The organism is Enterococcus sp. HMSC061C05 (genome assembly GCF_001814765.1).
Lineage (GTDB): Bacteria > Bacillota > Bacilli > Lactobacillales > Enterococcaceae > Enterococcus_B > Enterococcus_B lactis.
Map to the genome: position 1 here is coordinate 1 of NZ_KV817748.1, position 57671 is coordinate 57671.

Sequence of the window (57671 nt, forward strand, 5' to 3'; positions counted from 1 at the left end):
TCTTGAAGCTGACCACTTCTGTCACAACCTTATTAAAACCTATTCAATTTTTAGTAACAATTATTCTTCTTTACACTATTATTATTTTACTATTTGACCATTTAAATCAATTTAATTTCTTTTGCATATGATCATAAAGATGACCACTGATCATCCGCTGACCGACCACTTTGAAGCCATGGCGTTCGTATAATTTTTTAGCCTTTGGATTTTTTTCATCCACACTTAGTCCGATGACGGAGCGATTCGCTTTCTTCGCCAATTTAGGTAATGCTTCTAATAATCGTGAACCGATGCCTTGCCCTCTAAAATCTTCTGATACACTGATAGAGTCCAAATACCATTCATTGGGAAACGTTTCTTTATCAATGAACAAACGTGTAGACGCATCTAACTGATATTTTTCTAAGATAGGTACCAGCGGCTGATCGATGATTGCTTCTTCTTCATCTGTATAACCGTAAGCAACTCCTGCAACTTTACCGTCTATTTCTTCTACGATACCTCGTGAATAACTGTAGCGATAATTAGGATCAGTGATTGCTTCTTCTAAAATCTCTAAAGTCTTTTGTTCCCCTGTCTGCTTCAAAAATGGCAATTCCATGTCTTTTAGAATCACTAAGATCAATGGGGCGATTTCTGGAGCATCTTCTTTTCTCGCAAAACGAATCATAGTTTCCTCTCCTTTTCTCCATTCTAACATGCAGAAAAAGAAATCGCAAAATCGTTATTTTAAAAAATCTTCTATCTTTTCAGTAATGAAATAACCATGAGTAACGATTCTTGCCGCTTCAGTTCGGCAATAAGGGCAGACGATTGGCATTTCTTTATCATTATGTTCGACTACATTATTGACTTCTTCGTATGCAAATTTTTTTCCGCAATTAGGGCATTTCATTTTTTCCATGTTATCTCAACTTCCTTTCATCTTTACCCTCTTAGCTTACTCTTATATTGAAAAAAAGAGAAGCGATAGCCTTTTTCTATGCAGATATCCATACCTGTTGAGTCTGTTTTCCATCAATTAATTGGACTTGATAATACGGACGTTCATCTTTAACTACAATTGCCCACTCTTTCACTTTTGCTTTTTTCCCGTAGTAGCTGACTGCTTCCTTCATCGCTGCTTGCGGTTGCTTGAACTCTTCCGTTTTTTCTATGTCAAATAGAGGTTCTGCTGTTTTTTCTGTATGATTCCTTACAGTTGCTTTCCCAGTGGACGGATTGACTGCTATGACTTGTCCTTCACAAAAAAACTGGTATTCATATGTTGCATTCGTAGGATTATCCAATTCTTTTTCCACTGCAAAATGGATAGAAGATATATTATGTTTTTTTGTTTCTTTTTTAGCGATTGCTGCTGCTTCGTTCAATGAGATCCGATATTCTTGATCACTAATATCATCCAAGTGAAAAGCGGCGCTGAGCAATCCTGTCATACCGGTAAACAATATTACGATGAGGGCAGCAGCACCAAACATCATTTTTTTCATTCTTCATTCTCCTGTTTCTTTTTTTAAAGAATATCAAGAAATAAACGAACGAAAAATCGAATGAAACGAAAAAAAAGTGACAATTTTGTTATCTTTATTCGTGTAGTTCTAACGGCAATCCGTCTGGATCAAAGAAAAACGTCATTTTTTTACCTGTAAACGTATCTTCTCTTACCGGTTCAGTTTCGATCCCTAGGGAATGCAATTCTGCAATTGTTTCTTCGATATCGTCTACTTTGAAAGCAAGATGACGCAAGCCACAAGCTTCTGGATAGTTTGGTCGTTGTGGCGCATTGGCAATTCCAAAAATCTCCAATTCGGCACTTCCTAGTTTCAGATCTAATTTATAGTCATCTCGTTCTTTGCGGTAGTTTTCTCTGATTACTTCAAATCCTAATTTATTAACATAAAAATCACGTGATTTCTGATAATCTGAAACAATGATGGCTACATGATGGATCGTTGTAAGGTTCATATGAGCGCTCCTATTCTTCGTTTAAATTCGTATCTATCTTATTCTCCAGCTCTATTGTAAATGTGTCAGCTTGAAAAAAATAGCTGTTTTTTCTTTTTATAAGAAAAAAGGCAAAAAAAAAAACAGAAAGTAGGTCCTCCAAGACACTCTTCCTGTTCCCAATATAATAAATGAAAGTAAGAAATTATATTTTCAAGAAAACAAACAGAAAATTATCATAACACAAATTATTTATAATTGAAAGACTAGTTTTTTTTCAAGAAAAGCATACAATAGATTGTGTTAGTAAATACAGAACACACTACATTTAGTGTCTTAAGGAGTCCTCATACATGAAGTCATATTTTCAGTTTTTAGCTCATCAGCTAAAAGGCTGGCCGCAACAAAATTATTATCTTTTCTTTTTCAGTCTTGGCTGTCAGGTCATGACTCTTGTCAATAGTCCCATCACTTGGCTGTCCGTTATCACATTTATCGGTACCACGCTTGGTGTATTGTGTATTTTATCCATCAATGCGGCAAAATCAGTCAACGGTATTTTAGGTATTTTGTCTGCGATTTGTTTTATTATCGTTGGATTTTCAGCAAAGAACTATTTAAGTATCGGTGAACAGATTGCTTATATGATTACATTGGATATCCCCGTATTGTTAAGTAAAGAATGGAATCATAATATGGCTTCAAAAATCCGAAAATTCACTGGAAAAAGCTGGTTTATCGCAATCATCAGTACTTTCCTTGTCTATCTTGTTTCAGGATTCCTGATTGGTCGTTATACAGATGATCCTCGCCCATGGGTAGATGCCATTGCTTTTTCCATTAGCTTGACTGCTGGCATCATCAGTTTCTTGCGTTATAATAACCAATATTACTGGTGGTTAGCTTCAGGGCTTGCACAAATGGTCCTTTGGTATATTTCATTTACGCATGGATCTGCAAGTTTGGCGATGTTCGTGAACAGCTCTGTTTACTTGCTGAATGATGTCCTTGCATTTACCGTTTCTCCTTGGTATAACCAAAAAGAACGTGAACGTATGCAAAAAATGGAAGAAGAATACTACAACGCACAACAACACGCATAAAAAATAGGCTTTCTCTCTATTTTTAGAGAGAAAGCCTATTTTTTATAGTAATTCCTTCAGATACTTTCTTGCCTCATCATTGAAACGCAGTGATTCTTCTAACTTCTGATAATATTCTAACGCTTGTTTTTGCGCTTCAGTAAAACGATAATGTTTTCCTTTCCATTTGTCGATCGTCTCTTTTACATTCCCGGAATGGATCTCCTTCACTACTAGCTGCCATTTTTCTTTTGAGACTGTGCGCTCTTTCTTATCAGCAGATTGTACGGCTTCTCGTTCTTTACGCAATACTTTTAAAAAACCATTTCTGACTATCCGAGGAATGCTGTCGAAGAATCCTTCCGTAAAACCATAGCGACAATATTGCTTCCAAATAAATAGATAGATTTTTGGTTGGATGAACCGTTGTTTTTTCGCAAAATATTCCATCTGAGCAATGACTTCTGGTGTTCGCTGACGTTTTGTCTTTCTCAATGCGGAAATAAACGTTTCAAAATAAGCATTAGGATGTGCTGGCACTTCTTCATAAACGATGGATTGCCAATCTTTACGTAAAAATGTGCGATAGTTGTTCAAGAATTCTTCTACATCCTTTACTAATTCTTCTGCAAAGTCGTCAAACAGTTCTTTCTTTATCTGTCGCTTTTTTGGCTGCCCATTGATGTGTTCACTGATTTTCTTGATTTCATTTTCCAATGCTTGATAATCCGCTATGTAAATCGGCATTTTTGCTTGGCGAAATTCTGCGAGACGCTGTGCTAATTTTATATCCGGTAAATATGGCTGTTTCATCCGTCGATTTTGGTACAGGACAAAACAGTATTTTTGCCATAGTTCTTCAGGAAAATCGATATTCTTTTGCTTAAGCCATAATAATTCATCTAAGGCCAGATCGACTTTTGTCATTCCCTGATGGATCGAAGCTGCTACTGTCGGAGAAACATGCAGGTGATCGGCAAAGTGGTTGATACCTAGCTTTAGGGTCTTTCCGGTTTTTGGCGATTTGACGATATATTGCACTTTTAATTCTCTCCCACATTCGCAATACAATTTTTGCTGGCTTCGTTTTGTTCGAAAAAACGGATTGATCTTGAAGTCAGAAAACACCCAATCTGTTGCGGCCAAATAATGTTCTTCCATAAAACGAGAGCTGATTAGATATCGGCGGTGCTTATCGACTAGTTCCCGCTGTTTTTTTGTTAATTTTGCATAGATCTCCCAACGTTGACTGCTTGTGTATTGTTTAGAGATCTTAATAGGATAGCTTTTGTTGATTTCTTTTGGAAACCATTCTTCAAAGACGGATTGCCATTCTTCCACGGCTATTTCTTTCCTTTCTAATTACAAAAAGCTGGCTACTAACATAACGTTAGCAACCAGCCAGTGTTTCTTGCTAAATTAGTGAGTTGTTCCGGCATTCCCGGAAATATCTTCTTTATTTTCTACTGCTGCTTCAACTGCATAAGTCAAAGAAGAAGCAATGTCTTCCAGAGACATAGAAGGTGTACCCACTGGACGATCGATCACTTGATCTGGTGAGAATGGTACGTGGATGAACCCACCGCGAATTGCAGGGAATTGCGTTTCGATCAAATGAAGCAAACGATACATGATATCGTTGCAGACAAATGTTCCTGCTGTATAAGAGATGTACGCTGGTAGACCATGATCTTGTACATTTTTTGTCATTGCTTTGATTGGCAATGAAGTAAAGTAAGCGGCTGGACCGTTTTCTTCTAAAACCGTATCAAATGGCTGATTTCCTTCATTATCAGGAATTCTTGCTTCTGCTAGATTGATTGCGACACGTTCGAACGAGACTGCTGACCGTCCGCCTGCTTGTCCGACACAGATCACGACATCTGGTTGGTGCTGTTGGATGGCTTCTTTGACTACTTGACTGCTTTTTTCGAATACGGTCGGTACTTCCACTTTGATGATTTCAGCACCGCTGATTTCATCTGGCATTTTCTTTACTGCTTCATAGGCTGGATTCACTTTGTCCCCACCAAATGGATCAAAACCTGTTACTAGTACTTTCATCTGTTGTTCCTCCGTCCGATTGATTTAACATATGGTTATCTTTTATCTTACCATTTTCCTTGAACAGCGTAAATAAAGGAAAGAAGAGTTTAAATAACATAACAGAGCAAACTTAATATATTCTTATAAAAAAATAGTGTTCCGCTACTTTGAAATCGGATTATTTTACTATAAAATAAAGATTGTCTGATGGAAATATCACCTATACCATTTATCGAAGAAAGGAAGTAAAAAATGAAAAAAATAACATTAGTTTGCAAAATAGGACTTCTTTTAGGAAGTACCGTCATTAGCATGGTGCAAGCAGAAGCACATGCTGCCACAGTCACAGACTCAAAAAACGAAATACGGATAACCGAACAAATGCCTCGATCAGGCGGGGTCATTTTGGATGATAGCGGGAAAGTGATTGGCACGACAGATCCCTCTCTCATAACGGATGCCCCTTTAGAAAGTAGAGGATCTGTCCATATCCACCGCGGACATTGGACATACGGGACACATAGCTGGCCTGCTATGCCAATAGGACAAAAACGTGCTTGGTCAAATTTCAATCATTATGATAAATTCCACTATGCAACAGCAGTGGTTGGAGGTAGAAGATATACTGCTTATGCTGACCGTAACATGTATGCCTATGCCACTGTAGTAGGTGATAGCAAACACACAGGCTTGGCGTATTACGGCTGGTGGTAATCCATCTTTAAGTAACTACACTGATGTTTTCATCAGACATCATTAAAAAATTGCTACTTATTTTAACAGTAAAGGATCACATTTCATGAACAATAAACTTATTCGGTTGAATTTATTCGTCCTTTTTTCTATCCTTTCATTTATGATTTTCTTTTATGTCCAAGAGGTGGCACAAGAAAGAATCATCGCCGACAGCTATTCGCTTCCTGAACAATACCGATCGTTCGATCTACCTCGAACGATCCAAGACGATCGACAAAATTTTTCGAGAAACCTGTCCATTTTGCTCGAAACAGCTGAAGAAGAACAGTTGAACGTACTTTTTCGTGAAACAAATTTCACACCCAAAATCACGAACGGAAAGCCTGACCCAAGTGTTGATTTAGTCGTGATCGACTACTTTTCCAATGAGCCTGATTTGAGAACGCTGCTGAATCATCCTTCAGCAAAACACCTCTCAACCCAACACTATACGATCAATTATGCTTCGTTCAACAATCATCCATTGATAGAGCTGCCTTCCTTTAAAGAAGCGACGAAATTTGTAGAGAGCCAAAATACAGAGCAGGTATCCGCGTTCATCGAAAGCTTGACGACTAAGTATAATGAACTCTATCAACCTTCATTCACGGTGCAGGATTTTCAATATACAGATTATTCAGAAACCATCATGTTGCTTGATTTTCGTCCTGTGAGGAATTTGATTATTATCAGTCTGGTCTTCTTTCTGTTATTCACCGCTCTATGGCTATTCGACAATGCAAGAAAGTTATCGATCCTACGATTGAACGGACTCTCTTGTGCGACGATCTTGTATAAAGTACTGATAAAACATCTACTTTTCCTGTTCGGATCGTGTTGTTTGGTCCAGCTAATTTTTGATCCATCGATTTTCCTTTTGAACATGTTCCACCAATTCGCTTTTTTTACCGTATCTATCATTAGTTTGCTATGTGTTGTTTATTTCTTATGCACCACTTCTTTTGTGGAGAATCTAAATAGGAAATCGTATGCCAGAACTTTTATTTTTTCACTTTATTTCTTCAAGACCATCGCCTTCGTCTGGTGCTTGGCAAGCGTCCTTACACTTGTAGAACTGGTCAATCTGTCGCTTCTTCCTTCTACGTATCCGGATGAATTTTCTGAGTATGCAGTATTTTATAATACCTATTCAGGGAAAAACAACCATGAAGTCATCAGTATCGAAAACAATGTATTAAGCGCCCAACAAGACCGCTTGTATCAATATCTAGAAGAAAACGGGATGCTACTGATTGGTACAGTCAGTTACTTTATGGAAGAAAAAGAAATCAACCGCAAAATTTGTGTAAATGTCAATTATTTGCAAAAATACCCGATTATCAGCGTAACTGGACAAAAAATAGCGATCTCTCCCGAGGAAACACAACGTGTCTTTTTAGTACCGGAAAGATTGGAGAATCAGTTCCAAGAAATCAAAGAACATTATTTGCATGGCTACTTTCTGGATGAATCACAAGCTGATTTTTATCTCATCCGGTCCAAACAAGAGATCCATACATTCCATCCAGATGAAGAAATCATTTACTATCCGAATGTCATCGAAGTCCAAACAAGAAATAACAGCGCGGGGAATCTCCGGCAAATCATTACTGGTGGTGGATATTTCGACCCAGTCAAAGTTCCTATCACTCAATCGGTCGAGAAAACATTCGAACCGATCAAAAAGGTACTGGAAGAAAATTATTTATTGGACAACTACCCAGTCCTCACTCCGCTTTCAGAAATCAAAAAAGTAGATTTACATTTCGGAATCAAACGACGTAGCCTGGAAATTCTCTTCGCACTTTATCTTTTGATCACGATGATTGCTTATCTCGTGCTGATCTCTTTGAAGATCAAAAAGCAGAAATATACGATTTGGCGATTGAATGGTATTTCCATGATCAAAACTTATCGTATGATTTTCTTGCCGTTTTTCATACAATATGGTGCATTGGTTTTATATACGACTTTCATGGATGCGCCTTTTGCTTGGCTCCAAAGTCTGATTCTTTTTTCTATCTTAGAGATAGGAATGATTTTCTTCACCTTGCACCGTTTGGAAAGAAAAGAAAAAGCAACTATATTAAAAGGAGAATGATAGTCTGATGTCTCTCATCCAATTAGATCATGTAACGAAAACCTACAAACAAAAACTTGTCCTGGATGCTGTCTCCTTGACGATCGATCAAGGAGAATTTTGGACGATCCACGGAAAAAGCGGTGCAGGAAAATCCACCCTATTGAATCTTTTGGGACTCATTGATTCATTCGATGAAGGAACGGTCTCGCTCTTTGGAAAAAATGCGCCGAAAATCAACAGCAAAGCAGCTCTTTTACTACGGAGAAATAAAATCTCCTATCTTTTCCAAAATCATGGATTGATCGAAGATGAAACGATCATGGACAATTTGAACATCCCCTTCATCTATCGAAAGACCAGACGAAGAGAAAAAATCAAGCTGCAGCAAGAAGCTCTTGCCAAGGTTTCCTTAGACTATCCATTGAAAACAAAAGTTTATCGTCTTTCTGGCGGAGAAAAGCAACGCCTAGCTTTTGCCAAACTCCTACTAGAAGACAAAGAACTGATCCTAGCAGATGAACCCACTGGCTCTTTAGATAACGAGAACCGTAACCATATCTTGGATCTGCTATTCCAACAGCATCGCGCAGGGAAAACAGTCATCGTTGTGACCCATGATCCTTATATCATCGAAAAAAGTCCACGCTCTTTTTCGATAGATTCGTGGCAGGAAACTAAAAAAAGAGGTTGTGAAATCAGCGCTCTGACCTGAGTATTAGAGAAACAAAAAGGGGGTGTGACTAGTGTCACACCTCCTTTTTCCGAATAAATGGTGTTCCAGAAGTAGCTTCTTCGAAAAATAAGCCGAAATTCCAAAAAAATTTGAGAAGCCATTTTCGTCAATTCCTTCTTATTTCTTGAAGCTGACCACTTCTGTCCCAACCTCTTTTTTTATTTAAATAAAATCATGTAAGCAATTTGGAAAACCAGCATAAATAACGCAATAAACAACTGGTTTTTGATCACGCCGTATTTGTCTTTCATTTCCAGCATCGCTACAGGCACGATATTGAAGTTAGCAGCCATCGGTGTCAGCAAGGTTCCACAAAAACCGCAAGTCAACGCGACCATTCCTATTAACGCTGGATTCGCTCCATGGCTAAATACGAATGGTGCACCGATACCAACCGTCATCACGGTGATAGCCGCAAATGCATTCCCCATGATTACCGTAAATATCACCATGCCAAGAGCATAAATGATGATACCGATGTTCACATTTCCTTCTGGAACGATTGTACCTACGGCATTGGAAATCACTGTTCCAACTCCGGCACTTGTAAATACCGCACCAAGAGAAGCTAAAAGCATTGGCAACATACTTAACGGCCCTACTGTGCCCAGCATATCTGCTGCGTCATCTAAAAATGTGCTTGGGCGATTATCTCGAGAAAAGAACATCAAGATCAGCATGGCCGCAAAAACACCGACACCCACACCGACTAAAGCACCTAAATTGGTGAATAAAGCAAACAAAATCGCAAAGACACCGATACTCAAAGCTGGAATAAATATTTTCATTCCTAGTTTGTCTGACATTTTTTCCATATATTCTTTTGATGGAAGCCGGCTTTCTCCTTTGCTGACTCTCTTAGCAATCGCCGGTATGGTCATCGCAAAGATCAAGCCGCCGTTCACGATTGCCGGAAGCCATCTTCCTCCTGCAATAACTACCCCTAAAACCGTCCAGAAAAAGGCTGAGCCGTAACGATGAGGATTGGTTTGATCTGTTAAGTTTCTTACTCCAGTGTAAATCAACACAAGTCCCATCACGATATAAAGAATCTCCAATAATTTATCGCCTAACAAAATATCAGGATTTGTAAAAAAGTCCATCTTATTGCCCCTTTCCTGAATAATATTTCTTCGCTAGCTTCTTTTCTTTAAGATAGAAGTAGACACTTGCCACGACTAAAGCTGTAATGGCCACTGGAACTTCCACTAAAGCAAGCTGTCCCAATGTTACGTCATATCCTAGATCTTTCAATGTGGATTGGACTAGCAATGCCCCTGCTCCTCCGATGAACAGTACTTGTCCAAAGAACCAGCAGACATTTTCCATAGCCGAAGCCATCCCTTTTAGTTCTTCTTCATGCTTCGGATGGACTTCTAACCCTTTTGATTCGATGGTCCCCAATGCCATAGGTAGAATGATCGGACGAACAAATCCAGCAACTCCACCAAAACTCACGTTAAAAGCTGCAAAGATCATTCGAAAGATTCCATAAATATCTACGATCATGCCAGCAGATACTTTCTTGAATCGCTTGATCAAGGAAGCCGCTGATTCTTTCAGACCATTTCTTTCAAGTGTTCCTGTCGCCAACATAATGATGATGAAAATCGCCATCCCACGATTGTTCACAAAACTTGTGCCTAAAAGTTCTAACATTCCTTGAATGCCAAGACCGCCAGTCAAAGCTGTCACAACTAAAGCAACCATTACGATCAATATCGAGTCTAATTTAAATGCGAACCCGAGAATAACGATCAATACGCCTAAAAGGCTAAGATAATTTTCCATGTATTTTCCTCCATAAAATGACAATATTTTTTTAATTATAATGCAAAACACATAAAAAATATAGCTGTTTTCTCACGAAATAGACACTATTTTTAAATATTTTTCGTTATTTTTTTATTATATAATTTACCTTACTTATTGTAAGATAAAGCTTTTTTTCAATCTAATGCTTGATAATAAATAAAAATAAGGAACAGCTACCGTTTTTTTTAAATGATTTATAAATAACAGATTAGTTCTATGCTGTATCCGTCAATGCTTGATACACCTTACTAAGAAGAATCAGATTGCCGATATCTGGATAAGTGTGCTATACTACAGAAAAAGATATACGAACTGCCACCGGGTAGGATAAAGAGGATGATCATTCCATTAGGTCTTTGAAGGGATGATTTTCCTCTTTTTGTGTATTTTTTTATAGTTAAGGAGGAATGTAAGTATGGCATGGATGGAATTAATCATAGCAGGGCTTTTGGAAGTATTCTGGTCAACGATGATGAAATGGAGTGATGGTTTTTCCAAAGTCAATTATTCTTTCTACACAGTGATTGGCATGATTGCTAGTTTTTACTTTTTGTCAAAGGCAATCAAAAGTTTGCCGATGAGTCTCTCTTATCCTATTTGGACAGGGATTGGCGCAGTTGGTTCGGTCATTATTGGTGTGGTCTTGTTTCATGATAAGCTGAATCTTTCCACTTGGTTCTTTGTCGGGTTGCTGCTCATCAGCATCCTTGGCATCAAGATCACTAGCGGTCACTAGATACTTAGACAAGCAGACAAGGACTGATCAGAAAAAGCGGGACTTTTTATTTGATATTCCTCTTTCGATGAAAAAACAAGAAAATAAGACTAATGACCTAGCGACTTCTCTACTCATCAGGTGTATGCTTGTACTATCTATAGAAAAGGAGTGAATATTTTTGAAAAGTCTTTCGGTCCAAGAATTATCCAAGAACTTTGGTCACAAACAAGCCCTCAGCGATGTCAGTTTTAGCTTATCTCCTGGCAAAATCGTTGGATTAGTAGGTCCTAATGGCGCTGGGAAAACAACGATCATGAAAGCTATTTTAGGACTGATCCATTACTCAGAAGGAACGATCCGTATTGGTGAAAATGAGATTTCTCCCTCTAGTCATAAAGGATTAGAACAAGTAGGAGCATTGATCGAATATCCGGGTATCTATCCATTCTTAACAGGTTATGATCATCTGAAGTTATTCTCTGAAACAAACGATGTATCTGCTATCGACACTATCGTGAATCAGCTCAAGATGGAAAAGTACATTCACAAAAAAGCGAAATCCTACTCGTTGGGAATGAAACAAAAATTGGGAATTGCTCTTGCCTTACTGAACCATCCGTCTATCGTTATTTTAGATGAGCCGATGAACGGTTTGGATCCACAAGCAACAAGAGATGTGCGAAAAATCATTACCGACTTGGCTACTCAGGGCACCTCTTTCTTGATCTCCAGTCACTTACTCAGCGAGCTTGAAAAAATGGTCGATGAGCTGATCCTGATCAATCAAGGAAAGATCATCAAACAATGTACAATGGCTGAATTGAACCAAACAGCGCAAGATTTCATCGTTATCTCTACAACAAATGATCAAGCTGCTCGAACGATCTTGACAGACGCTGGATATCCCTTGGAAGATCCTGATAAAATCAAGCTTCTAAAAGAAAACGAAGAATTATTAGGAACTGTAATCCAGTTATTGTCTGCAGAAAATATCCATGTGACAGATGTCCAGCATCTGACGAATGATTTGGAATCTTCCCTATTGGAAATTCTGGATTCAGTAAAGGGGGAAGAAGAAAAATGACATTGCTTGTAAAACAAGAATTATTTAAATTGATCAAGAAAAAGTCGACTGCTGTTTTATCTGTTCTATTAGTCGCTTTGCTCATAGGAACAGCACTTCTAGCCAAAAAATACACGACGATCATTGATCCAGTTGAAATGACTGCTCAGCTTTTCAGTGCCACATCTTGGATCGTCTTTATCATGATTGCTGCTGCAAGTACGATCATTTCAATGGAATCACAATATGGTACATTGAAAAATCTCCTTTATCGAAAGTATTCTCGAGGAGAAATATTAGTAAGCAAATGGATCACATTAGTTATTTATTCTATTTATTTATACCTTTTAGCTATTATTGTCACCGTGTTGATGAAACTGATCCTTTTCCCTTCGATTTCCTTTACGGAGAAGATTTCTACTGGTCAGACACTAATCCAAAGCTTGTTCACTTATACTTTGGGTAGTTATATCGGTTTATGGCTGATTTTAAGTTTAGTGTTGATGATTGCTTGTTTTATCAATAGTTCCGGTGCCTCCATCTCAGCAGGGATCGTCTTTTATTTTGCTTCATCAATCATATCTGGTATCCTCATCGCACTCATTCAAAAATGGGAGTGGATCAAATGGAATCCAATCAGTATGCTGAATCTGCAAAACCAAATTGGCAACGAAGAGATCATGAAGCAATTGACTCATCTTTCTACTAATCAAATGCTGTTTGGCAATTTAGCTTACATTGCTTTGTTCTTAGCATTGGGATACCTCGTATTCAAGCGAAAAAATGTATGATGGTTCATTAAAAAAGAGGTTGTGACAGAAGTGGTCAGTTTCAAGAAATTTCGGCTTATTTTTAGAAGAAGCTACTTCTTGAACACCCTTTATTCGGAAAAAGAAGCAGTGACACGAATGTTGTCACCGCTTCTTTTTTGAATAAACGACAGGCTTCACAGCCTCTCTTTATACTTCTATACGTGAAGCATCCCAGTGGCAAATAAAACCATTGCGATTACTCCGACCATCGTCACACCGATAAGTAAAATCTTATCTAAGTGGATATGTTGTACAGGTTCGTTTTGCTCTTTACGTGCTTTGAGGTAAAAATAAATGCCTGGTAAGAAAAGAACAAGAACAAGCATCACTTCATTAAAGGCTACGACTAGCATGGCCCATACTTGAAAAGCACTTGCTAAAAGCCCTACTAAAAATTGGACCCATTCTTTCCGCTGATAAGAAAGCTTCATTTGGTACAGTCCTAAGAAAAGCCACGTGAAGAAAATCGCTGCTGTACCAAGTGTATAAGCAAAGTTATACGCACTGTCAGTGAATAATAATGAAAGTAAAAAGACATTCGTACATAACGTCGTCAATACGATAGCATAAGTTGGTGCACCATTTTTGTTGAGTTTTCCCCATGCTTTAGGCAAAAGTCCGTCCTCAGCCATATTCCCCATTGTTTCAATCGGCAAGATCGTCCATGAGAGCCAAACCCCAACTAAAGAAATGATCAAACCGCCGTTGATCACGACCGCCCCCCATTTACCAACCATCATTTCAAATACATATCCCATAGCAGGTTGCGCTTTGATCGTTTGCAGCTGATTCATCGTCATTGTGCCATATGGAAGCATGGAAACCAAGACGTAAATAATGATCAAACCGAATATCCCTAGAATCGTTGCTTTCCCAACATCCGATTGTTTTTTTGCTCGTGAGCCTACGACAGAAGCTCCTTCAATACCAACGAATACCCAGAGCATCACCATGATGCAGCTCAATACTTGACTAGAAAACGGGATCGGCTGCCCATTCGCATTCAATATGATATCGCTAGAAAAGTTATTAATGAATTGTTGGATCGAAAAGGTGCTGATAGCTACTACAATAAATAAAAATAATGGCACTAATTTACAAAACGTGACGATAGCATTGACAAAGCTAGCATTTTCAACTCCCCGATTCACTAGCCATGCATATCCCCATAAGAAGATCGTACTCATCACGATCGATGCCACATTTTGACCACCTTCGAATACGGGGAAGAAATAACCTAATGCACTCATTAACAATGTTGCGAACGCCACGTTTCCTAACCAGCATGTGAGCCAGTAACCCCAACCGCTGATAAAACCAGCGAAACGGCCAAAACCTTCTTCTGCGTAACTAAAGATCCCGCCTTTTAAATCTGGACGTTTTTTATTGATATTATTGATCGATAAGGAGAGCATCAACATTGCTGTTCCTACGAGTACCCAGCTGAAAATAGCTGGGCCGCCAGCCGATCCGGAGATGTCCGTCATAATACCAAATACGCCACCTCCAATCGCTGAACCAATCACTAAGGCAGCAAGTGGAATCAAACCAATTCCTTTTTTCTGTTGCTCTGTATCCATGTAAGCATCCTCCAAAGTAAAACCGCTTTTATCAAAAAGTATAACAAACCTTTTTTATTTTTACTTAATTAATAAAAACTTTAATAGAAATATAATTCTACCGACTTTTTTCTCATTATACAAGCAAAGCGCCTAGTCCCTTTCCAAATTACACCACCAAAAAACTTAAAAAAATGCTATACTAAAGGGAAAGAATTGGGGGATGATCCATGAACATTTTATATATATCGATTTCAGGAAATACGCGTGCTTTCGCCAAACATCTAGCAGAATATGCTGAAAAAATGCATGCAGAAGATCCTGTCAATCCTGAAGTTACTTTAAAAGAAATCCATGAAAATAGTGATTTTACGAAAGAAACAGAACCATTTTTTACTTTCGTTCCTACTTATTTGGACGGTGGGAATGGGTTAGACAACGGTGACACAGAAATCTTGACCGAAACGATGCGCGAATATCTGGAATACGAAGACAATCATAACCTTTGCCTTGGTGTAGTCGGTAGCGGTAATAAAAACTTCAACAATCAATACTGTCTGACAGCCAAACAATATGCACAAAGATTCGGCTTTCCTTTCTTGGCAGATTATGAATTACGGGGAACACCATCTGATGTGACACGCGTTTATCAAATTTTGGCAGAAAAAAATAAATAACACAAAAGAAGAAGCTGAAAAATAGATTTCGGCTTCTTCTTTTTATGTTCTCTATTGTTTCTATTCTTATTAAGCTTTGACATCCATCACAGGTGCTTTTGCTTTCGCTTTACCTGTTTTTTCCAAGACAAAGTTTTTTACACGGTCCATATTGGTTACCAAGACGATCATGGAGGTTTCTTTGTCTGCTGCTTTGATTGCTTCTAGGTCAGCTTCTGCTACAAGCGTATCAGGTGTCACTTGCTGTCCTTCTGTTACTTTCACATCGAATGGCGTACCGCCTAAGTCAACTGTGTTGATGCCCATGTGAAGCAAGATTTCTAAGCCATTTGGTGTCGTAATGCCGATAGCGTGTTTTGTTGGGAAAACAGAACTTATTACTCCAGTAACCGGAGAATAGATATGTCCGTTTTCTGGTTCTACAAAGTAACCTTCACCCATCATTTTTTGTGCAAAAACTGGATCACTTGCTTTATCTAAAGAAACAACTGTTCCGTCAGCGACTGATGAGAGGATAGTCACACTTTCAGCTGAAGCTTGAGGTACTGCTTTTTCAGGCACTTCATTTACTGTGGCTGTTTCGGTCGCTAGTTCTTCTTTTTCTAAACGGTCTTTAGGAATACCGAAGAAGAATGTAGCAACGAATCCACCAGCGTAAGCGGCCAATAAACCAAGGATATAGCCTAACCATTTACCGTCAGAGATCAATGGGATCAAAGCGGCTCCTGAAGGTCCAATAGCGATTGCTCCGACATTTCCGATCATTCCGATCACTGCCCCACCGATACCTCCACCGATACAAGCAGTAATAAATGGACGTCCTAGAGGTAATGTTACTCCGTAAATCAATGGTTCGCCGATTCCTAAGATTCCGACTGGTAAAGCCCCTTTGATCATTTCTGTTAATTCTTTGTCTTTTTTGCAGCGGATCCATAATGCCAATGCTGCACCCACTTGTCCTGCTCCGGCCATCGCAAGAATTGGAAGCAATAAGGTACGACCAGTTTCATCAATCATTTGTACATGGATTGGCGTCAAAATCTGATGTAGTCCGAACATGACCATTGGCAAGAATAATGTACCTAGAACGAAGCCGGCAAATGCTCCTCCAACACCAAGTACCCAGTTGATCCCACCGACCATGCCGTCAGAAATGAACCCTGCTAAAGGCATAATGAAGAAAATTTCGATCAGACCGATGGCAATCAGTGAAAGAGTTGGCGTAACGATGATATCTACCGCATCAGGTACTACTTTATGCAGTTTTTTCTCAACGATTGACAATAACCAAACTGCGAAGATAACACCTAAGATCCCGCCTTGTCCAGCTGCAAGAGCTTCACCGGTAAACAAGTTTTTCAATGGTGCTTCCGGATTCATCCCTGTCAGCATCACAACGGCCCCGATAACTCCACCAAGCGTTGGCGTTGCACCAAAAACTTGTGCAGCATTGATACCTGTATAGATAACTAGATAGCTAAACATCCCGTTTTTCAAGATGTTCATCACATCGATATATTGTTGCCATGTTCCTGCGTCTAGTGTTCCAGCTGTGACTAAGTTTGCTAAAACTGCGGCAATCCCTGCCACGACCCCAGTACCGACAAATGCAGGGATCATTGGTACAAAGATATTAGAGATGTCTTTTAATACCGATTTGATCTTAGAGGGTTTTTGTTTCGATTTTTGTGCCGCTTTCATTTCTTGTGCCCGTTCGTTTACACGGTCTTTTCCAGATGCAGAAGAACTTGCTGTAGTTGCACTAGCAGAAGGAAGTTTTTCTCCTAATTTCACGCCTGCTAAGTCAACCATTTCTTGTGCTACTTTGTTCACTTTCCCAGGTCCGATGATGACTTGGAGCTGTTCATCCTCTACTACGCCAAGTACTCCTGGAATCGCTTTTAATTCCGAGACATTTACAAGATCATCATTGATGACCTTCATACGTACACGAGTCATGCAGTGGACAATGCTTTCAACATTGCCCATACCGCCTGCTCCTTGATAAATTTGTTTTGCCAGTTCTTCCAAAGTCAATTCGTTTTTTGCCATGGTCTTTTCCCCCTCATAAGGTTCCTTTTACAAAACCGTTTGCTTCAGCTAATTTTGCTTGAGCTGCCTCTTTATCACTATTTGTCAAAATCATGACGATAGCCAGTTTGACATTTTGATCTGCTTCTTCAAAGTACTTTTCAGCTGTTTCGTAGTCAGCTTCTGTCGCTTGCATGATGATTCGTTTTGAGCGTTCGATTAGTTTTTCATTTGTTGGTTTGACGTCGACCATCAAGTTATTGAATACTTTACCGATACCGATCATACTGATAGTAGAAATCATATTCAAAATCAGTTTTTGTGCTGTTCCTGACTTCAATCGAGTAGAGCCTGTCAAAAATTCTGGTCCTGCATCGACTTCGATTGGGAAATCCGCATGCTTGCTGATTTCTGCTTGTTTATTGCAAGAAATCGTTCCTGTAACAGCACCAATCGATTTTGCGTAATCTAATCCACCAATCACATATGGTGTACGACCGCTAGCTGCGATACCAATAACTATATCATTTTTTGTTAAATTCAGCTTGATTAGATCTTCTTGCCCTAATTCATAAGAATCTTCAGCTCCTTCGACGGCTACAGTCATTGCTTCTTTTCCACCAGCAATTAGACCTATGACCATTTCCGGTTCTACACCGAATGTCGGTACACATTCAGCAGCATCTAATACACCAAGTCTACCACTCGTTCCAGCTCCCATATAAATCAAGCGACCACCTTTTTTAAAGGATTCAATCGTGTTGGCGATCACTGGCTCGATACTTGTCAGTTCTTTTTCAACAGCAGCGGCCACTTTCTGATCTTCTTTGTTCATTAGTTGGACTGCTTGAGAAATACTCATTTCATCTAATCCAAAAGTTTCTTGGTTTCTGCGTTCCGTTGTTAGGTTCTCTAAATTGATTTTGCTCATTTTTTATCTTCCTTCTTTTCTTATAAATTGATAGTTCATACCAGCTTTGATTTGGTTGATCAGCGGTAGTTCTTCTTTGATGACTTTGGCTACTACATTCACTTTTTCATCCGCTGGCAAATCATATTTAGTTAATTGGATCTCGCCCATATAGCGCAAATACTTTTCGTTATCTAAAGTAATAGATCCTTTCATACGCTTAGCTGTATTTCTTACTGGGATTGGCGGAATCTCTCGAAAACGAGCATCTGCGCTTCGTATGACATCTCTTGCATCATCTTGCCGATTCGTATGTTTTCCTAATATATATTCGTAAAAATCTTCATCTACAGATTCCGTATGCAGCAAGACTGTCTGTTCTTTTTGGAAAGAAGCAAATTGCTCCTGAACGTGTTCTGACAGACCTGCATCTCCGATATAAACAATATCCGTGTTACTTGCTAATAGATCAAGAGCGCCTGCCAGAGGATGGATCCCTCGATGTTCTTCCAAAGTCGGTAATCCTTGATACAGTGGACCTCTCAACTCTGTATCTCCTGGTACAAAGCCTTGGACAAGGAATCCTTGAGTTTTGAGCCATTGATTTTTTTCCTGATACCATTCTTTGTCCAGTCCTGTTTCAGGACGTGGATAATAATTATGCCAAGCTTCGATTTGTGAGAAATCAGCCGCTGCTTCTTTCAACTCATCGATATCTTTAGGCGTGATCGTGCTGGCGTTCAAACTGATTTTCAATTGATGTGACCAGTCGGCGATCTGCTGATTAGAAATATGATAATCCATTCTTAACCCTGTTACACCAATTGCTTTCAAGGGTGTTAGATCTTCTAGTGAAAAGCCAGCTCGTTTCAATGCCTCTCCTGAAATATCGACCATCAACTCTAGTTTATTCTTTTTCGCTTCGCTTCCTAGTTCGATCAATCGATTTTGATAAGCCGAAACATCATCTTCCGGTATATGCATGGAAGTGAAAATACCGACAAAGCCATTGGATGCCATTTGGCGGATATACTGTTTCTTCTCTTCTGACAAAGAATCATTCATAAATATTGAAAAGCCAAACATATTATCCCTCTTTTTCTGTATCCGTCTTCATTTCTATGACTAGAGTATATATCTAAAGAAACAAAATTTCAATACTTTTGTTAAAATAATTAAATTTTATTTCTAAAAATTGGATTTATAATGCCAAAAGAATTGACACAGCCACAAAAAAGGCACTGCTAAGCAAAAGCAGTGCCTTGAAACATTTTATTTAAATAACACAAAAGTCTAATTACTCATAAGAAATTAATTCTGTATTTTCTACCATGAATGTAAAGAACCCTTCATTAGGCATTGGATGAAAATAAGCATTGATCACTCTTATCAAGGCATTATGACAGACTAACAAGTAGACATTTTCTTCGTCTTCCATGCATTCTTTCAATAAAGGAACGATTCGTGCGTACACATCTAAGACCGACTCTCCATTTGGGAAACGTACAGCAAACGCTAAACGCGCTTTTTGAAAGTTTTCATCTTTGCTTGGCAGTCCATCATAATCCCCAAAATCCATTTCTACCAATCGCTCATCAGCGGTCATTGGCAAATTGAGACGATCAGCTACTGCTTGTGCTGTATCTCTTGCTCGTTGAAGAGGGGAATGGATGATTTTCGTGATCGGAACAGGCAAATCTACTACCTTTTCTGCTAGTGCCTGCGCTTGCATCTGTCCTTTTTCAGTCAGCGGCACATCTGCCCGCCCGCAAACTAATCCTTGTGCGTTCCAAGTTGTTTCTCCGTGTCTCGTTACATAAAGCATGTGATTCTCTCCTTCGTTGACAAAGTTCTCCTTAACCATACCTTGTTGTCTTTGAGATTACAAGGTTTAGATTTTCTCAAGAGAAATAATCTCAGTAGATACTTTATCTAGAAAGGTTTGATCATGTTCTACTAGTAACATAGCAGGTTTCACGTTCAAAATCAGTTGTTCTAATTGTTCTTGATTGAAGACATCCAAATAATTCAATGGTTCATCCCATATATATAGCTCAGCTGGTTGTGATAAAGATTTAGCCAATTCCACTTTTTTCCGTTGCCCCATACTCATCTGTTCGATTTTGTTATGAAAAACATCTCTTTCCATCCCAAGCTTTCGAAGATTATTCAAAAATGCTTGGTAGTCTACTCGGTTTTTCTCCGCGAATTCCGCCAATGTCCCTCGATTGTCTTCATAATTTTGGCGTACGTAACTAATGGTCAAATGTTTGGGCTGGGATTTTTCTCCTACAACCTTGCCGTTGAATGTTCCCAGAAGATAATGGATAATGGATGACTTTCCTGCGCCGTTAGGACCTGAAATTGCCACCCGCTGATGAGGTTCGATCGTAAAATGAACTGGCTCGAATAACAGATTTTCATACCCTAATTGAAGATTTTCTACGCTTAACAGCCGTTTATGATGAGACACTTGGCTATTCATCGTCAAAGCATCGATATACTCGATATCTTTTAATAATTTTTCTTTCTCACTGATCTGGGTTTCCATCCGATTCACGATTGCTTTAGATCGTTTCATCGTCCGTGCAGCATCAGCGCCTACTGCTCCTTTATTCACTCGCCTAGATTCCGTATCGATGAATCCGACTTTTTTCTTTGTTTTGTCTCCTTCACGGGAACGAGACCATTCTGCTTTTTCTGCCGCTGTTTTCTTTAGCCTGCTGACTTCTTTTTTCAATTTTTCATTTTGAGCTATTTCAAATTCATCACGAAGTTTTTTCTGTTCTTCATAGATAGAGAAATTTCCTTGATAGAGTTCCAGTTGGCTCTTTTCGATTGCTAAAACATGGTCCACTACTTCATCGATAAATCCCCGATCATGACTCACCACGATGAATCCTTGTTTTTTCTTTTTCAAATAAGCAGCTACTTGTTTTCTGCCAGAGATATCCAAATGATTCGTTGGTTCATCGATTAACGGGAAATGAGTGTCATCCACAAATAAGAGTGCCAGTAGGACTTTTGTCTTCTCTCCTCCTGATAGTGTGCTGAATTCTCTCCATAAGATTTCAGGATCTGTTTGCATCAGTTGGAGCTCTCTTTCAATTTCCCATATCTCAAAATCCGTAATCTCATTTAACACATAATAGGTCAAACGCTCTTTATCTTTTGTTTGCTGCGGGAAATAGACAAACGCTTGCTGATGGATCACTTGCCCTTGATAAGGGAGTTTGTTTTGCAGGATATTCAGTAAAGTTGTCTTTCCTCGACCGTTTCGTCCGATAAGTCCTAGTTTCCATTGGGTGTCAAAGTTTAGATTGGCTTGTTCAAATAATAATGTGCCTTGGCTGTCATAGCCGAATGTCACATTTTTTATTTCGATTTTAGACATTATTCCATCACCTCGTAAAAAAAGACCAGTCCTATTTTCAGAACTGGCTAAAGAGGATGCAAGGGGTTTGGTGCACACAAAAAGACCCATACATCGAAAGAACCAAGCCAATCCTGAAAATCTGCACACTGCTCCCTTGTCTCCACAAGGTACAGTCTGAATGCAGCTTTCATCAATCGACTTAATTTTTCAATGCACGGATCCCTCACTTTGTCCTATATTTGAAATTACGATAGCATAAAGAAATTGATTTTGTCAACTACTTCGGGAGGATGGTGAAAAATCTGCTGAGTGTCTGTCCTAAGATTTTTGTTTTTTCTAATGTTTGCCTGTGTTCCATTGCTTCCTCTAAATCGATTGGTCCTAATTGAATGCTTAAGACAATGGGGAGAAAATCAGAGAGTCCTTCCAACTCTTGGTCCCTACTTCCGCAAATAGCGATTATTGGTTTTCGATATTTTTTTGCCAGCACTGCTACGCCATATGGAACTTTTCCGTGAATTGTTTGCTGATCAATCCGCCCTTCTCCTGTAATGATGACATCTGCTTGTTCGATCTGTTTTTCTAATCCAGTGATTTGGCTGACCAACTCAAAACCAGAGACCATCTTCGCTCCTAACAAAAAAAGGGCTCCGCCAATACCACCTGCTGCTCCGCTTCCTGGGATGTCATCTAAATCTACCTCCCAAACATCTTTTATCTGCTGAACAATCTTTTCTGCTTGTTTATCCAAGAAAGCTAACGTCGTATCCGTTCCTCCTTTTTGTCTTCCAAATTGCCAAGCAGCTCCTTGTTGACCTGTATATGGATTGGTCACATCTGCAGCGATGATCACTTTTACTTTAGAAACAAGAACGTTCCTTCGATCCAAATGAAGTTTTCTAGTAGATAACAAAGGATTTCCTTCTGTGTACCCTTCTAAAGAAGCACCCAAGGATTGGAGTAATCCTAGACCACCATCGCTACATCCGCTTCCTCCTAAAGTGACAATGATTTGTTCCACTTCTTGAAGCAGTGCATCTTTGATAAGCTCTCCCAAGGCATAACTAGAAGCAAGTCGGATGGTTTGATCCGTTGGTTTATCAAGTAAATCTAATCCTAATACTTGTGCAGATTCAATGACTGCGGTATTTTTTCCTTGCCAGTTCGTCAATAAATAACTGATTTTTCGCTGACGAAATAAGAGATCCATCCCATCAATCTTACGCCAGGTTCCCCCGAGCGCGTAATAGATTGCTTCTGCAGTATTTTCTCCGCCATCTGCAATCGGCACATTGATTTTTCTTCCTTTACGGTCTTCCCAGCCATTTAGAACTGCCTGATTTAATTCAAATGAAGAAGCACTTCCTTTAAATGAATCGATTGCCGCCAAAATATCCATCTCTATCCCTCACTTTCTTCTTAAGTAAGACACTTTTTTTCACTTTTTTCAAACAAAACAATGCTATTTTCTTCTGTTTTTCTATATACTAAAAGGGAACTCATTGAATAAAGGAGAGAAAAAACATGAAAATCGCAATAGCTGGAGCCGGAGCAATGGGCAGCCGAATCGGATTGATGTTGCATCAAAGCGGAAATGAGGTCGTTTTGATCGATCGCTGGCCTGCTCACATTGAAGCCATTCGTACAAATGGATTGATTGCTGACTTTAATGGCAAAGAAGTAGTTGCAAAACTGCCAATCTATTCACCAGAAGAAATCATCGAAAGCAACGAACACGTGGATTTGATCGTAGCCTTGACAAAAGCGAATCAATTAGATGATATGTTTCGTTCGATCCAATCCATTATTACTGAGAATACTTATGTTTTGTGTTTACTGAATGGATTAGGTCATGAAGATGTACTGGAAAAATATGTACCAAAGAAAAATATCTTATTTGGAATCACGATGTGGACAGCTGGTCTAGCTGGTCCCGGAAAAGTCACATTATTAGGTGATGGAGAAATCGAACTAGAGAACTTGGAACCAGAAGGCGAAGCATTTACAAAAAAAGTTGTAGAAGTCTTTCAAGAAGCAAAATTGAATCCAATCTATAGTCATAATGTTCGTTATTCCATCTGGCGAAAAGCTTGTGTAAACGGAACATTAAATGGATTATGCACGATTTTGGATTGTAATATTGCTGAACTAGGTGCGCAAAAAGCGACAGAGGGCATGGTTCGAACGATCGTATCTGAGTTTGCTTCTATCGCAGCAAAAGAAGGAATCACATTAGATCAAGAAGAAGTGTACCAGCATATTGCTTCTACTTATGATCCTGACAACATCGGGTTGCATTACCCATCTATGTACCAAGACCTGATCAAAAACCATCGTTTGACTGAAATCGACTACATCAATGGTGCCGTTTGGCGAAAAGGACAAAAATATGATATTGCTACACCATATTGTGCCTTTTTGACCCAATTAGTCCATGCAAAAGAAGGAATCCTTGGCGCAGAATAAAAGGCTCTCTGATGAGAATCAGCTGAATCAGCAGCTGGTTCTCATTTTTTTACCCCCACGAAAGATCAAAAAGAAAAACACAATTCTCATGTTGCCATAAGAATTGCGCTTGTTTATTTTCATCTATGATTGGTTGGCACTTTTATTTATTTTTAACAGAGGAAAGATCGTATTCATATTGTTCATAAATAGCGGAGTCAGTAGTGAAAAAACGTTTTGCCCAATTTTCTGCATCAAAAAATTCCAACAGTTCTGATGGGATTGGCTGAAATGGCGTATGCAGAAATTCCGGTAATTCATCTAAATCACGTTCTTGAAGCAAAAAAATGTTTTCAGGATGATAAAACTGATAATGAGCTATGGCTTGATTATCTGTCACTAGCTTCTTTTGAAAATACATAGATTCAAACGTTCGCAAAGTCACTCCTTGCTGCCCTTCCCGCAACAGTTCTAGAATCCCGCTCGATTCCCCAGTTTTTTTCAGATACTCTTCATAAGTAAGGTATCCAGGTTGTTCATTTCCTCGAAGCGGAAGAATAAAGTAATTGGTCGTAACACCTCTTTTTGTAAATTCCTGCTTATATTTTTCTGCCCGTTCTTTTCTGCCGTTATTTGTTGCACCAAAAAAAAGATCCGTCTTTGGTTCGCTAGAAGAAAAATCCATATGTTTCGAATAAAAGGAACTATTATGTTTTAGTCCAAGCTCTTTCGCTTCCAAAAAATCAAAATGATAAATCTCATCGATTGCCGGTTCATCTTGTGCCTGTTTCAGCATCGCCTCGTGTTCTGCTTTGAAGTGGTTCCAAAAAAATAACACGATTTTCGCATTGGTAAATGGACGCACGCGTCGAGCCATCTCCATATCAAATCCATAATCTAAAAAAACGATCAGCTGATAATTTGCCAACTGTTGTCGAGCTGATTTAATGAATTCCGACTGTAGTAAATCTTTTCCGGACCAAACATCTAAAGAGCGGATGGAAGGAAAAAAATAAAGTGATTTATTTTTCGCAACTAGCAATACGTCGTTTTTGTTCATCTGTTCCGCCTCACTTTCTCTGTCACTTTTTCCTATGATAGCCTGTTTAAATAGTAAAAAGCCAGTAAAACGCTTCCTATTATTTTTATAAAAATTTAACATTTCTATGAAAATACGATGAAATAAATCATTCTTCCATTAAAATATGCCTAAAAGTTTTCTGAATAGTTGTAATTGTCTGAAAATTTGTTATCATTAGTCATTGTTATTATTGCTATTTATTCTTACTATACATTTTGATTGTGAATTTAAAAGAAAGAGGTTATTTATGGAAGATAAAAAATTGAAAAAACAACTTAGCTCCCGACATATCACCATGCTAGCTTTGGGTGGAGCGATTGGTGCAGGTCTATTTAAAGGAAGTGGCGAAGCGATTGGAATCGCCGGCCCTTCTGTATTGATCGCTTTTTTGATTGGCGGCATAATTTTATATATCGTGATGAAAGGTCTGGGAAAAATCGTTTTAAGTGGTGGCGATACGCACCACGGATTATCTGGATTGATTCGTCCATATCTAGGTGCTCATTCTGCCGATTTTACCGATTGGGTCTACTGGTCCATGTGGATTATCAATATCATTGCTGAAGCTGTTGCAGCTGCTTCCTTTTTACAGTTGTGGTTCCCCCACATCCCAGCTTGGGTATTTGTTTTTATGTTGGCTGTTTTAACTACTATCATCAATCTTTATTCGGTACGATTATTCGCAGAGACAGAATATTGGCTGGCCTTTGCTAAAATCAGTGTCATTATCCTATTGATCATTTTTGCTGCTTACCTTGTTGGTCAGCAAATGTTGGGTACTGGTGTTTTCCCTACCCTTCAACAATTGACTGATCATGGTGGTTTTACTCCTCATGGTATGAAGGGAATCATCAGTTCTTTGCTTGTAGTTATCTATTCTTACGGCGGTTCTGAGCTGATTGCTATCACAGTAAGCGAAGCAGATGATCCTAAACGTGCGATTCCTAAAGCAATCAAAGGCGTTATGGGAAGAATCATTTCCTTTTACATTATTCCTTTATTTTTGCTTTTGATTATTTTTCCTTGGAATACATTAGCAGGTACGAACGTTAGTCCTTTTGTGATGGTATTTGAAAAAATGAATATTCCATTTGCAGCAGATATCGTCAATTTCGTGATTGTTCTTGCTCTGTTCTCGTCTATCAATTCAGGTGTGTATGCTTCTTCGAGGATTTTGTTCTTCCGCTTGAAAGATCGAAAAGGTTCCTCTAGAAAACTAGCTGTTTTAAACAAGCATCAAGTACCGCAACGTGCTGTGCTGTTTTGTACCAGTGTTCTTTATCTAGGTGTGGCTCTTTCTTATTTTGTCGGTGACAAATTATTTGGCTATCTGGCAGGTTCTCTTTCCTATACAGTATTATTGATCTGGATCATTATCAGTGCTGCGTCCTTTGTACTGGCACTAAGGAAAGGAACGTTATGGGACAAAGGAATCAGCTTTTTTGCATTAGCAGTCTTAGGGTTGATTTTCCTTGGTATCCTATTCACGAACTCCATTGGGGTAACTGTATTGACCGGTCTGCTTTACCTGTTCATTTATTTCAGTTATCAAAAAAAGAATGATGCTTTCGTCTTGACGAATGAATGAAACCAATAGAGAATTTTATTCTATTTATATTGAATAGCTGGAGCTATTAAAAAAAAGGAGCTGCGACAAAAATTGTTGCAGTTCCTTTTTCCGAATAAACGGTGTTCAAAAACTTACATCTGCGGTAATAAGTCCAGCCAAGTTAAAAACATAAGAAACTGTTTTTACTTGGCTGTTCTTATTACTTGATGCAGAACAGCTTTTTCACGACCTCTTGATAAACGGTATCCAAAAACCATCTGTGCAGATTAATTGATTGTTCTCCACGCTCATGACATGATAGAAGAAAGGAATGAAGAAAAAGGAGTTTGTTTTAAATGAAAAAGTATTGGAAGTTTTTGTTGATGATTGGTGTTTCGACGGTAGTCATGTTTGGTATGATGTATTTGAATGTTTATGCGCTCGACCATATCTTCTTCAGTCGCACACGTGTATTCATGGCGCTGATGATGGGTGCAGTCATGGCAGTCATTATGTTGTTGTTCATGTGGAAAATGTATGAAAACAAAAAGATAAATGCTATGATTTTAGTCGCTAGTCTTCTTGTTTTTGCCGGTTCCTTATTTATGGTACGAAGCCAAACAACTGTCAATGATACGGCGTGGATGAAGGCGATGATCCCTCATCACTCTATTGCTATCTTGACAAGTAAACGAGCTGATTTAAAAGATCCTGAAGTAAAAAAATTAGCGGAAGAAATCATTCAGGCACAAGAAGAAGAGATCGATAAAATGAAAAAAATGATCAAAGAAATGGAATGACCATTATCCCTCCAAACAGAAAAACTGCTGGGAAACGAAAGTTTCTCGGCAGTTTTTTACATAAACATCCTGTTTTTATTGTTCCAATTGCGCTGTCTTGCTTACTGCTTCTTGCGGTTTCACAAATTTCTTTGAGATCCCCCAACCTGTAAAGGCACTGACCATCGAAAACACAGGTGAAAGCAAACTGAAAAACACGAATGGCAAGTAAGTGAGTGTAGGAATGCCAAATGTACTTGCTACGAAACTTCCGGCGATCCCCCAAGGCACTAAGTAATTGATCACTGTTCCACCATCTTCTAGTGTTCTACCTAATACAGTTGGATCAAAGCCTGCTTTTTCGTAAGTTTCTTTAAATGCATTACCAGGCAGGATAACAGATAGAAATTGTTCTCCAATAAAGATATTTACTCCGATGCTTGTCATCAATGTTGTAAAAATCAATTTTGGGGTGTTCGTCATCTTTCTTGATACTCGTTCCATAACGGTTGAGATCAACCCAAATTCGATCAACAAACCACCTAATGACAATGTTAGAATAATCAATGACACAGTTGGCATCATGCTTTCGATCCCTCCACGGCTAAGCAGTGAATCGATTTGTTGGTTTCCAGTATTTGAAACAAATCCCGATTCGATGACCCCTGCCAACTTCGTTAAGGAAGTTTGTGGGTTTTGAATAAAGATCATTCCTACTGCTACAGCGATATTCAACAAAATCGTCAAAATTGCCGGCACCTTTTTCCATGCACACAAGAGCATTAAAAATAGAGGAATCAGTGACCAGATTGAAATAGTAAAGTTTGCTTCTAGAATATCGGTCACTTCACGAATAGATGAAAGACTTGCGGCTTTACTTGTGTGTCCTAAAATCATGAATAAAAAGAAAGAAACAACAAATGCTGGAACAGTCGACCACATCATATGCTTGATGTGTTTGAACAAATCGGCATCAACAATAGCTGCTGCTAAATTTGTTGATTCGGATAATGGAGACATCTTGTCTCCAAAAACGGCACCTGAAACAATGGCTCCAACTACAAGGGCTGGATTTAGTCCTAGTGTTGTCCCAATACCGAAAAATGCAATCCCAATCGTTGACATAACCGTAAAGGCACTCCCTACAGCGCTACCTACGATTGCACAAACAACAAATACAGAAGGGACGAACCACTGGACACTGATCAATTTAAATCCAATGACCATGAGGGTTGGAATAATTCCTGCTTGTATCCATACAGCAATCAATGAACCGACTAAAATAAAAATAAAGATTGGAATGATCCCAGGTTTGATGCCATTGATGATTCCTTCGTGCAGCCAATCTGTCGGGTATTTTTTTATCACTGCGTACAACATGACCATTCCGATAGCTGCCAAAATCGTGATATTAGGCGAAACCTTTAATCCGACTACGCCAATCGCAATGCCTAAAACAATGACCATTAATACAAGTGTTGCTTCTAAAAAACTTGGTGTTCCTTTTTTTTCCATGATAATCTCTCCTTTTTTAGTTGTTCTTATGTTCTAAAAAAGTTAAGATATCGGATTACTCCGCCACAATTCATCCGCGATTCCTCCTTTATAAAAATAAAAAGACCTGCTTTCAACTAAGGACGAATGACTCCGCGGTACCACCTTAATTAAAAACAGATCTGTTTTTCACTTTCAAACGATTATTCAAATGTATGGACTTTCCATGTAATTCGTCAATTAGGCTTGATCGGTTCACAGCGACCACCGACTTTCTGAACAAAACACCTAACCGCTACTGCGTGAAAAGTTGACTTGTATGAAGTTTACCTTCCATAAGATCATTTGTCAATGAAAAAGAAAATATTTTTTCATTTTTCTGAAAATTATTTTTATAACTTTCACGCACAACTTTATCTTTTTACTAGAAAGTAGCGCCCTCTTGTTTTTTTCTTGCTACTATTTCTTGATGTTCTTGTTTGATTTTTTCTAATAGCTTGGGTTCTCTCAATAAATCTAGAGCTGTATTGGCAAGTAATTCCGCTGCAATCGCAATAGAAGCAAGTCCTTTTTCACTTTTAGCAGCAGCTTTGAATTCTTCTGTATGTCCGGCAATGTATGTCTCAGAGATTGCTACAGTAGGCTGTATCGTTGGAATGACTTGGCTGACATTTCCTACATCAGAAGAACCTAGACTTGTTCTTTGTTCCATTTCTATTTCTTCATCAGGAACACCTGCTTCTTTTGCATGTTGGAAGAATAAGTCATCGAAAGAAGGCGTGACGATGACATCATCGACTGCATTTTGGAACAATCCAAACTCAAAAGTCGTACCCGTGCTTAATGCAGCACCTCGTACGATATTTTCCACTTTTTCATATACTTTGTCTAATGTTTGTCGATTTCCTGCACGTAAATAGAAACGTCCAGCAGCGTAGTCTGGTATGACATTGGCCGCCACGCCTCCACCTGTAATGATTCCATGGATATTGACATCTTTTGGCAATTGCAAGCGTAGAGCGTTGATTCCGTTAAACACTTGGATCAAGGCTTCCAAAGCATTTACTCCTTTTTCAGGTGCTGCTGCTGCATGAGAAGCGACACCGTAAAATTTGATATCGACTGGATCATTTGCTAAAGATTCTGTCGTTTTCCCATAACGAAAAGCTGGATGGACACATAATGCTGCATCGACATCCTCAAAAAAACCTTCCCGAACGAAGCTGCCCTTAGCTGATCCATTTTCGCCTCCTTCTTCCCCCGGAGTACCATACACACGGATTTCTCCACCAATCTCATCAATGAATTGTTTCACTATGCTGGCTGCTAATACGGAGTAAGTACCAAATAAATTATGTCCGCATGCATGACCAATACCTGGTAAAGCATCAAATTCTGCCAAAAAGGCAATTGTCGGACCTGGTTTATTGGAAATATAACGTGCATCAAAGCCTGTTCGGTGCCCAGCTACTTCTTTTTCTACCCAGAACCCTTCTTTTTCCAATTGTTTGATTAAAGCTGCTGAGGAATAAAATTCATAATTACTTACTTCAGGATGGTCGTGAATAGCTAGTGCAAGTGCTTGATATTCTGGTAAACGGTATTGGATCAGATCTTTCAATTGATTTGTTGAGAGTGTGGTTGTCATAAAAATTTCCTCCTATGCTAGTCGTTTTTTCTTATTTTCTCCCGAATGTTTCCCACGCAGGTACGCTTGAACCTTTTGATGTTTTTTCGATTACTTTGGCTGTTTCTTCTGTTTGATAGGCATCTACTATTTTTTGATACGTTTTATTGTCTTCATCTTCTTTTCTTGCAACGATGATATTGACATAAGGACGTGCATGGTCATCGACTGGTTCTAAGAAGATTGCATCAGAAGCGGGATTAAATCCAGCATCTACAGCTACACCGCTATTGATGACTGAAATGTCTACATCCGACAAAGCACGTGCTGTTTGGGAAGCATCTAACTCAGAAATGTCTAGATTTTTTTTATTCTCGGTAATATCAGAAACGGTAGGCGCTTGGCCTTTTGCCTTGTCCACTTTGATCAATCCAGCAGTTTGCAATAACAGAAGAGCTCTGCCGCCATTCGTGACATCATTAGGGATGGCAACTTTCGCTCCATCTTTGATATCAGCCACATCTTTTAACGTATTGGAATAAATTCCCAACGGTGCATTAACCGTATTCCCAATCGATACTAAATCGGTTCCGTGTTCTTCATTGTAATTGTCTAAAAAGAATTGATGTTGGAAAGAGTTCAAATCGATCGATCCATCTGCTAAAGCCGCATTCGGCTGATTGTAATCTGTAAATTTCACATATTCCAAATGGATGTTTTCCTTTTTCAAACGGTCTTTCACATCGTCCCATACATCTGTATCTTCCCCAATGATCCCTAGTTTTACGGTCGTTTCTTTTTTGTCAGTTGTAGCTACTTTTCCTTGGCTGCACCCTGCCAACCAAATAACTGCTACAAATGTAATGACTGCAAAACGAATAATTTTTTTCATTTTTTCTCCTCCACTTTCAATGTGTGATTTTTTTAATCAGTTGATTACTGATAAATTGACTCAAAAAAACTAAGACCAGAATCAATAATGTAGCGACAATCGTTACATCTGTTTGGAATCGATTATATCCTCTCGATATAGCAAGATTCCCTAATCCGCCGGCACCTACTGCTCCGGCCATGGTAGTCAGTCCGATCACATTGATGATCGTCAACGCTGAGACCCGAATGATACCGGGTAACCCTTCTAACAAATAAACACGTAAAATGATGCCGATTGGGCTAGTGCCCATCGCTTCTGCTGCTTCGATCACCCCAGGATCAACTTCTAGCAGTGCATTCTCGATTTGACGGGCAAAAAACGGGACAACACCAAAAATCAAAGGGACTAAAGCTGCTTTGGCACCGATCGTCGTTCCAACTAAGAAACGAGTAGTCAAAGCTAAAAGGGAAAGCAAGATAATAAAAGGGATGGAACGAATGATATTGATCAACTTATCAAGTATTTCGAACAGCAGCCTGTTAGCTAGTAATCCATTTGGACGCGTCACTACTAACGTCACACCTAGGATGATTCCGATAATCCCACCAATGAATGCCGTCCAAAAAGACATATATAGTGTTTGCTTTGTCGCTTCGATGAATTCATCCGGAATCAAATAGACATTCGGCAAATATGTTTTAAAAAATTCAGTCATTTTAGCTTCCTCCTTCGATGACTTTGATACGGTTATCTAATTCGTTTTTTTGTAAAATAGTTACTTTTACACCAGATTTGATCAAATAATCCAATGCTTTTTGCCGCTGTTTGGTTTCTCCAGCTAAAGTAACGATCAAACTTCCTAAGGGTGTGTCTTGTAATAGCTCTACATTACCGTATAAGATATTCGCTGTTACTTGGTACTTGCTGTAAAGATGAGCGATTAGAGGTTCGTTCGTCTGGTTGCCGATATAACTTAATTCCACCAACCATTTATTTGCAATCTGATCGGCAAAAGCAGCATGGGCACTGATTGTTTCCAATGCTTGGTCAAGGTGTGTCGCTGTCCGAATAAAATCTTTAGTCAATTCTTCTTCAGGATGACTGAAAATCTGGATGCTGCTGCCTTTTTCAATGATTTTTCCCTCTTCCATAACCGCCACCTTGTTGCAGATTTCTTTGACAACTTGCATCTCGTGAGTAATCAGGACGATCGTTAGACCTAGTTGACGATTTAGTTTTTTTAACAGTGCAAGGATCTGAAGGGTCGTTTTCGGATCAAGTGCACTAGTTGCTTCATCGCATAACAACACTTTAGGTTCATTTGCCAGAGCTCGTGCGATTGCCACTCGTTGTTTTTGTCCCCCCGACAGTTGTTTAGGATACGCAGATGCTTTTTCTTCCAGACCGACAAGTTCCAGTAGTTCATTCACTTTTTGACGACGTTCCTGTTTTGATTTTCCAGAATACTTTAGAGAAAAATCTACGTTGTCAAAAATCGTTCGACTTTCCATTAGATTGAAATGCTGAAAGATCATACCGATAGCCTTTCTTTCTTTTCGCAATTCTTTTGGAGAGAGCTGGCTTAAATTCGTCTGATTGACGATGACTTCTCCTGCTGTTGGTTTCTGCAACAAATTCATCACGCGGACTAACGTACTCTTTCCTGCACCTGAGTAACCGACGATCCCATAAACATCCCCTTTTTCAATCGTTAAATCTACAGAATCTACTGCCTGTATCTCTTTTTCTTTTTGTTTGAAACATACAGAAACATCTCGCAATTCAATCATTAACATTCCTCCTTGTCTATAAAAAAAGCATCCTCAAGAAAATGAAAATAGTCATTTTCTTGAGGACGCCTTTTTGCGTGTTACCACCTCATGTTCAAGCTGTGTTCACACACAACTCCTCTTCAAGTACCATCATACTCTAGCAAGATATCGGTCGCAGCCGTCATCGCCTTACATCTATGCTCGGGATGAATTGCTCGATGGCCATTTTCCAATAGTCGTTCCTTGCTTCTTCTCAGCTACCGAAGCTCTCTGTCAAAGGTTCTTCTATCGTACTTACCATTTCAATGCAAATAATATTCAAAAAAAAATCCTTTTACTAACATAAACTATGTCAGTAAAAGGACGACGTATCGTGGTACCACCTTTTTTCGGAAGTTTTCTTCCCTCAAGCCCAACATCTCAAAAAGAGAGATTGGCGTTCGTTTTAACGGTCGAACATTTCCGAATTTGCCTACTTATCGACAAATTATTCTCCAAGGCCATTTTCAGCTTTTCTTACTTGACTCTTCACACCAGCCAGAGCCTCTCTGCAAAGTTTCCAAACTTACTTTCCTTCTCAACGAAATTAATATTTTGTTGTTGGGAATAATCTACAGGAGGAAAACTGAAAAGTCAAGCATGAAATTCAAATTATTTTTTCTATATTTATTTTTCTGTTTTTTTATCTAACATTTCAATAACAGTTCGAAGATCTTTCCCTTCCGCAAGAAGATTCAATTTTTCCTTCTCTTCGACGCTATAATTTCGAACAAAACTGGAATCGGGTATCAAAACAACGCCTAGTCCAGCACGTGAAGCGGCTGTCGCTCCTACTAAAGAATCTTCCACTGCAAAAGCTGAAGGAGCTTCTAATCCTGTTCGTTCCAAAGCTGTCAGATAAGGGACCGGTGAAGGCTTGTTCTCCGATACTTCATCTCCGAACGTAAACGTATCAAAGTAATCGGCTAATTGAAAGTGATCCAAGATATCTGTTGCTCTTTTCGTAACAGTTGTTGTAGCAATCCCTAGTTTCATATGACGTTCTTTTAAGTCTGTCAATATTTCTTTTGCGTAGGGTTTCAATTGGATAGCTCCACTTGTCAGCTGTTGATAAAAATATTCTTCACGCTTTGCTCGGACTTCCTGCACTTTTTCAGGACTGCCTGCTGCCTGCACTAAAATATCAAAACTTTGTTTCCAGTTTTTTCCGCCCCAAGCGTCAACGATTTCTTTCGGGATATGAATATCAAATTGCTGGAATCCCCAAAGCCAACCATCCCGATACGTTCTTTCCGTATCCACTAACAAACCATCTAAATCAAATATTGCACCTTTCATCTATACATTAATCCTTTCCAAAACAATACACCTAGTTTAGCATGATTGATCCAAAATGAACAGAAGCATAGAGCCCAGCCGCATCGCTTATAAGAGTTCTTGGAATCGACGGATATAGATTTTCTTCACAGCTGTCACAAGCGCCAGATAAGCGACGACTGTTACAAGCAGCCATAACCAGTAATTGCCAGGGAGCGGCATCAAGCCTAACTCAGCACCAAATCCTGTGAATGGAAGGACTGAACCGACAATGATTCCTAATGTAGTGATAACCAGCATGGCAAATGTTGCATTGCTTTGGATAAATGGTATTTTCGGTGTACGCAATGCATGGAGCACTAATGTTTGTGTCCACAGGGATTCGACGAACCATCCTGCATGGAATAATGCGATAAAAATCACTTGTTGTGAGCTATCCAATGTATGGAAACTTCCACCAACTACAGCAGGACAAATAACAAAATACATCAACAAGTAAGTAGTGATATCAAAAATCGAACTTGTTGGACCAAAATAAACCATGAATTTTCCAATACTAGATGCATTCCATTTCTTTGGCTCATCCAAATATTCTTTATCCATCCGATCCCATGGTAAGGAAATGCAAGAAACGTCATAGATCAGATTCAAAAATAGAAGTTGCAAAGGCAACATTGGTAAAAATGGTAAGAACGTACTGGCAATCAGTACGGAAAACATATTGCCAAAATTAGAACTTGCTGTAGCCTTGATATATTTCATGATGTTTCCAAAAGTTTCTCGCCCAGAAAGAAGGCCTCTTTCCAAAATCGTCAAATCTTTTTCTAAAAGGATCACGTCTGCTGATTCTTTTGCGATATCCACAGCTGTATCCACGGAAATACCGATATCAGCCACTTTCATTGCTGGAGCATCATTGATACCATCTCCTAAAAATCCGACAGTATGACCATTTTTACGTAAAGCTGTCGTCAATCGTGCTTTTTGCTGAGGATTCAATTTTACGAATACTTCATGGTCTTCAGCTACTTGCGCTAATTCATGATCATTCATTTCCGAGATTTTCTCACCAGTAATCAATTCATTGATTTCTAGGCCTACTTGACGGCACACAGACCGTGTGACTAATTCATTGTCCCCAGTCAGAACTTTTACAGCTACACCATGTTCTTTTAAAGCTTTCAACGCTTGTTTTGTTGTTTCTTTTGGTGGATCAAGGAAAGCAAGATAACCAATCAGAACCATGTCTGACTCATCTTTGACTGAAAATTCTCCAACAACGCTTGGATTGGTCTTTTGTGCGACACCAATCACTCGCAAGCCGTCTTCATTAAGTGATTGTACTTTTGCAAGCACCGCTTCTTTTCGTTCTTTTGTTAATGGTGCGACAGTACCACCAAGATCAATAAATTTAGAAATGTTCAACATTTCTTCAATCGCGCCTTTTGTGATCATCTGTGTTTTGCCAGCTGGATCAGCGACCACAACACTCATACGGCGACGTTCAAAATCAAAAGGAATTTCATCTACTTTTTGATAATTGATCGTATCTGTATCTAAAGTTTCTGCTGCTTCATCAATGATAGCCACATCTAACAAATTTTTCAGCCCTGTTTGATAGTAGCTGTTTAGATAAGCATGGCGCAAAACACGATCATCTTCATTTCCTTCACAATCCATATGATATTCAAGAATGATTTTGTCTTGTGTCAATGTTCCCGTTTTATCCGTACATAACACATCGATCGCACCAAAATTCTGGATAGCATTTAAATTTTTGATGACTGTTCCTTTTTTGGCCATCACACTTGCTCCTTTGACCAAATTCGTCGTAACGATCATTGGAAGCATTTCAGGCGTTAAACCAACTGCTACAGATAATCCAAAAAGAAAAGCTTCTAACCAATCTCCTTTTGTAAGCCCATTGATAACGATAACTGCTGGAGCCATCAATGACATAAATTTGATCAGCAGCATGGATGTTTTGTGGATGCCTAATTCAAAACTTGATTGGATGGGTTTTTCAGATAGCGTTTCTGCTACATGCCCAAATAGTGTGTCATTTCCGACAGAAACAATGATTCCTTCCGCGCTTCCACTGATGACATTGCTTCCCATAAAGACAAGATTTTCATAACTTGTTTCGCTTTGCTGATCGTCTTCACATACTTTCGCATGCTTTTCTACTGGATAGCTTTCCCCTGTCAGTGCTGCTTGGGAAATGAATAGATCCTTTGCGGACAATAAACGCATATCCGCTGGTATCATATCTCCTGCTGAAAGCCGCACAAGATCTCCGCAGACGATTTCTTCCATAGGAATCTCTGTATACTCGCCATTTCGTTTGACAGCTGCCGTTACTTTCACAAGTGATTTCAGTTTTTCAGCTGCTTGATTAGAACGCACAGACTGGATCAACGTCATCGTCCCACTGACGATAACCATAGTGAAGATAATGGCTACACCAAAGAGATCTTTATCTCCTGGAGCGGCTAATACGTATTCCGTAATGAATGAAATAATTCCTAATGCAATCAACACTAATGTAAAGGGTGTGATGTATGCTTTCAATATTTCTATAATGAATGGTGTTTTTTTGCCATATGAAATCGCATTTTCACCATAAGTTTCTCTTGAACGCTCGATTTGTTCTTCTGACAATCCATTTGCTGATGCATGGAACAATTCAAATAATTCTTGCTTCGTTTTTCCAGCAAAAGCTGCATAGATTTTTTGTGTATCTTTCTTTTTTTCCATCTCAATCTCTCCTTTGTGTCCAAAAGACAGCTGTTTTCGCTGTTTCTGGTCTTTTGCTATTTATCGGATCGATAGAGAAAATGCTGAAAGGGGCTGAGAACAGATAGATAATAGCCCTGGCCTTTCCTCTAAATCCTTGTTTTTCGAATGACTGTCATCCATTTGTTCTCATCTCCTTTACTAAGTAATTTTAATTCATGACTTCCAATCATTTTTCGAATAGTTATTTTCCCAACTCGCTCACCCCCCTTTTTGTTTTTTCACCGATGGGATTTGCGGCAACAAAAAAACCTCTCGCCAAATACTCAGCGAAAGGTTTGAAAAAGCAAATCAAAAAAGCTTCTCAGATCTCATCGTTGAGTTTTGACACTGTACAACGTAAAAAGCAGATGTCTGCTTTTAGCTACCTTATGAAAAGCCTTATCTCGACAATTCCTGTTCTACCCATTGGCGTCTCTCGACGTTTTTGGGCAGTAGCCTATGTTTGTATAGGAGCCTCACCTAACAAATCCTATTCGGTTTTCCTTCGTTAATATAACAACTAAAAAAGAGGATGTCAAATCAATTTTCCATGTTTTTCATACTTTTTTAAAATACACGTGTTATATTTCCGTCTCACGCAGTTTTATTTGTCTCATTTTCCACCTCCAGCTATAATAGAATTATAGTAGGAAACGAGGTGCTGTTATGGAACGAACACTTGTTATTATCAAGCCAGACGGCGTAAGACGCCATTTGGTCGGAAGCATCATCCAACGTTTTGAAGCAAAGGGACTGGCCATTGCTGAAATGAAATTTGCAACGATGACACCTGAACTAGCAAAAGAGCATTATCAGCACTTGACTGAACGCAGTTTTTTTGATGAACTGATCGATTACATGACTTCTGGTCCGGTCGTTTATCTTGTGCTGGTCGGCGAGGAAGTGATTGATATCGTCCGTAAGATGGTCGGAGCAACAAAAGCGGCTGATGCCGTTCCAGGTACGATCCGAGGAGATTATGCACTGCCGGGGACTGAAAACATCATCCATGCTTCTGATTCCCGTGATGCTGCAACAAAAGAGATCGCCCGCTTTTTCCCACCATTCGATACAAACAAACCGGCTGAAAAAGCGGCGAAGTGATACAAATCCTAAACTGTTGGTCTAACTGCTGGATTTAGCAATGGCCAGCAGTTTTTTCTCTAAAGAATTCCTTTGATTCTTCCCTAATGTATATTCGATCACTGTGAAAAACTCTTGGTAGTCTTCCGATTTTTCTTCCCCTAAAGCAGCGGAAATCAGTCGTTGGTAATAGTCCGCCATCAATGTTTCATAAATCACTGTACTTCTTTCTTTATGCGCTAAACTCCGTTTCATATCTTCATTCACGCTACGTGCCTTTTTTAAGCGACCATTTTCTATATAAAACAAAGTCAGATTCGTCAAAAAAGTAAAAAGATACTGCTCGTGATTATTCAGTTGCGCGATCCGTCGCATTCTTTTTTTGATTTTCAAATAATTATTCTCAATAAACCGATCACTGAATATCCAAGGAAAATCAGCTAGAATAGATACTTCAAATTGACCATACTCTGGTACTTGCATCAAATATTCTTCAATGATACGACATTCATAACGCAAAAATTCGAATTCCGTCTCAGATACTTCTGTTTTTTTGGACATGTGCAGATTCAAAACCAAATAGTACAGATCTTCTGTTTTCTTATAGTGCCTGCGGTTATTAGCAATTTCTTTGTAAGGATCAAAGCTGTCTTCTTGAATCCGATCTAGCATTCGTCTTTTTTTCTTTAATTTTTTTGGCTCATCAAGCTGATTTCGTATCCATTCATATTCGGCAAGTGTCATGTTCATTCGCTCTAAAAATGATTTCAATGTTCCAAACGATACTTTTTTCACTGAATTCGTCTCGATCCCGACTAGCGAAGTTTTAGAACAGATTCCTTCCGCTAATTGGGACTGCGTCAGCTTTTTGTTGACTCGAAGCTTCTTGATCAATTCTCCATCATACATAATAGTTCTCCTTTTTTAATTGAAATTAACCCTTGGCTTTTCCAGAATGCTTGCCAATAAGAGGAATGATTATTTCAATTTAAATTTTCCGCATTCAATAAATAGATACGTTAAAAATAAAAAATACACGAAAAAAATAAAAAAATGTTTTTCTCATAAAAAATACCAACCTTCAAGCATGAGACTGCTGTCTAATCCCTGAAGGTTGGTTTGATTGTTTATTGATTATTTTTTTGCTGCTCCGCATTGGTTCCTGTTACTGGATATAGGTTAGTCGTTGTTTTATTGCCGTTTTTTGAAAAGACACTGGTCGAATGTTCACCTTTTTGCTTTTCGATTGCTTCATTACGTTCCGCTTCGTTTTTATAATCATATTTTTTCGGATCAATCGTCTCAAATCCGTTTGGCACATAAAACCGCAAGAGATTTTCCTGATTCAGCTTATCTGAAAGACTTAACGCAGTCTTGACTTTTTCCTGATCTTTGGAGATTTCCTCGTCGATTCCTGCTGCTTTCGTATCGATGATTTCTCCTGTCTGATTATTGTAAGCTTTTCCTCCTAAGACGGTATATTTGGGTGTCACGAAGTTCCCATTTCGAAAAGCAACTACTTGATCGTGCTGAGAAGATAATAAGTCTGTACCAAAATGAAGATAATCTTTATCATCGATTCCCAATAGATGTAGTAATGTCGGCAAAACATCGATTTCTCCACCGTATTCATGATTGACTGTCCCTTTAGTGTAACCAGGCATATGGATCATCAATGGCACTCGTTGCATCTGTGCGTTGTCAAATTCATCCCATGTATCTGGATCTTTACCAAGAGCACTTGCTAAATCTTTATTATCTGTATTCGAGATCCCAAAATGATCTCCGTAAATCACAAAGATTGAATTTTGGTAAATACCAGATTTTTTCAAATACGTAAAAAATTGTTCCAATGATTGATCCAGATAATGGGCCGTTCGAACATAATTATCTACTGTGCTATTGCCAGTATTCAAAGATGGAAAGTCGAAATTCTTGTCATCCGTATAATAAGGCGTGTGGTTGGTTACGGAAAGAAATTTCGTGTAAAACGGCTGTTGTAGATGTTCAAGATATTGGGCAGATTCTCTGAATAAATCTTTATCTAATATCCCATAACCTAACGTTTCGTCGGATTCATCAAAATAAGATCGATCAAAGAAATTGTCATACCCTAAATTTTTATATACATGATCTCTATTCCAGAAACTAGCTACATTCCCATGGAAAACAGCACTTGTATAGCCTTCTGTTTGTCCAAGGATCGCTGGTGCTGCTTGAAAGACATTATCTGACCCAAGTTCTGTGAATAATGAGCCTTGAGGTAAACCAAATGTGCCAGTTTCCAACATGTTTTCAGCATCACTTGTCTTTCCCTGTCCTACTTCATGAAAGAAATTGTCAAAGCTGATCGTTGCTTGATTCTGGAAAATACTATTTAAAAATGGCGTGACTTCTTGTCCGTCTACCTTCATATTGATCAAAAACTGTTGAAAACTTTCTAAATGAAGGACAATCACATTTTTTCCTTTAGCGAGCCCAAATGTTTCAGGATTTGGCTCTGCATAATGTTTCTTTGTATAGTCTAAAACTTCATCAATTCCATTACTGCTTGCATGCGCGCGAACACTGCTGGTCATTCCTGTTTTGATCCCGTCATAAATAGTGTACGCATCGATTCCTAGATATTTGACAATATAGGAACGGTCAAATGTCCGCTGCAGTAATTGTGGACGGTTGGCTTCGCTCAACGCTAGATTTCCTGAAAAAATCAATCCTGAAAGACAGGTAACCGCGATAGCCATCGGTTTGCTGACAGGGTTGCTTTTGATAGGTATTTTCTTGACCTTCAACCAAACCAGTAGCCCAATGAACACAGCGATATCCAACCAGTAGATGACATCATGGGGTTTCATCAAAGAAAAGGAGCTTCCTGACAACCCTTGCGACACTTTCGAAAAGCCTAATACAGATTTGACTGTAATGAAATCTGTGAATTCTCGATAAAAAATAATATTCAAGTACAACAAAAGCGTATTTAAAATATCAATGATCAAAAGAATGGCTAACGCTGGCTTTGGCTTTTTAATATACAAAGAAAGGCCAAAAAACAATAAGGTAGTCGCAATCGGGTTGATCCACAAGATAAAGTACTGGATCGTACCTTCCACACCTAATGAAAAATCTGCATAGTAAGCAATGATCGTCTTCAGCCAAAAAAAGAAAACAGCTGTCAAAACGATTGCTAAACGATTTTGGCACAATTTTTTAAGTTGTGTCACGTATATCACTTCTCTCTATTCACATTTTTTCTTATTTTGCTCCTGAAAAATGAAAATTTCCTAAAAAAATTGTTATCTTAAGATTTTTTTATTCTTTCTAAAGATTATTCCGTCCATTTTTCACAGCATAAAACCGCTGTGATGTAAGCGATTAAACGAATGGAGAGATAAAAGTCTTGTGGTGACCGCTTCACTCCACGGTATTCAAAAGTAGTTTCTCGGTATTCGTACAAAAAAAAAGAGGCTGAGACAAAATTCTTGTCGCAGCTCCTTATTTCTTGATGCAGGACAGCTTTTTCACAACCTCTCCACTAAACGGTGTTCAAAAACTTGAGAAGCACTTTTCGTAAATTTCTTCTTATTTCTTGAAGCTGACCACTTCTGTCACAACCTCTGTTTTTCATTGTCCATAGGTTTGATATTGTCCTTCTGATGACTCATTCGTAATGATTGAGGCTTGATTTTCTTCATTTCCCGTTATCGTTTGTCCACTGCCAGAATCTGAAGGGCTTGGTTCTGTCGACTCGTTTTTTTGAGAAGAAGCAGTTGTTTTCTTGACTTGTTCATTGGTTTTTTTCCATTCCGCTAGTCGATCGGCCACCACTTTTTTGTCCACTTTTTCAGAATAAGCTGTGACCACTTTTCCATTTTTCAAACGAGCTACCTTGTCGCCATCATGAGTCAAAAGCAAAACGGCCAAATGTTTGTCTTTGAATTGATATTGTCTGAGAGAAATCGCACTAAGTACGTCATCGATATTGATAAATTGATTTTCTTCTTTTCCTTTTGGCAAATAGATGTCCAATTCACCTTTTTCGTAATTGGCAGTTAATTTATATTCCTCCCACCAATAAGTTGAGAATTCTTTTTTGAAATTATCTACTGATTCTTTGCTTGCTACGATTTTTTCTGTTTCTTTCTGAGCAAGATCTGCTGTCATTTTTCCTGAAAATGCTGCGGATAAAATAAGCAGTAAGAAAAAACCGAATAACCAAAAGAGAAGAAACGGTCTTTTTTTCCTCATGCCTTCCTCCACTCCTATTTAATTTTGACTATTCTATTATATACAAAAAATGAAATAGAAAGACAAAAAAGTTGAAAAAGATCGTAAATAATTGAACTTCTTTTTCCTGAAGCGGTAAGAACGGGAATTTTCATACATTCTCTCTTGGCTATTCTTTAAGCTTCAAATCCATTTCTGTCTGATACATCTTTGAACCAATGACCCGATTTCTTAATCGTTCTTTTTCCATCTTGTGCTAAATCTACTGAAATAAAACCGTAACGATTCTTATAGGCATTGGTCCACGACCAGTTATCCATGCATGTCCACATATGATAACCTAAACAATTGGCACCTTCTTGAATGGCTTGATGGACATATTTCAGATGAGATTGAACAAATTCGATCCGATAATCATCGTGGATCATACCATCTTCCTTGATAAATCGTGCTTCATTTTCTACACCCATGCCGTTTTCAGAAATAAAACAGTCGATATTCCCATAATGATCTCGTACATTGATCAAAATATCATAGATTCCTTTTTCATAGATCTCCCATCCGCGATAAGGATTCATTTTACGACCAGGCATTTCATAATTGTCGAAGTAATCCTCAGGCATAGGACCGTTTTTAGTATCGATTGGTGTTTCTTTTGCTTTTATTCGGCGTGGCTGGTAATAATTAATTCCCAAAAGATCTACTGTGTTTTCTTTAATGATCGCCAAATCATCTGGATGGATCTCCGGCATTAGATCGAGTTCTTTTATTCTTTCGATCAATTCCCTTGGAAACTCGCCTTTTACAGCTGGATCAAGGAATGAACGATTGAAGAACGCATCTGCTATTCGTGCTGCTTTAACATCTTCGGGATTTGATTCGTCTCTTGGATAACTCGGTGTCAAATTCAAGATGATTCCGATGACACCGCTTTGGTCCATTTCATGGTAAGCTTTGATGGCTAATGCTGAAGCCAACGCTTCATGATAACCAACTTGGATTGCCTTTTTCATATCTGATTCTTCCGGATAATGCCATCGATACAAATAGCCTGCCTCGACTGGAACGATTGGTTCATTATGGGTAAACCATTTTTTTACTTTCGAGCCAAACAACTGAAAACAACTTTTTGCGTATTTTTCATAGGCTTCAACCGTTTCTCGGTTCAACCATCCGCCTTTTTCTTGCAGATACATCGGCATATCGAAATGATACAGATTAACAAAGGGTTCGATACCGTTTTCAATCAACTGATCAAAATAGCGATGATAGAAACGAACGGCTTCTTCGTTGATTGTTCCAGATTCATCAGGTATCAAACGGCTCCATTGGATAGAGGTTCGAAATGAATTATGCCCAGTCTGTTTCATCAACTGTACATCCTCTTGATACTTCGTATAAACTTGCGAGGTTTTTTCAGGTCCTACTTGATCAAAAAACTTTTGCGGTTCGTTTTTGTACCAATAATCAAAAATGTTCTCTCCTTTTCCATCGCCTGAAATTCTTCCTTCTGTTTGTGGACCACTTGCTGCAGAGCCCCACCAAAAATTTTCTGGAAATTGATATCTTTTCATCAAAGCACCTCTTTTTCTTTTTTAGTTGATTCCATGTATGATATTTTCCATCACAATCACTTTTTCATTTTCTTCCTCTTCTTTTTTGATTCGTTTCAACAGCTGCTCTGCTGCTCGTTCCCCGATTTTATCTGTTGGTGGCGTGATCGTGATTTTCGGAAGGATACTCAGATCGTTTTTATCTAAATAATCATAGTGACTGAACGCAATATCCTTCCCGATTCTGACACCTTCTTGATTGAAACATTCGATGGCACCAATCGACATATTGTAATTGCTGACAAAAATAGCAGTTGCCCCTTTTTCTAATAATGCTTTTGCCCCGTAATAGCCGCTTTTTCTAGAATAGTCTCCTGTAAAGATTTCTAAATGGATAGACGGATCCTTTTGTACCGCTTCTTTGGCTCCAGCTAAACGTTCTCTTGCTACGTAATCTGTTTGAGCGGCAGCAATAAATCCTATTGTTTTATGTCCTTGTCTGCCATGATGAGCAATCACTTTTGCTACACTTTCTCGATCATTCACTACTATTGTATCAATACCTGCTGGCGCATCCGGACAATTCAGTGCGACAACTGGGATACTCATTTTTGTCAGCATTTCAAATCCAGACCACTCTTCTTCTGATAAGAAGACGATCAACCCATCGATCGCATGCTTCATCAGATATTCGATTTTTTGTTCGATTTTTTCTGGCTGATCGGCAAACCCGCTTAATAATAAGCTATACCCATTTTCTTCAGCTACTCTTTCGATCCCTGAAACAACCTCCGAACCAAAACGGCTAGATATCCCGTTTATCAAAAGTCCAATAGAGAAACTTCGATTATTCTTCAATCCTTTAGCAATGATGTTTTCTTTATAGTCCAACGCTGAAATCGCTTCTGCTATTTTTTCCATATTCTTTTCCTTCAGCTGCTGACCGTTTAAATAGCGGGAAACTGTTCCCACTGAAACACCAGCCATCTTAGCCACGTCACGGATCGATGCCATACATTTTCACTCCTGCCAGTTACATTTGATTTCTTTTTCTTGTTGTTCGACCATGATGACCGCTTTCTTTGCATAATGCCGCTTGTCATCAATGTCCATATAACTAAAGTCTTCAGAAGTGAGTTCAAAAACAAGCAGTCTTTCCTCTTGAGACTGCAAGTCATCTTTACGAAAAGCTTTCAATAATTTCGTTCTTTGGATGACAGCGCCGTCAATTAATCGGACATAGACAAGAGTACTTGTTTTACCTGAAACACTTCCTGTATTTTTAACTTTAATTGATATTATCACTTTGTCAATATCCGTTTTGACTTCCATCTGACTGTATTCAAATGTTGTATAGCTTAGACCATGTCCAAAAGGATAAAATGGACTGCCGCTTAAATCATAATAATTCTCTTGTTTAGAAGCAGCACGCTGATAGTAATAAACAGGTAGTTGCTGACTATTTCTAGGATAAGACAAACTCAATCGTCCGCTTGGGTTATTTCTTCCAGAAATCATCTGCGCAATGGCTTTTCCACCCTCCTGTCCAGGAAACCATGCTGTTGCAATGGCATTCGTAAATGACTCGATTTTCATCAAATCGTAGGGTCTTCCTTGCACAAGTATCGTGATGATTGGCTTGCCTAGTTGATACAATTGTTCGATCAGTTGTTCTTGGTATCCACCTAAATAAAGAGAAGCAACATCTACATTTTCTCCAGAATCCATGTTGATCCCTTTCGATGAAACTGCCCCGTTACGAAGAAATTCCATATCAAAGTTCCGCGCACTTGATCCACCTAGAACTGCAATGATCACATCTGAGTTTTGAGCAAGGGTCACCGCTTCTAATAATTTTTCTTCCTGATCCTCCTGATTTCTTACTTCACACCCTTGTGCATAAGAAACCTTTGATTGGGGAAACTCTGTTTTTATCTCTTGTACTATCGTTTTTTTCAAACGGTCTTCTGTTTGTGGTGCAGAGTAGTCTCCCAACAAGTGGTAAACATCGTGAGCATTTGGTCCTATAACAGCAATGTTTTTTACTTGTTGATCCAACGGCAATATACCGTCATTTTTTAGTAAAGTGATACTTTCTTTTGCTGTCTCTAAATTTAAGTGCTCTGATTCTTCCATGAGATGATCCCAATACTCCTTTGGATCGTTTGCAAATGGTTGTTCAAACAAACCTAATAAAAATTTGACAGATAAAACTCGGCGAACTGCTTGATCTAGTAGCTTTTCATCTACGACTTGATCATCAATGGCTTCTGCAATCTTGGTATAGGTCTCGTCCCACAAACTGAGATCGATTCCTGCCGCTAATGCATATGCTGCAGCAGTCTTTTTATCTGTAAAAACATCGGATAAACGATCCAAAGCAACACCGTCTGCCATAACGATCCCTTGATAACCGATCTCTTTTCTTAATGTTTGCTCAAAAAGCGCTCGATTGATATGACAAGGTACCCCGTCGATATCATTATAAGCAGCCATGACACCTACTGCATTTCTTGTACTCTTCAATAATGGCCCGTAAATATCGGAGAACTCTCTGCGTCCAATCGTCACTGTGCCTGAATTATGACCGCCTAAAGCTTCTCCTTGTGCGATACAGTGCTTTAACACAACACCGATCTGATCCTTCTTCTTATTGATTTCCTCTACTGTCTGATCAAGAAAAGAAACTTTTTCTGAAATAATCTCTCCTTGGAACCCTCGAACGACCGCTTCAGAAAAACGAGCTGAGAGAATCGGATCTTCCCCAAAGCACTCTTCTGTCCTTCCCCAACGAGGATCTTTTGCCAGATCCAAAGTCGACACCAGCGCTAAATGAACACCTTTAGCAGCCAGTTCTTTTGCCATCAATCGGCTCGTTTGTTCTAATAACGCTACATTGAAGGTATTTCCACGGCCGATATTCGTTGGATAAGAAATCCCATCCAAACCTTGATGACCATGTGGACATTCTTCTACAAGCAAAACTGGAATTTTCCATCGCGAATGCTGTAGTACATATTCTTGGACTAGGTTAGCTACCTTCCAGCTTTCTTTTGCAGGAATCCCATTCTTATAATCTGTTTTAGACCACGGATCAGAGCGAAACAGACCGTATAAGGCACCCAGACCGCCTCCCCATTTAACATGTTCTTTTAACTTTTCTGTTAATTCGATCTTGTCTCCGTTTTTTTCATAACAGTCCCAACCATACAAATGCTGGTTTACCTGTCCTACTTTTTCAGCAATATTCATCCGCGAAAGTAAATCTTCTACTCTTTGGCGGATGGTCAACTTTGGGTTTTGATACGGGTAATCGTACACCTTAATATCCTCCTTCTGCCAATTTTGCCTTATTAGCGGCTAACACAAATGGCAGGAATAAAAATACATCTAGAACGATAAGTATTACTGTTAAGACTGCTGCTCGTATATCGCCTCCTGTAGCAATAAAAGATTGTATAACCGGCGGAGTGATCCAAGGTGCAGCAGCAACTGTTTTACTGATGATTCCAAGACTTGTGGCTGCGTAGGCAATAATCAAGTTAATAGATGGTATAATAGCGCAAGGAACCATATATATTGGATTCATGACTACTGGTAATCCAAACATAATTGGTTCCGTAATATTAAATAAACAAGTAGTCAGACCAAATTTAGCGATCGATCGCTGTTCTTGACGTTTAGAAGCCCACAAGATAGCAATAACTAACGGTAAAATACACCCGCCACCTCCGATCAATCCAAATGCATTGGTAAAGGGCTCCGTAATAATATTAGGAATTTCTTTTCCTACTGAAAAAGCATCCATGTTTTCCTGAATAGACTGTAACAAAGGTGCTTGCCGTATAGGAGCCAAAATACTCGAACCATGCATACCAAACACCCATAAGAAATCAGAGAAAAACTGTAAAAATAAGATGCCTGGGACGGATAAAACAAAAGCTTTCAATGGTGTCTGAATCGCTAATTCAATTAATTGCGGAACATTCAAACCAGTCGTATGGTTTAAAGTAAAAACGACAACTGAAAAAAATAAAATGACAACTATTTCTGGTACTAAAGAATTAAATGACGTAGCTACTGCCGGTGGAACTCCTTCTGGCATCCTGATTTTAAAACTCTTCATTTTCGCTAATTTGATAAATAATTCTGTACTGACAAGGGCAGCAATCATCGCCGTTGCTAAGCCAGACGAAGAAGTCAGACTTTGTAAGAAAACCCCTGTAGCTTCTGCTGTATTTCCGTCCATCAAAGTGACTGTACTTGATAAAGGCATCAAAATAAACATTACGGCTGTACTTAGAATTCCTGCATGAACAGGACTAAATGATGGATCATCAATCACGCCTGTTTGGATATAGTGGGTTGCCAAATTCCAGCCGATATTGTAACACACGATAATAGCTAAAATACTCATCGTACCATTATTCACGATTGAAGCAAGTTCAGCCAATGGACTTAGATCAAGTATTCTTTGGACTGTTGCATTTGAAAAAATCAGAGCATTCAGCAAAACCATGACAGAAGCAGCCATTACTAACGGCATAGTAACGATAAAACTGTCTCGAATGGCCAGCAAGTGTCGCTGGCTACTCATCTTAGATACGATTGGTAGCATTTTTTCAGATAGTCTGTCTACGACTTTCATTATTTCATCTCCTAGATTCTAAAATTGAACCGGTTCATTTTTAATATAGCACTTTTCTAAAAGATTGCAACACATTTTTTAAAACGCTTTCTAAAGGTAGTGGATTTTTTATGACTTTTGAAAATTTATTCTATTTAATGGTATTTTGTGAATTTTTTCTCTTCCATCCGTTTGAAGTTTTACTTTCCAATGGTATAATTTCTTTATCCTATCAAATGGGGGAAGTATTTTGAAGAAATTAATCGTACTATTTATTTTGTCTGCGGGACTTTTGACATTGACTGGCTGTGATTTGTTTGGCGGCTCTGACCAATCCTCGGACGAAACAACCGATTCTTCTGTCTTAAAAGCGGAAAAAGCAGATATCACCAACAGTGTATATACGCTAAAAGTACGTAAAGATATGGATTTATCCGCGGGACAGTTGACATTTACAGATAAAAAAATGGAATGGACACGCACGTATCAGACACAAGGAGCTGATTCTTCTGAATCATCTGAAGAAAAAACAGTGCTGACAGATATCAAGATCACTACCAAAGATGACGAATATATTATTTCAGGAAAAGAAAATAAAAAAGAAGCAACAGTCACATTTACCAAAATCGGTAATTACCGTTTGAAGGATGAGGATGGCAACATCTACAGTCTATAGTGCCATCTGTTGGATCTTCTTTTGTTTCTCCCCTTCTTTTCTGCTATAGTAAAGAAGCAAGATGACTGTAAAGGAGACGAAATGGATGATCGATAGTCCTGATTATTGTACATGTAATAACAACAAAAATATCCATACAGAATTTAATGATCAAGGAAGTTTGAGTATATGCGACAATTGCCACAAACTAGTCAAAGATTCTTTTAAATCGTTTGAATCTTATCCTGTCAAAAATTATGTAAAAAGCAAAAGAAGATAAGCAAAATCAAGCAAAACTCACTATGGCTGATTTTTATGAACTTCAAACTGAGCTTCTTCCTTTGATCAAGTTTCATCAGTAAAACAAACAGTGGATCATTTCAGTTCACAAATCAAAGAGTAACGTTTTATTTATTTCACATCTTTGAATATAAAATAACCAAACGATAGAAAGACTTATTCTACATCACGTAGTAATTTTTCTTTCCCGTCGTTTGGTTTTTTATTTTTAGCCTAATTCTTGACCTTTCGCATGCTGATTATCTGTAAAATATTTTCCAGCAGGCTTTCCTTCCAATTCAGCTAATTTTTCTTGGATCTGACGAATCACCTTTTTTGCATCTTCTGGATTTTCTACAAAATCGAATGTATCCCCATCCACTTGTATTTTAGGACATACATCAAAATCTTCATACCATTGATTATAGCGGGTGTTCAATGTTTCGTAATAGGTGTATAACGTTTCATCGCTTTCTAGCTGTTCATAGTCACGCCCGCGTTTTTTTATACGTTCTAGCATCGTGTCCAAAGAAACTTTGATATGGACCATCAAATCAGGCCGTTTTTTTGGAGCAACATCATCTAACTCGTTTAGCATCGTATCTAATAAGCTATCGTACTGCTGTACTTCGATATCCGTTACCCGACCTAAATCAGCATTTAGATGGAACAACAGACTATCTTCGTAGATGGAGCGGTCTAGCACATTGTCATCGTTCACTAAAGCATTTTTCATTGCTAAAAATCGCTTATTCAAAAAGAAAATTTGCAATAAAAATGCGTACTGCTCAGGATTTGAATAAAAAAGCGGCAATACTTCGTTATCTTCGACATTTTCATAAAATGGTTTAGAATCAATCTCTTTTGCAAGCATATCCGTCAAACTGCTCTTACCTGCACCAATCGTTCCTGAAATCAAAATCACTGACATACAACCCTTCCTCTTCTATAAGTACTCGCCTACGTAAGTTTCAATAGGCAATTTTTCAAAATCATATTCGCGTACAGCTTGGTCTGATTTTAAATACGTGTGAAGACTTTGTGTAATCATCAAATTCGTTGGTACCGTCTCTTCTTGTACGATGATCATCGGTTTTTTCAACATAGTTGCCACACCTAATTCGTAAGCCGTTCCTGGATCGATTGTTTGATGCTCAAAGTCAAGGATAGCCACAACAAATTCTGCATTTGTCAACTCTTCCATATCTTTTTCGTATACTTCTTGCGCCCAACCAGCACTGAATAGTTCATAATTGCTTTCTTGGTGATGACGTGGAGAGTAGAAACTTGTAACTGTTTTGTTTTCCTCCAACGCTTTTTCGATACGACTTACTCGATCGATTTGCTCCTCTGAAAAAAATGGTCCTGCTAAATATATTTGACTCATTATTTTGCCTCCTTCAATAATAACTGATTTTTAATAGATACTGCTCGTAATTCATTGACCAGTTCCAATGGATTGTTGGAAAAGATCACTTGATCCAACCATTTTTTATCCATAAAATCCTCTTTTGCAAAAGTTTCTAATAATTGTTGCAAGCCGCTGTAATAACCGCCAATATTCAATATTCCGATTGGCTTATCAGGTGTCAGGCCGATCGCTATCCAAGAAAGAAGTTGCGAAAATTCCTCCAATGTACCTAGACCTCCAGGGAAAACGAGGACAGCATCTCCTTTTTCAAATAATAATACCTTTCTTTCATCGATCGTCTCTGTAGGAATAAATGTAGTAACATCTTTCCCAGGCAGCTCAGTTTCAAAAAGGCCATTTGGATAGATACCTGTGACTTTTCCGTTATTTTCCAGTACTGTTTTACTAATCACTCCCATAATCCCGGAGTATGAACCACCGTAAACCAGTTCGATTTCTTCTTGTGCCATATATTTTCCTAACGTTTGCGCAATAAATTTGTAACTTTCTTTATTGCCAAAACGGGAACCGCAAAAAACAGTAAGTTTCATAAAAAAACACTCCCTAACTCAAAAGTCTATCTTCATTCTACACGTGTTTTTTTAAAATAAAAGACTAGATTTTGTAGTTTTTTAGTGGTATATAGATCAAACACCACTATATATAGTATTTACAAAAAAAGGATTTTTCAGCTATTTTACAGTAACCAAAAAAATAAATAACTAGTAAATATAAAATTGAAACGACTTACTTATAGAAGAAATTGGGATTTCTTCCTGTATGTCAATAACACGCATTATTTAAATCGTCACACACTTATTTCTCCTATTAATGAAAAATCCATTTTATTATCGTGTTATGTTTCACCAACGCCTGATGTTTCTCTAAATAAAAAAGCCGACGAACCAAATGATCGAAATTTGATCATTTTGGTTCATCAGCTTGTTCCCAAACCTTTGTATTAACGATAAATAGCTGGATTCGTAAAACTATCACTTGGATCATCACTGCTGGAAGAAAATTCGGTGATAACCGCGCCTGTTGCACCTGCCTGGAACCAGTGTTTGATATTTGGTTCGATCGTGTACTGATCTCCAGCGTGAAGTATGATTTCTTTTTTTGCCGTATAGTAACGTTCTTGCCCCTTTGGAATAATACAGGAAAGTTTTTTTGTTTCTTTTCCTTCGACATAAAGATATACTAAGCCTTTTCGACAACGAAAGGTTTCCTTTTTTCCTTCATTCTCATCTCGAGGTGGGTGCCGATGCTCTGGACAAGTTTGATAAGGCAATAATACCAGTTCTTTCCCGCAGTATCGCTCATTATTTTCATAAACAAATAAATTCAATCCTTCAGTCTCGATTGCTCCTAATCCAAAATCTGTATATTCGATTCTTTCTAATTCTGTTTCTTTCAATACTACTCCTGAATCTAGGAACATTTGTTGTACTCTTTTCTTGTAATCCATTCTGTTCCTCCTAACTGATTGTCAAGTCATCCCAAGATATCTCTTCTTCCTCTTTTTCTTCTTGGATGACTTCTGCATTTGGGTCAACTGGTTTTTTCAAAAATAAAATAGTTATTCCCGTAGCAAAAGAACCAGCTAATAAAGCGCCAATGAATGACCATGGTCTGGTCATCGTAGCGACTGCAAACATTCCTGATGCTGGGATACGGCTATCTGCTCCCCATAGCATGCTCAATCCACCGCCGACTGCCCCACCAACTCCTGTTGCTATGACATTACGTGCCAAGTCATTCAATACGATAGGAAAGCACCCCTCAGTGATTTGACAAATCCCCATAGGAAAAGCTGTCTTCAATGTATCGATTTCTTGACGATTGAATATATTTTTACGAATGATTTTCCCTAAGAAATAAGCAATCGTCAAGCCGAATGGGGTGACCATTGAAGCTAAGATCAATACAGTGATTGGTTCATAGATTCCTTCTGAAAACAAAGCAAACACAAACGCAAATACGACTTTATTGATAGCTCCGCCGTAATCGATTGATGACAATACCCCAATTACTGCTCCGTATAAAAATAACGAAGAAGTATCCAAATCACTTAAATAACCTGTAAGCATCTCTGTAAGCCAATTGATGGGTGTTCCTATTACATAGTACATGATCAACCCGCCGATGAAAGAACTGAGGAATGGCAGAACCAGAGTTGGCATTAGACCATCCATCCATTTAGGTACTTTGATTCCTGCCGTTAATCCAATAACGACTAATCCAGATAAATATCCGCCAACCATCCCACCTAAAAAACCCGCTCCGATCCCACTAGCAGTCATCCCGACAATCAAACCAGGTGCAATACCAGGCTTATCTGCCATTGAATAAGCTATCGCACAGGAAACGATCATCGGTAATAAACCTAAACCATATCCACCCATCGTTGTCATCGTATCTGCAAAAGAAAAACCATCTGTGAAGGATTCGATCGTTGTACCATCCAACATATTTCCAATAGCCAGCAAGAATCCAGAAGCAACGACGATAGGTAAAAAGAAAGAGATCGCCGTCATCAAATGTTTTTTGAAGCCGATTGATTTCAATTTCTCCATCTTATACTCCTTTCGTTCGTCCATCCAACATCTCTTCTAATTTTTCAATCAGTTTTCTCGGAGATTTGACAACTAGACTAGTTGGTACTTCGACTATTTTTTTTCCAAGAAACCGCTCTTTCCCATTCACCTTGATATCTGCAGCGATAAGCACAACATCTGCATCCGCGATGCACGTTTGACTCAGTAGATCTTGTGTCCCAGCAAGCCCCTGTGTCTCGATCCAGATCTCATGACCAAGACTCTCCGCTGCTTGAAGCAATTTTTCTTTTGCGATATACGTGTGTGCAATTCCCGCAGTACAAGCTGCGATCCCTACGATCTTCATTTTGCACTCCCCCTCACATATAATATTTTGCTTTATTGTCTGCTTTGAATAAATGAATTTTATCTAAGGCAACTTGTTTAACAGCTTCCATACAAGGCGGAAACAGCACATTCGGTTCACGGATCTCTAAATCTCCCGAGTTCAAGATATCTCGGAGTTTTTCTGCGAATACTATTTTGATATCACTGGAAATATTGACTTTGTTTATTCCTAATTCAACTGCCTGGCATATCTCCTCATCTGGGTTGCTCGATCCTCCATGGAGGACTAAAGGAATAGTGGTCAATGATCGTATCGTTTCCAAAATATCGAGTCGCAGCTTAGGTTTGAGTTCCTTAGGATAGATTCCATGAGCTGTTCCAATAGCGATCGCCAAGCTATCGATCCCTGTCTCCTCAATGAATGCTTGTGCTGTTGACGGATCTGTATAAATAATCTCGCTGACACCCCCTTCTATGGTATTACCTGTGTCGCCAATCGTTCCCAGTTCGGCCTCTACAGAAATACCAACAGCGTGAGCAGCTTCTACTACTTTTTTAGATAACATAACATTCGTTTCGTATGATAGGTGAGATGCATCGATCATGACCGAAGTAAAACCTAGGCGGATGGCATGAATAATTTGGTTAAAGTCAGCACCATGATCTAAATGGATACATATAGGGATATCTGTCTGCTGAGCCGCATATTTTACTTGAGCGACGAAACTATCTGTCAAAAATTTCAGTTCTTCTGGATGGATCGCAATCATGACAGGAGCTTGTGCTTCTTCGCAAGCTTCTATCACTGCATTCAATAATTGTCCAGAACCTGCATTGAAGGCAGGTACGGCAAAGCCTTTCTCATTTGCTACAGCTAGTATTTCTTTTCCTGTTACTAACATACGTTATCGTTCCTCCTAGTCATTTTGTGTCAATAATGTATACAATTCTTCGATTGAAGCAGCTTTTTTCAGTTCTTTGATAAACTTCTCTCTTGCCAAAAGTACAGCAATTTTTTGCAAAAGCTGAAGATGTCCTTTATTTTTATCTCCTTCTTGTACAGCAAATAAAATCACAATCTCTACAGGTCGTTCATCTAATGTTTCCCATGGGATTGGATCAGCTAAAGTAGCAGCCGCGATTACTGTCTGTCTGACGCTTGTTGACTTACCATGAGGGATAGCGATTCCTTGTCCGATTCCTGTTGCTCCTTCTGCTTCTCTTTGATAGACATCCTCTAAGAAACTTTCTGTATCGGATATTACGCCTTTATCCGTCATAAGTTGGGTTAATTCTTTTAAGATTTGACGTTTCGTTCGTGCACTCGAATGAATGATCAGCAACTCTTCATAAATGACTTGAGTCAATTCCAGTGATATTTCCTCCCTTCAAAAAACAGGCTTGACGCATTCCGCTTCAGCGAAATGGGTCAAGCCTGTCGAACAGTGACTCCCCGAATTTTAGATTTTTTGATAGACACTTTCCACCTCTCTTTCATTGATTGAATCCCCGATCTTTCGTTTGAATCCGATTCCTTTTTTGATCAACACCCACTCTCCTTCCTTTGATTTCGCAATGATAGCATTGTGATTCAAAACAGCGACCACTTGCATCGGTTGCTCCTCTCCTTTCAGTGATAGAAAACAGCCAAATAAAATCTGCTTTCATAATATGATACGCAAAGGCTGGTTCCTTTGACGAAAAAAGCATCTTTTTACACTGACCGTATCTGCTGACTGCATCTCTATTAAAAGTATTGAAAATCTTCGAATAGAGCAGATTTATCTTCAGGTGTATGTTCAGATAAAAAAGGTATTGAACACAATGTCCAATACCTTTTGCTCAGCAAATAAAACGCATACAATTTGTTAAATTTTCTCCTCTAAAGGGTAGATTTCTCCTTTTAGATTCGATACAATAAACAAGGTTGATGTATTTACATTGACTATGGCAAACTTGGACGGTCACGTGTGATGACTTTTCAAGGCCTCTGTTTCTAGCTGCCACTAGAAGCAGAGGTGCCTTTTTTTATTTGGCTGTTTCTATCTGCCATTTATGATACTGATAGCGCCAACAGTAGTCAAGAAAAAACGAAAAAACACGAAAATGTGTACTGTTTTTCGGTCAGGTTTTTGTAAAAGCAACATTTCTTATTCTTTTATGACCCATTTGCGAAATACACTTTTTTCGAGTGCCCCTTCTCTTCTTCTTTCTTCTAATAGTTTCAAGATGAGAGGTGAGGCGTTTGATTCATTTAATGGTGGAGTAGCTTATCGTAGCTTCAATGAATTAAAAGCTTCCTTTAATCACTAGACTTCTATGAATGAGTAGATTTCCCTCATCCATAGAAGCCTAATTTTTTGGTTAATGCAGTTATTTATATGTTTAAAATATTTTGAAGTGTTAAAGTTATAGGGAAAGAATACCTAAAGCGGAGCCAATGTGTGCACCTGCAAGTAACTGTTGTTTCGCTTGTCGTTGTAAACTCGTTTTTTCTGGATAGTCTTGTACATGAGCATCTACTCGTCCAAAGATCCATGGAACTCCGCTATCATCTTGTTCGTCCACTGACAAAAGGCGATAATCAGCTGCAAAAAGTCGGATTTTTGAATCTTGTTTCAACCATTTAGTAAGATTTGGCGACAGTAACCAAGTATCTGTGTACATCACTTGGTAATGATAATCAGGAAAATACAATTCAAAAAAACGAATGGCGCTTTCGTAACTATCTCTTATCTTATTGCGGGATAAATCTGCATCGGAAGGAATATGAAGAGAAAGACACTGCTTCCCCTCTAATTTTAGCTCTTTGTGCCCCTTTGGAAAATATGTCCTTTCGTATTCCAATTCACCAATCCGAAAGATCAATCCGCTAGTGTAACGCCAAATCCAAAAACCACGGTCAAAGCGATATTTTCCTGTTACTTGAAAATGTTCATGAATAAATCTAGTAAAAGCATTCATTGTTGCCAAATAGACAGTTCTTGGAATCTTCAATGGTTGATAAATTTTTAACCAACTTTGAGAAGCTGCATATAGATAAATTGTTAATGCTACAAACGGCTCTTCTCCATAAACTTCGTCTATTTTTTTGGCAGCTGCTTTTGCTTTATTAGCATCCAGTAATTCACGACTATATTGTTCAAGCACTTCACTAGAAATACTTTCTAATTCCATCATTATTTGTTCTATCACGGCTTCTGGGAAATCTAAGTCACCCGCTAGATTCTTGATTTTATACACTATTTCCTCCATCAAAATTTTTTCTTCATTCCCCTCTTCTTAAGTGTGTGGTTCAAATAATCAATCATCGTTTTTCGAATCTTTGATCATCTTCTTTATTGTACATCATTTGCAAGATCAGATGCTGTCACTACTTTGATTCGCCCAGCATCACGTTGTTCTTTTACATAATCACAAAGTGCCAAATAAATATATATCAAAAACAACCACTTTATGTAAAAAAAATAATACTTATGCTAAATAATTTGATTTCCATACTAAGTAAAAGAATAACTTTGCTGTATCATATGGTTATAAAAAAATTCTATTCAGATTAGCTTTTAATTTTCATCTAATTCTCTCCAAACCAGAGAGATTTCTTAACCAAATATCCTTTTACTCTTTATTATACAGGAGTACAATAAAGAG

53 protein-coding genes, 1 riboswitch and 2 other annotated features are annotated in these 57671 nt (G+C 38.6%); of the genes, 13 read left to right on the plus strand and 40 right to left on the minus strand.

What is annotated here, in order from left to right; genetic code table 11:
- Positions 1-106: 106 nt before the first annotated feature.
- From HMPREF2988_RS08250 to HMPREF2988_RS08265, 4 genes are all read right to left on the minus strand, one after another.
- Positions 107-673 carry a GNAT family N-acetyltransferase gene (locus tag HMPREF2988_RS08250; protein WP_002346106.1) on the minus strand — a complete coding sequence of 189 codons (567 nt, stop codon included), beginning with the start codon at positions 671-673 and terminating at the stop codon, positions 107-109.
- 54 nt (positions 674-727) lie between these two features.
- Positions 728-907, minus strand: coding sequence for a hypothetical protein (locus HMPREF2988_RS08255; RefSeq protein ID WP_002308376.1), 180 nt, complete (start codon positions 905-907; stop codon positions 728-730).
- A gap of 76 nt (positions 908-983) precedes the next feature.
- Positions 984-1493 (minus strand): hypothetical protein, encoded by a 510-nt coding sequence (locus HMPREF2988_RS08260; protein ID WP_024634973.1) that lies wholly within the window; start codon positions 1491-1493, stop codon positions 984-986.
- Positions 1494-1587: 94 nt separating this feature from the next.
- Positions 1588-1968 carry an SMU1112c/YaeR family gloxylase I-like metalloprotein gene (locus tag HMPREF2988_RS08265; RefSeq protein ID WP_070770398.1) on the minus strand — a complete coding sequence of 127 codons (381 nt, stop codon included), beginning with the start codon at positions 1966-1968 and terminating at the stop codon, positions 1588-1590.
- A 332-nt stretch (positions 1969-2300) separates the two neighbouring features.
- Between HMPREF2988_RS08265 and pnuC the strand changes: the two genes are divergently transcribed.
- Positions 2301-3050, plus strand: coding sequence for a nicotinamide riboside transporter PnuC (gene pnuC, locus HMPREF2988_RS08270; RefSeq protein WP_002287078.1), 750 nt, complete (start codon positions 2301-2303; stop codon positions 3048-3050).
- Between the two features lie 42 nt (positions 3051-3092).
- Here the strand turns inward: pnuC and HMPREF2988_RS08275 are convergent, their stop codons facing one another.
- The gene (locus HMPREF2988_RS08275) at positions 3093-4370 is read right to left on the minus strand and encodes a hypothetical protein (protein ID WP_070770399.1); all 1278 of its coding nucleotides are present in this window, start codon (positions 4368-4370) and stop codon (positions 3093-3095) included.
- A gap of 78 nt (positions 4371-4448) precedes the next feature.
- Entirely contained in the window at positions 4449-5093 is a 645-nt protein-coding gene (gene pcp / locus HMPREF2988_RS08280) for a pyroglutamyl-peptidase I (RefSeq protein ID WP_070770400.1), read from the minus strand.
- Between the two features lie 234 nt (positions 5094-5327).
- Between pcp and HMPREF2988_RS08285 the strand changes: the two genes are divergently transcribed.
- The 3 genes from HMPREF2988_RS08285 (at position 5328) to HMPREF2988_RS08295 (ending at position 8605) form a co-directional block, all read left to right on the plus strand.
- Positions 5328-5789, plus strand: a complete 462-nt coding sequence (locus HMPREF2988_RS08285; protein WP_257243318.1) for a lactococcin 972 family bacteriocin — start codon at positions 5328-5330, stop codon at positions 5787-5789.
- 85 nt (positions 5790-5874) lie between these two features.
- A complete protein-coding gene (locus tag HMPREF2988_RS08290) occupies positions 5875-7911 on the plus strand; it encodes a bacteriocin-associated protein (protein WP_070770401.1) in 2037 nt (678 codons plus the stop codon).
- Positions 7912-7918: 7 nt separating this feature from the next.
- Positions 7919-8605, plus strand: a complete 687-nt coding sequence (locus HMPREF2988_RS08295; protein WP_070770402.1) for a putative bacteriocin export ABC transporter — start codon at positions 7919-7921, stop codon at positions 8603-8605.
- 179 nt (positions 8606-8784) lie between these two features.
- Here HMPREF2988_RS08295 and HMPREF2988_RS08300 read toward each other — a convergent pair whose 3' ends face one another.
- Together HMPREF2988_RS08300 and HMPREF2988_RS08305 are read right to left on the minus strand one after the other, a co-directional pair.
- Positions 8785-9729: a DUF979 domain-containing protein gene (locus HMPREF2988_RS08300; protein ID WP_070770403.1), complete on the minus strand. Its 945-nt coding sequence runs from the start codon at positions 9727-9729 to the stop codon at positions 8785-8787.
- Position 9730: 1 nt separating this feature from the next.
- Positions 9731-10417 (minus strand): DUF969 domain-containing protein, encoded by a 687-nt coding sequence (locus tag HMPREF2988_RS08305; protein WP_002308360.1) that lies wholly within the window; start codon positions 10415-10417, stop codon positions 9731-9733.
- Between the two features lie 439 nt (positions 10418-10856).
- On the opposite strand from HMPREF2988_RS08305, the gene HMPREF2988_RS08310 reads away from it, so the two are divergent.
- From HMPREF2988_RS08310 to HMPREF2988_RS08320, 3 genes are all read left to right on the plus strand, one after another.
- Positions 10857-11177: a DMT family transporter gene (locus HMPREF2988_RS08310; RefSeq protein WP_002344499.1), complete on the plus strand. Its 321-nt coding sequence runs from the start codon at positions 10857-10859 to the stop codon at positions 11175-11177.
- Positions 11178-11337: 160 nt separating this feature from the next.
- Positions 11338-12243 carry an ABC transporter ATP-binding protein gene (locus HMPREF2988_RS08315; RefSeq protein WP_070770404.1) on the plus strand — a complete coding sequence of 302 codons (906 nt, stop codon included), beginning with the start codon at positions 11338-11340 and terminating at the stop codon, positions 12241-12243.
- Positions 12240-13013, plus strand: coding sequence for an ABC transporter permease (locus tag HMPREF2988_RS08320; RefSeq protein WP_002308353.1), 774 nt, complete (start codon positions 12240-12242; stop codon positions 13011-13013). Before HMPREF2988_RS08315 ends, HMPREF2988_RS08320 begins: the two co-directional genes overlap by 4 nt.
- Before the next feature lie 176 nt (positions 13014-13189).
- On the opposite strand, the gene HMPREF2988_RS08325 is transcribed toward HMPREF2988_RS08320, so the two are convergent.
- Positions 13190-14614, minus strand: a complete 1425-nt coding sequence (locus HMPREF2988_RS08325; protein WP_002344501.1) for a basic amino acid/polyamine antiporter — start codon at positions 14612-14614, stop codon at positions 13190-13192.
- 209 nt (positions 14615-14823) lie between these two features.
- Between HMPREF2988_RS08325 and nrdI the strand changes: the two genes are divergently transcribed.
- Positions 14824-15270 (plus strand): class Ib ribonucleoside-diphosphate reductase assembly flavoprotein NrdI, encoded by a 447-nt coding sequence (gene nrdI / locus HMPREF2988_RS08330; protein WP_024634966.1) that lies wholly within the window; start codon positions 14824-14826, stop codon positions 15268-15270.
- A gap of 69 nt (positions 15271-15339) precedes the next feature.
- Here nrdI and HMPREF2988_RS08335 read toward each other — a convergent pair whose 3' ends face one another.
- The 6 genes from HMPREF2988_RS08335 to HMPREF2988_RS08360 form a co-directional block, all read right to left on the minus strand.
- Complete coding sequence (locus tag HMPREF2988_RS08335; protein WP_070770405.1) at positions 15340-17322, minus strand: glucose PTS transporter subunit IIA; 1983 nt, start codon at positions 17320-17322, stop codon at positions 15340-15342.
- A gap of 13 nt (positions 17323-17335) precedes the next feature.
- Entirely contained in the window at positions 17336-18232 is an 897-nt protein-coding gene (murQ, locus tag HMPREF2988_RS08340) for an N-acetylmuramic acid 6-phosphate etherase (RefSeq protein ID WP_070770406.1), read from the minus strand.
- Between the two features lie 3 nt (positions 18233-18235).
- Positions 18236-19297 (minus strand): DUF871 domain-containing protein, encoded by a 1062-nt coding sequence (locus HMPREF2988_RS08345; RefSeq protein WP_024634964.1) that lies wholly within the window; start codon positions 19295-19297, stop codon positions 18236-18238.
- A 211-nt stretch (positions 19298-19508) separates the two neighbouring features.
- Positions 19509-20036 carry a histidine phosphatase family protein gene (locus tag HMPREF2988_RS08350; RefSeq protein ID WP_143355236.1) on the minus strand — a complete coding sequence of 176 codons (528 nt, stop codon included), beginning with the start codon at positions 20034-20036 and terminating at the stop codon, positions 19509-19511.
- A gap of 66 nt (positions 20037-20102) precedes the next feature.
- Complete coding sequence (gene eat(A), locus HMPREF2988_RS08355; RefSeq protein ID WP_070770408.1) at positions 20103-21605, minus strand: ABC-F type ribosomal protection-like protein Eat(A); 1503 nt, start codon at positions 21603-21605, stop codon at positions 20103-20105.
- A gap of 259 nt (positions 21606-21864) precedes the next feature.
- Positions 21865-22986, minus strand: coding sequence for a glycerate kinase family protein (locus tag HMPREF2988_RS08360; protein WP_070770409.1), 1122 nt, complete (start codon positions 22984-22986; stop codon positions 21865-21867).
- 125 nt (positions 22987-23111) lie between these two features.
- Between HMPREF2988_RS08360 and HMPREF2988_RS08365 the strand changes: the two genes are divergently transcribed.
- Positions 23112-24053 carry a 2-dehydropantoate 2-reductase gene (locus HMPREF2988_RS08365; protein ID WP_070770410.1) on the plus strand — a complete coding sequence of 314 codons (942 nt, stop codon included), beginning with the start codon at positions 23112-23114 and terminating at the stop codon, positions 24051-24053.
- Positions 24054-24195: 142 nt separating this feature from the next.
- On the opposite strand, the gene HMPREF2988_RS08370 is transcribed toward HMPREF2988_RS08365, so the two are convergent.
- Positions 24196-25092: a WaaS/CpsH family glycosyltransferase gene (locus HMPREF2988_RS08370; protein WP_010732040.1), complete on the minus strand. Its 897-nt coding sequence runs from the start codon at positions 25090-25092 to the stop codon at positions 24196-24198.
- A gap of 268 nt (positions 25093-25360) precedes the next feature.
- Between HMPREF2988_RS08370 and HMPREF2988_RS08375 the strand changes: the two genes are divergently transcribed.
- Together HMPREF2988_RS08375 and HMPREF2988_RS08380 are read left to right on the plus strand one after the other, a co-directional pair.
- Positions 25361-26701 (plus strand): amino acid permease, encoded by a 1341-nt coding sequence (locus HMPREF2988_RS08375; protein WP_002374011.1) that lies wholly within the window; start codon positions 25361-25363, stop codon positions 26699-26701.
- 317 nt (positions 26702-27018) lie between these two features.
- Entirely contained in the window at positions 27019-27462 is a 444-nt protein-coding gene (locus tag HMPREF2988_RS08380) for a DUF305 domain-containing protein (RefSeq protein ID WP_024634958.1), read from the plus strand.
- 75 nt (positions 27463-27537) lie between these two features.
- On the opposite strand, the gene nhaC is transcribed toward HMPREF2988_RS08380, so the two are convergent.
- The 7 genes from nhaC to mgtA all read right to left on the minus strand — a co-directional run bounded on the left by nhaC (position 27538) and on the right by mgtA (position 37282).
- Positions 27538-28956, minus strand: a complete 1419-nt coding sequence (gene nhaC, locus HMPREF2988_RS08385) for a Na+/H+ antiporter NhaC (RefSeq protein ID WP_002293789.1) — start codon at positions 28954-28956, stop codon at positions 27538-27540.
- A 403-nt stretch (positions 28957-29359) separates the two neighbouring features.
- Entirely contained in the window at positions 29360-30583 is a 1224-nt protein-coding gene (locus HMPREF2988_RS08390) for a M20 family metallopeptidase (protein ID WP_070770411.1), read from the minus strand.
- A gap of 31 nt (positions 30584-30614) precedes the next feature.
- Positions 30615-31454 carry a MetQ/NlpA family ABC transporter substrate-binding protein gene (locus HMPREF2988_RS08395; protein WP_070770412.1) on the minus strand — a complete coding sequence of 280 codons (840 nt, stop codon included), beginning with the start codon at positions 31452-31454 and terminating at the stop codon, positions 30615-30617.
- Positions 31455-31470: 16 nt separating this feature from the next.
- Positions 31471-32151: a methionine ABC transporter permease gene (locus HMPREF2988_RS08400; RefSeq protein ID WP_002312131.1), complete on the minus strand. Its 681-nt coding sequence runs from the start codon at positions 32149-32151 to the stop codon at positions 31471-31473.
- A gap of 1 nt (position 32152) precedes the next feature.
- Positions 32153-33226, minus strand: coding sequence for a methionine ABC transporter ATP-binding protein (locus HMPREF2988_RS08405; protein ID WP_070770413.1), 1074 nt, complete (start codon positions 33224-33226; stop codon positions 32153-32155).
- Between the two features lie 58 nt (positions 33227-33284).
- Positions 33285-33523 (minus strand) — a binding site (T-box leader).
- A gap of 41 nt (positions 33524-33564) precedes the next feature.
- Positions 33565-33798, minus strand: a binding site (T-box leader).
- Positions 33799-33874: 76 nt separating this feature from the next.
- Entirely contained in the window at positions 33875-34546 is a 672-nt protein-coding gene (locus HMPREF2988_RS08410; RefSeq protein ID WP_024636204.1) for an HAD family hydrolase, read from the minus strand.
- 87 nt (positions 34547-34633) lie between these two features.
- Positions 34634-37282 (minus strand): magnesium-translocating P-type ATPase, encoded by a 2649-nt coding sequence (mgtA, locus tag HMPREF2988_RS08415; RefSeq protein ID WP_010732036.1) that lies wholly within the window; start codon positions 37280-37282, stop codon positions 34634-34636.
- A 341-nt stretch (positions 37283-37623) separates the two neighbouring features.
- Positions 37624-37798: riboswitch (M-box (ykoK) riboswitch) on the minus strand.
- A 171-nt stretch (positions 37799-37969) separates the two neighbouring features.
- Here mgtA and ndk point away from each other — a divergent pair.
- Positions 37970-38407: a nucleoside-diphosphate kinase gene (ndk, locus tag HMPREF2988_RS08420; protein ID WP_024634952.1), complete on the plus strand. Its 438-nt coding sequence runs from the start codon at positions 37970-37972 to the stop codon at positions 38405-38407.
- Positions 38408-38428: 21 nt separating this feature from the next.
- Here the strand turns inward: ndk and HMPREF2988_RS08425 are convergent, their stop codons facing one another.
- The 7 genes from HMPREF2988_RS08425 to HMPREF2988_RS08455 form a co-directional block, all read right to left on the minus strand.
- The gene (locus tag HMPREF2988_RS08425) at positions 38429-39295 is read right to left on the minus strand and encodes an Rgg/GadR/MutR family transcriptional regulator (RefSeq protein WP_070770414.1); all 867 of its coding nucleotides are present in this window, start codon (positions 39293-39295) and stop codon (positions 38429-38431) included.
- A 218-nt stretch (positions 39296-39513) separates the two neighbouring features.
- Positions 39514-41607 (minus strand): LTA synthase family protein, encoded by a 2094-nt coding sequence (locus tag HMPREF2988_RS08430; RefSeq protein WP_024634950.1) that lies wholly within the window; start codon positions 41605-41607, stop codon positions 39514-39516.
- 400 nt (positions 41608-42007) lie between these two features.
- Positions 42008-42631, minus strand: coding sequence for a hypothetical protein (locus HMPREF2988_RS08435; protein WP_002346113.1), 624 nt, complete (start codon positions 42629-42631; stop codon positions 42008-42010).
- 155 nt (positions 42632-42786) lie between these two features.
- Positions 42787-44184 carry a glycoside hydrolase family 1 protein gene (locus tag HMPREF2988_RS08440; RefSeq protein ID WP_070770415.1) on the minus strand — a complete coding sequence of 466 codons (1398 nt, stop codon included), beginning with the start codon at positions 44182-44184 and terminating at the stop codon, positions 42787-42789.
- A gap of 21 nt (positions 44185-44205) precedes the next feature.
- Positions 44206-45177, minus strand: coding sequence for a LacI family DNA-binding transcriptional regulator (locus tag HMPREF2988_RS08445; protein WP_070770416.1), 972 nt, complete (start codon positions 45175-45177; stop codon positions 44206-44208).
- A 6-nt stretch (positions 45178-45183) separates the two neighbouring features.
- Positions 45184-47484: a glycoside hydrolase family 3 C-terminal domain-containing protein gene (locus HMPREF2988_RS08450; RefSeq protein WP_070770417.1), complete on the minus strand. Its 2301-nt coding sequence runs from the start codon at positions 47482-47484 to the stop codon at positions 45184-45186.
- A 1-nt stretch (position 47485) separates the two neighbouring features.
- Positions 47486-48811, minus strand: a complete 1326-nt coding sequence (locus tag HMPREF2988_RS08455) for a PTS sugar transporter subunit IIC (protein ID WP_024636198.1) — start codon at positions 48809-48811, stop codon at positions 47486-47488.
- Positions 48812-49040: 229 nt separating this feature from the next.
- On the opposite strand from HMPREF2988_RS08455, the gene HMPREF2988_RS08460 reads away from it, so the two are divergent.
- Complete coding sequence (locus HMPREF2988_RS08460) at positions 49041-49466, plus strand: hypothetical protein (protein ID WP_024634946.1); 426 nt, start codon at positions 49041-49043, stop codon at positions 49464-49466.
- Between the two features lie 487 nt (positions 49467-49953).
- On the opposite strand, the gene HMPREF2988_RS08470 is transcribed toward HMPREF2988_RS08460, so the two are convergent.
- The 10 genes from HMPREF2988_RS08470 to HMPREF2988_RS08510 form a co-directional block, all read right to left on the minus strand.
- Positions 49954-50655 carry a deoxynucleoside kinase gene (locus HMPREF2988_RS08470; RefSeq protein ID WP_002293604.1) on the minus strand — a complete coding sequence of 234 codons (702 nt, stop codon included), beginning with the start codon at positions 50653-50655 and terminating at the stop codon, positions 49954-49956.
- Between the two features lie 15 nt (positions 50656-50670).
- Positions 50671-51111 (minus strand): nucleoside 2-deoxyribosyltransferase, encoded by a 441-nt coding sequence (locus HMPREF2988_RS08475; protein WP_070770418.1) that lies wholly within the window; start codon positions 51109-51111, stop codon positions 50671-50673.
- Positions 51111-51686, minus strand: coding sequence for an LOG family protein (locus tag HMPREF2988_RS08480; protein WP_002293608.1), 576 nt, complete (start codon positions 51684-51686; stop codon positions 51111-51113). The genes HMPREF2988_RS08475 and HMPREF2988_RS08480 overlap by 1 nt, the downstream gene beginning before the upstream one ends.
- Positions 51687-52096: 410 nt before the next feature.
- The gene (locus tag HMPREF2988_RS08485; protein ID WP_002308311.1) at positions 52097-52603 is read right to left on the minus strand and encodes a D-lyxose/D-mannose family sugar isomerase; all 507 of its coding nucleotides are present in this window, start codon (positions 52601-52603) and stop codon (positions 52097-52099) included.
- A gap of 10 nt (positions 52604-52613) precedes the next feature.
- Positions 52614-53711 carry a PTS fructose transporter subunit IIC gene (locus HMPREF2988_RS08490; RefSeq protein ID WP_024634943.1) on the minus strand — a complete coding sequence of 366 codons (1098 nt, stop codon included), beginning with the start codon at positions 53709-53711 and terminating at the stop codon, positions 52614-52616.
- A gap of 1 nt (position 53712) precedes the next feature.
- Positions 53713-54039 carry a PTS fructose transporter subunit IIB gene (locus HMPREF2988_RS08495; protein WP_002312117.1) on the minus strand — a complete coding sequence of 109 codons (327 nt, stop codon included), beginning with the start codon at positions 54037-54039 and terminating at the stop codon, positions 53713-53715.
- 13 nt (positions 54040-54052) lie between these two features.
- Positions 54053-54922 carry a ketose-bisphosphate aldolase gene (locus HMPREF2988_RS08500; RefSeq protein ID WP_070770419.1) on the minus strand — a complete coding sequence of 290 codons (870 nt, stop codon included), beginning with the start codon at positions 54920-54922 and terminating at the stop codon, positions 54053-54055.
- 15 nt (positions 54923-54937) lie between these two features.
- Positions 54938-55387, minus strand: coding sequence for a PTS sugar transporter subunit IIA (locus tag HMPREF2988_RS08505; RefSeq protein WP_070770420.1), 450 nt, complete (start codon positions 55385-55387; stop codon positions 54938-54940).
- A gap of 93 nt (positions 55388-55480) precedes the next feature.
- Entirely contained in the window at positions 55481-55633 is a 153-nt protein-coding gene (locus tag HMPREF2988_RS13370; protein ID WP_080263436.1) for a CAT RNA binding domain-containing protein, read from the minus strand.
- Between the two features lie 796 nt (positions 55634-56429).
- The gene (locus tag HMPREF2988_RS08510; protein ID WP_070770421.1) at positions 56430-57275 is read right to left on the minus strand and encodes an acyltransferase domain-containing protein; all 846 of its coding nucleotides are present in this window, start codon (positions 57273-57275) and stop codon (positions 56430-56432) included.
- Positions 57276-57671: the final 396 nt, after the last annotated feature.

What these genes read in the sequence shown, in the direction of transcription:
- HMPREF2988_RS08305 (WP_002308360.1), bottom strand. Translation starts at nt 10,417, where the DNA reads ATGGAAAATTATCTTAGCCTTTTAGGCGTATTGATCGTTATTCTCGGG.
- HMPREF2988_RS08365 (WP_070770410.1), top strand. Translation starts at nt 23,112, where the DNA reads ATGAAAATCGCAATAGCTGGAGCCGGAGCAATGGGCAGCCGAATCGGA.
- mgtA (WP_010732036.1), bottom strand. Translation starts at nt 37,282, where the DNA reads ATGGAAAAAAAGAAAGATACACAAAAAATCTATGCAGCTTTTGCTGGA.
- HMPREF2988_RS08335 (WP_070770405.1), bottom strand. Translation starts at nt 17,322, where the DNA reads ATGGCAAAAAACGAATTGACTTTGGAAGAACTGGCAAAACAAATTTAT.
- nhaC (WP_002293789.1), bottom strand. Translation starts at nt 28,956, where the DNA reads ATGGAAAAAAAAGGAACACCAAGTTTTTTAGAAGCAACACTTGTATTA.
- pnuC (WP_002287078.1), top strand. Translation starts at nt 2,301, where the DNA reads ATGAAGTCATATTTTCAGTTTTTAGCTCATCAGCTAAAAGGCTGGCCG.
- HMPREF2988_RS08410 (WP_024636204.1), bottom strand. Translation starts at nt 34,546, where the DNA reads ATGAAAGGTGCAATATTTGATTTAGATGGTTTGTTAGTGGATACGGAA.
- HMPREF2988_RS08300 (WP_070770403.1), bottom strand. Translation starts at nt 9,729, where the DNA reads ATGGACTTTTTTACAAATCCTGATATTTTGTTAGGCGATAAATTATTG.
- HMPREF2988_RS08380 (WP_024634958.1), top strand. Translation starts at nt 27,019, where the DNA reads ATGAAAAAGTATTGGAAGTTTTTGTTGATGATTGGTGTTTCGACGGTA.
- ndk (WP_024634952.1), top strand. Translation starts at nt 37,970, where the DNA reads ATGGAACGAACACTTGTTATTATCAAGCCAGACGGCGTAAGACGCCAT.
- HMPREF2988_RS08390 (WP_070770411.1), bottom strand. Translation starts at nt 30,583, where the DNA reads ATGACAACCACACTCTCAACAAATCAATTGAAAGATCTGATCCAATAC.
- HMPREF2988_RS08495 (WP_002312117.1), bottom strand. Translation starts at nt 54,039, where the DNA reads ATGAAGATCGTAGGGATCGCAGCTTGTACTGCGGGAATTGCACACACG.
- HMPREF2988_RS08395 (WP_070770412.1), bottom strand. Translation starts at nt 31,454, where the DNA reads ATGAAAAAAATTATTCGTTTTGCAGTCATTACATTTGTAGCAGTTATT.
- HMPREF2988_RS13370 (WP_080263436.1), bottom strand. Translation starts at nt 55,633, where the DNA reads ATGCAAGTGGTCGCTGTTTTGAATCACAATGCTATCATTGCGAAATCA.
- HMPREF2988_RS08320 (WP_002308353.1), top strand. Translation starts at nt 12,240, where the DNA reads ATGACATTGCTTGTAAAACAAGAATTATTTAAATTGATCAAGAAAAAG.
- HMPREF2988_RS08375 (WP_002374011.1), top strand. Translation starts at nt 25,361, where the DNA reads ATGGAAGATAAAAAATTGAAAAAACAACTTAGCTCCCGACATATCACC.
- HMPREF2988_RS08345 (WP_024634964.1), bottom strand. Translation starts at nt 19,297, where the DNA reads ATGTTTGGCTTTTCAATATTTATGAATGATTCTTTGTCAGAAGAGAAG.
- HMPREF2988_RS08445 (WP_070770416.1), bottom strand. Translation starts at nt 45,177, where the DNA reads ATGGCATCGATCCGTGACGTGGCTAAGATGGCTGGTGTTTCAGTGGGA.
- HMPREF2988_RS08500 (WP_070770419.1), bottom strand. Translation starts at nt 54,922, where the DNA reads ATGTTAGTAACAGGAAAAGAAATACTAGCTGTAGCAAATGAGAAAGGC.
- HMPREF2988_RS08405 (WP_070770413.1), bottom strand. Translation starts at nt 33,226, where the DNA reads ATGATTGAATTGCGAGATGTTTCTGTATGTTTCAAACAAAAAGAAAAA.
- HMPREF2988_RS08310 (WP_002344499.1), top strand. Translation starts at nt 10,857, where the DNA reads ATGGCATGGATGGAATTAATCATAGCAGGGCTTTTGGAAGTATTCTGG.
- HMPREF2988_RS08250 (WP_002346106.1), bottom strand. Translation starts at nt 673, where the DNA reads ATGATTCGTTTTGCGAGAAAAGAAGATGCTCCAGAAATCGCCCCATTG.
- HMPREF2988_RS08475 (WP_070770418.1), bottom strand. Translation starts at nt 51,111, where the DNA reads ATGAGTCAAATATATTTAGCAGGACCATTTTTTTCAGAGGAGCAAATC.
- HMPREF2988_RS08255 (WP_002308376.1), bottom strand. Translation starts at nt 907, where the DNA reads ATGGAAAAAATGAAATGCCCTAATTGCGGAAAAAAATTTGCATACGAA.
- murQ (WP_070770406.1), bottom strand. Translation starts at nt 18,232, where the DNA reads ATGAGCAAAATCAATTTAGAGAACCTAACAACGGAACGCAGAAACCAA.
- HMPREF2988_RS08360 (WP_070770409.1), bottom strand. Translation starts at nt 22,986, where the DNA reads ATGGATATTTTGGCGGCAATCGATTCATTTAAAGGAAGTGCTTCTTCA.
- HMPREF2988_RS08485 (WP_002308311.1), bottom strand. Translation starts at nt 52,603, where the DNA reads ATGGATTACAAGAAAAGAGTACAACAAATGTTCCTAGATTCAGGAGTA.
- HMPREF2988_RS08490 (WP_024634943.1), bottom strand. Translation starts at nt 53,711, where the DNA reads ATGGAGAAATTGAAATCAATCGGCTTCAAAAAACATTTGATGACGGCG.
- HMPREF2988_RS08510 (WP_070770421.1), bottom strand. Translation starts at nt 57,275, where the DNA reads ATGGAGGAAATAGTGTATAAAATCAAGAATCTAGCGGGTGACTTAGAT.
- HMPREF2988_RS08425 (WP_070770414.1), bottom strand. Translation starts at nt 39,295, where the DNA reads ATGTATGATGGAGAATTGATCAAGAAGCTTCGAGTCAACAAAAAGCTG.
- HMPREF2988_RS08350 (WP_143355236.1), bottom strand. Translation starts at nt 20,036, where the DNA reads ATGCTTTATGTAACGAGACACGGAGAAACAACTTGGAACGCACAAGGA.
- HMPREF2988_RS08470 (WP_002293604.1), bottom strand. Translation starts at nt 50,655, where the DNA reads ATGTCAGTGATTTTGATTTCAGGAACGATTGGTGCAGGTAAGAGCAGT.
- HMPREF2988_RS08480 (WP_002293608.1), bottom strand. Translation starts at nt 51,686, where the DNA reads ATGAAACTTACTGTTTTTTGCGGTTCCCGTTTTGGCAATAAAGAAAGT.
- HMPREF2988_RS08325 (WP_002344501.1), bottom strand. Translation starts at nt 14,614, where the DNA reads ATGGATACAGAGCAACAGAAAAAAGGAATTGGTTTGATTCCACTTGCT.
- HMPREF2988_RS08440 (WP_070770415.1), bottom strand. Translation starts at nt 44,184, where the DNA reads ATGAAAAGATATCAATTTCCAGAAAATTTTTGGTGGGGCTCTGCAGCA.
- nrdI (WP_024634966.1), top strand. Translation starts at nt 14,824, where the DNA reads ATGAACATTTTATATATATCGATTTCAGGAAATACGCGTGCTTTCGCC.
- HMPREF2988_RS08265 (WP_070770398.1), bottom strand. Translation starts at nt 1,968, where the DNA reads ATGAACCTTACAACGATCCATCATGTAGCCATCATTGTTTCAGATTAT.
- HMPREF2988_RS08435 (WP_002346113.1), bottom strand. Translation starts at nt 42,631, where the DNA reads ATGAGGAAAAAAAGACCGTTTCTTCTCTTTTGGTTATTCGGTTTTTTC.
- HMPREF2988_RS08455 (WP_024636198.1), bottom strand. Translation starts at nt 48,811, where the DNA reads ATGAAAGTCGTAGACAGACTATCTGAAAAAATGCTACCAATCGTATCT.
- HMPREF2988_RS08260 (WP_024634973.1), bottom strand. Translation starts at nt 1,493, where the DNA reads ATGAAAAAAATGATGTTTGGTGCTGCTGCCCTCATCGTAATATTGTTT.
- HMPREF2988_RS08290 (WP_070770401.1), top strand. Translation starts at nt 5,875, where the DNA reads ATGAACAATAAACTTATTCGGTTGAATTTATTCGTCCTTTTTTCTATC.
- pcp (WP_070770400.1), bottom strand. Translation starts at nt 5,093, where the DNA reads ATGAAAGTACTAGTAACAGGTTTTGATCCATTTGGTGGGGACAAAGTG.
- HMPREF2988_RS08285 (WP_257243318.1), top strand. Translation starts at nt 5,328, where the DNA reads ATGAAAAAAATAACATTAGTTTGCAAAATAGGACTTCTTTTAGGAAGT.
- HMPREF2988_RS08400 (WP_002312131.1), bottom strand. Translation starts at nt 32,151, where the DNA reads ATGACTGAATTTTTTAAAACATATTTGCCGAATGTCTATTTGATTCCG.
- HMPREF2988_RS08370 (WP_010732040.1), bottom strand. Translation starts at nt 25,092, where the DNA reads ATGAACAAAAACGACGTATTGCTAGTTGCGAAAAATAAATCACTTTAT.
- HMPREF2988_RS08295 (WP_070770402.1), top strand. Translation starts at nt 7,919, where the DNA reads ATGTCTCTCATCCAATTAGATCATGTAACGAAAACCTACAAACAAAAA.